Source organism: Reyranella sp. (genome assembly GCF_044224635.1).
In the GTDB taxonomy this organism is placed as follows: Bacteria; Pseudomonadota; Alphaproteobacteria; order Reyranellales; family Reyranellaceae; genus Reyranella.
Genome location: NZ_JBGAKA010000002.1, coordinates 1 through 57,671, shown reverse-complemented (window position 1 = coordinate 57,671; position 57,671 = coordinate 1). Strand labels below are relative to the sequence as shown.

At 66.0% G+C, this 57,671-nt stretch carries 47 protein-coding genes (1 of these 47 running past the window's edge); 11 read left to right on the top strand and 36 right to left on the bottom strand.

Features of this window, described 5'->3' with window-relative positions:
- The 3 genes from ACILR9_RS02060 to ACILR9_RS02050 form a co-directional block, all read left to right on the top strand.
- Positions 1–74 carry the final stretch of an ABC transporter ATP-binding protein gene (locus ACILR9_RS02060; protein ID WP_395708222.1) on the top strand. 910 nt of this gene lie to the left of the window's left edge, so 74 of the gene's 984 nt are visible here — the last part of the coding sequence; its start codon lies off the left edge, out of view; the stop codon is at positions 72–74.
- A gap of 184 nt (positions 75–258) precedes the next feature.
- The gene (locus ACILR9_RS02055; RefSeq protein ID WP_395708221.1) at positions 259–1,875 is read left to right on the top strand and encodes a GMC family oxidoreductase; all 1,617 of its coding nucleotides are present in this window, start codon (positions 259–261) and stop codon (positions 1,873–1,875) included.
- 295 nt (positions 1,876–2,170) lie between these two features.
- Positions 2,171–2,587 (top strand): hypothetical protein, encoded by a 417-nt coding sequence (locus tag ACILR9_RS02050; protein ID WP_395708220.1) that lies wholly within the window; start codon positions 2,171–2,173, stop codon positions 2,585–2,587.
- 26 nt (positions 2,588–2,613) lie between these two features.
- On the opposite strand, the gene ACILR9_RS02045 is transcribed toward ACILR9_RS02050, so the two are convergent.
- The 8 genes from ACILR9_RS02045 to ACILR9_RS02010 all read right to left on the bottom strand — a co-directional run bounded on the left by ACILR9_RS02045 (position 2,614) and on the right by ACILR9_RS02010 (position 10,994).
- The gene (locus ACILR9_RS02045) at positions 2,614–3,126 is read right to left on the bottom strand and encodes an RES family NAD+ phosphorylase (RefSeq protein WP_395708219.1); all 513 of its coding nucleotides are present in this window, start codon (positions 3,124–3,126) and stop codon (positions 2,614–2,616) included.
- Positions 3,123–3,608, bottom strand: coding sequence for an antitoxin Xre/MbcA/ParS toxin-binding domain-containing protein (locus tag ACILR9_RS02040; protein ID WP_395708218.1), 486 nt, complete (start codon positions 3,606–3,608; stop codon positions 3,123–3,125). The genes ACILR9_RS02045 and ACILR9_RS02040 overlap by 4 nt, the downstream gene beginning before the upstream one ends.
- 245 nt (positions 3,609–3,853) lie before the next feature.
- Positions 3,854–4,918, bottom strand: a complete 1,065-nt coding sequence (locus tag ACILR9_RS02035; RefSeq protein ID WP_395708217.1) for a ketopantoate reductase family protein — start codon at positions 4,916–4,918, stop codon at positions 3,854–3,856.
- Between the two features lie 11 nt (positions 4,919–4,929).
- Complete coding sequence (locus ACILR9_RS02030; RefSeq protein ID WP_395708216.1) at positions 4,930–5,697, bottom strand: alpha/beta fold hydrolase; 768 nt, start codon at positions 5,695–5,697, stop codon at positions 4,930–4,932.
- A gap of 166 nt (positions 5,698–5,863) precedes the next feature.
- Positions 5,864–7,747 carry an alpha/beta hydrolase domain-containing protein gene (locus tag ACILR9_RS02025; protein WP_395708215.1) on the bottom strand — a complete coding sequence of 628 codons (1,884 nt, stop codon included), beginning with the start codon at positions 7,745–7,747 and terminating at the stop codon, positions 5,864–5,866.
- 188 nt (positions 7,748–7,935) lie between these two features.
- Entirely contained in the window at positions 7,936–8,358 is a 423-nt protein-coding gene (locus tag ACILR9_RS02020) for a VOC family protein (protein WP_395708214.1), read from the bottom strand.
- A gap of 43 nt (positions 8,359–8,401) precedes the next feature.
- On the bottom strand, positions 8,402–9,595 hold the full coding sequence (locus ACILR9_RS02015) for an acyl-CoA dehydrogenase family protein (RefSeq protein WP_395708504.1): 1,194 nt from the start codon (positions 9,593–9,595) through the stop codon (positions 8,402–8,404).
- Positions 9,596–9,620: 25 nt separating this feature from the next.
- Positions 9,621–10,994, bottom strand: coding sequence for an MFS transporter (locus ACILR9_RS02010; RefSeq protein WP_395708213.1), 1,374 nt, complete (start codon positions 10,992–10,994; stop codon positions 9,621–9,623).
- Between the two features lie 350 nt (positions 10,995–11,344).
- Here ACILR9_RS02010 and ACILR9_RS02005 point away from each other — a divergent pair, with 350 nt between their 5' ends.
- The gene (locus ACILR9_RS02005; protein ID WP_395708212.1) at positions 11,345–12,202 is read left to right on the top strand and encodes an oxaloacetate decarboxylase; all 858 of its coding nucleotides are present in this window, start codon (positions 11,345–11,347) and stop codon (positions 12,200–12,202) included.
- Positions 12,203–12,446: 244 nt separating this feature from the next.
- Here ACILR9_RS02005 and ACILR9_RS02000 read toward each other — a convergent pair whose 3' ends face one another.
- The 4 genes from ACILR9_RS02000 to ACILR9_RS01985 form a co-directional block, all read right to left on the bottom strand.
- Positions 12,447–13,706, bottom strand: a complete 1,260-nt coding sequence (locus tag ACILR9_RS02000) for an MFS transporter (RefSeq protein ID WP_395708211.1) — start codon at positions 13,704–13,706, stop codon at positions 12,447–12,449.
- A gap of 249 nt (positions 13,707–13,955) precedes the next feature.
- Positions 13,956–14,384, bottom strand: a complete 429-nt coding sequence (locus ACILR9_RS01995; protein WP_395708210.1) for a hypothetical protein — start codon at positions 14,382–14,384, stop codon at positions 13,956–13,958.
- Positions 14,385–14,395: 11 nt separating this feature from the next.
- Positions 14,396–14,809 (bottom strand): type II toxin-antitoxin system VapC family toxin, encoded by a 414-nt coding sequence (locus ACILR9_RS01990; protein WP_395708209.1) that lies wholly within the window; start codon positions 14,807–14,809, stop codon positions 14,396–14,398.
- Entirely contained in the window at positions 14,809–15,048 is a 240-nt protein-coding gene (locus ACILR9_RS01985) for a type II toxin-antitoxin system VapB family antitoxin (RefSeq protein ID WP_395708208.1), read from the bottom strand. Before ACILR9_RS01985 ends, ACILR9_RS01990 begins: the two co-directional genes overlap by 1 nt.
- Positions 15,049–15,180: 132 nt before the next feature.
- On the opposite strand from ACILR9_RS01985, the gene ACILR9_RS01980 reads away from it, so the two are divergent.
- Positions 15,181–16,452: an SGNH/GDSL hydrolase family protein gene (locus ACILR9_RS01980; RefSeq protein WP_395708207.1), complete on the top strand. Its 1,272-nt coding sequence runs from the start codon at positions 15,181–15,183 to the stop codon at positions 16,450–16,452.
- 606 nt (positions 16,453–17,058) lie between these two features.
- Here ACILR9_RS01980 and ACILR9_RS01975 read toward each other — a convergent pair.
- The 13 genes from ACILR9_RS01975 to ACILR9_RS01910 all read right to left on the bottom strand — a co-directional run bounded on the left by ACILR9_RS01975 (position 17,059) and on the right by ACILR9_RS01910 (position 39,768).
- Positions 17,059–17,673, bottom strand: coding sequence for a hypothetical protein (locus ACILR9_RS01975; RefSeq protein WP_395708206.1), 615 nt, complete (start codon positions 17,671–17,673; stop codon positions 17,059–17,061).
- 173 nt (positions 17,674–17,846) lie between these two features.
- A complete protein-coding gene (locus ACILR9_RS01970) occupies positions 17,847–18,299 on the bottom strand; it encodes an RHS repeat-associated core domain-containing protein (protein ID WP_395708503.1) in 453 nt (150 codons plus the stop codon).
- Between the two features lie 878 nt (positions 18,300–19,177).
- A complete protein-coding gene (locus tag ACILR9_RS01960; protein ID WP_395708205.1) occupies positions 19,178–19,837 on the bottom strand; it encodes a hypothetical protein in 660 nt (219 codons plus the stop codon).
- Complete coding sequence (locus ACILR9_RS01955) at positions 19,828–21,090, bottom strand: RHS repeat-associated core domain-containing protein (protein WP_395708204.1); 1,263 nt, start codon at positions 21,088–21,090, stop codon at positions 19,828–19,830. The genes ACILR9_RS01960 and ACILR9_RS01955 overlap by 10 nt, the downstream gene beginning before the upstream one ends.
- A gap of 58 nt (positions 21,091–21,148) precedes the next feature.
- Positions 21,149–21,556, bottom strand: coding sequence for a hypothetical protein (locus ACILR9_RS01950; RefSeq protein WP_395708203.1), 408 nt, complete (start codon positions 21,554–21,556; stop codon positions 21,149–21,151).
- Entirely contained in the window at positions 21,526–22,218 is a 693-nt protein-coding gene (locus ACILR9_RS01945; protein WP_395708502.1) for an RHS repeat-associated core domain-containing protein, read from the bottom strand. Before ACILR9_RS01945 ends, ACILR9_RS01950 begins: the two co-directional genes overlap by 31 nt.
- Positions 22,219–22,540: 322 nt before the next feature.
- Positions 22,541–23,125 (bottom strand): hypothetical protein, encoded by a 585-nt coding sequence (locus tag ACILR9_RS01940; RefSeq protein WP_395708202.1) that lies wholly within the window; start codon positions 23,123–23,125, stop codon positions 22,541–22,543.
- A gap of 53 nt (positions 23,126–23,178) precedes the next feature.
- A complete protein-coding gene (locus ACILR9_RS01935) occupies positions 23,179–25,248 on the bottom strand; it encodes an RHS repeat-associated core domain-containing protein (protein WP_395708201.1) in 2,070 nt (689 codons plus the stop codon).
- A 91-nt stretch (positions 25,249–25,339) separates the two neighbouring features.
- Positions 25,340–26,002 (bottom strand): hypothetical protein, encoded by a 663-nt coding sequence (locus ACILR9_RS01930; RefSeq protein WP_395708200.1) that lies wholly within the window; start codon positions 26,000–26,002, stop codon positions 25,340–25,342.
- A gap of 2 nt (positions 26,003–26,004) precedes the next feature.
- The gene (locus tag ACILR9_RS01925) at positions 26,005–31,485 is read right to left on the bottom strand and encodes an RHS repeat-associated core domain-containing protein (protein ID WP_395708199.1); all 5,481 of its coding nucleotides are present in this window, start codon (positions 31,483–31,485) and stop codon (positions 26,005–26,007) included.
- Between the two features lie 1,272 nt (positions 31,486–32,757).
- Positions 32,758–33,636, bottom strand: coding sequence for a transglutaminase N-terminal domain-containing protein (locus ACILR9_RS01920; protein ID WP_395708198.1), 879 nt, complete (start codon positions 33,634–33,636; stop codon positions 32,758–32,760).
- Positions 33,637–33,648: 12 nt separating this feature from the next.
- Positions 33,649–36,165 carry a circularly permuted type 2 ATP-grasp protein gene (locus tag ACILR9_RS01915; RefSeq protein WP_395708197.1) on the bottom strand — a complete coding sequence of 839 codons (2,517 nt, stop codon included), beginning with the start codon at positions 36,163–36,165 and terminating at the stop codon, positions 33,649–33,651.
- A 231-nt stretch (positions 36,166–36,396) separates the two neighbouring features.
- Positions 36,397–39,768 (bottom strand): DUF2126 domain-containing protein, encoded by a 3,372-nt coding sequence (locus ACILR9_RS01910; RefSeq protein ID WP_395708196.1) that lies wholly within the window; start codon positions 39,766–39,768, stop codon positions 36,397–36,399.
- 162 nt (positions 39,769–39,930) lie between these two features.
- Here ACILR9_RS01910 and ACILR9_RS01905 point away from each other — a divergent pair, with 162 nt between their 5' ends.
- From ACILR9_RS01905 to ACILR9_RS01895, 3 genes are all read left to right on the top strand, one after another.
- Positions 39,931–40,674, top strand: coding sequence for an SDR family NAD(P)-dependent oxidoreductase (locus ACILR9_RS01905; RefSeq protein WP_395708195.1), 744 nt, complete (start codon positions 39,931–39,933; stop codon positions 40,672–40,674).
- Between the two features lie 70 nt (positions 40,675–40,744).
- Positions 40,745–41,875 carry a zinc-binding dehydrogenase gene (locus ACILR9_RS01900; RefSeq protein ID WP_395708194.1) on the top strand — a complete coding sequence of 377 codons (1,131 nt, stop codon included), beginning with the start codon at positions 40,745–40,747 and terminating at the stop codon, positions 41,873–41,875.
- A complete protein-coding gene (locus ACILR9_RS01895; protein WP_395708193.1) occupies positions 41,872–42,324 on the top strand; it encodes a potassium channel family protein in 453 nt (150 codons plus the stop codon). Before ACILR9_RS01900 ends, ACILR9_RS01895 begins: the two co-directional genes overlap by 4 nt.
- A gap of 205 nt (positions 42,325–42,529) precedes the next feature.
- Here ACILR9_RS01895 and ACILR9_RS01890 read toward each other — a convergent pair whose 3' ends face one another.
- The 8 genes from ACILR9_RS01890 to ACILR9_RS01855 all read right to left on the bottom strand — a co-directional run bounded on the left by ACILR9_RS01890 (position 42,530) and on the right by ACILR9_RS01855 (position 49,086).
- Positions 42,530–42,802 (bottom strand): hypothetical protein, encoded by a 273-nt coding sequence (locus ACILR9_RS01890; protein WP_395708192.1) that lies wholly within the window; start codon positions 42,800–42,802, stop codon positions 42,530–42,532.
- 12 nt (positions 42,803–42,814) lie between these two features.
- On the bottom strand, positions 42,815–43,306 hold the full coding sequence (locus ACILR9_RS01885) for a Spy/CpxP family protein refolding chaperone (protein WP_395708191.1): 492 nt from the start codon (positions 43,304–43,306) through the stop codon (positions 42,815–42,817).
- Between the two features lie 153 nt (positions 43,307–43,459).
- Positions 43,460–44,305: a nitroreductase family protein gene (locus ACILR9_RS01880; RefSeq protein ID WP_395708190.1), complete on the bottom strand. Its 846-nt coding sequence runs from the start codon at positions 44,303–44,305 to the stop codon at positions 43,460–43,462.
- Positions 44,293–45,570 (bottom strand): MFS transporter, encoded by a 1,278-nt coding sequence (locus ACILR9_RS01875; RefSeq protein WP_395708189.1) that lies wholly within the window; start codon positions 45,568–45,570, stop codon positions 44,293–44,295. The genes ACILR9_RS01880 and ACILR9_RS01875 overlap by 13 nt, the downstream gene beginning before the upstream one ends.
- A gap of 4 nt (positions 45,571–45,574) precedes the next feature.
- Positions 45,575–46,417 (bottom strand): fumarylacetoacetate hydrolase family protein, encoded by an 843-nt coding sequence (locus tag ACILR9_RS01870; protein ID WP_395708188.1) that lies wholly within the window; start codon positions 46,415–46,417, stop codon positions 45,575–45,577.
- Positions 46,418–46,661: 244 nt separating this feature from the next.
- A complete protein-coding gene (locus tag ACILR9_RS01865) occupies positions 46,662–47,396 on the bottom strand; it encodes an aspartate/glutamate racemase family protein (RefSeq protein WP_395708187.1) in 735 nt (244 codons plus the stop codon).
- Positions 47,393–48,112, bottom strand: coding sequence for a DNA-3-methyladenine glycosylase I (locus ACILR9_RS01860; RefSeq protein WP_395708186.1), 720 nt, complete (start codon positions 48,110–48,112; stop codon positions 47,393–47,395). The genes ACILR9_RS01865 and ACILR9_RS01860 overlap by 4 nt, the downstream gene beginning before the upstream one ends.
- A 209-nt stretch (positions 48,113–48,321) precedes the next feature.
- The gene (locus tag ACILR9_RS01855; RefSeq protein WP_395708185.1) at positions 48,322–49,086 is read right to left on the bottom strand and encodes an alpha/beta fold hydrolase; all 765 of its coding nucleotides are present in this window, start codon (positions 49,084–49,086) and stop codon (positions 48,322–48,324) included.
- Between the two features lie 88 nt (positions 49,087–49,174).
- Between ACILR9_RS01855 and ACILR9_RS01850 the strand changes: the two genes are divergently transcribed.
- Entirely contained in the window at positions 49,175–51,406 is a 2,232-nt protein-coding gene (locus tag ACILR9_RS01850; RefSeq protein ID WP_395708184.1) for an arylsulfatase, read from the top strand.
- Between the two features lie 207 nt (positions 51,407–51,613).
- Positions 51,614–52,834 (top strand): MFS transporter, encoded by a 1,221-nt coding sequence (locus ACILR9_RS01845; RefSeq protein ID WP_395708183.1) that lies wholly within the window; start codon positions 51,614–51,616, stop codon positions 52,832–52,834.
- Positions 52,835–52,884: 50 nt separating this feature from the next.
- Here ACILR9_RS01845 and ACILR9_RS01840 read toward each other — a convergent pair whose 3' ends face one another.
- Genes ACILR9_RS01840 through ACILR9_RS01830 form a run of 3 tightly spaced genes read right to left on the bottom strand, consistent with a single transcriptional unit; the run spans position 52,885 to position 56,231 of the window.
- Entirely contained in the window at positions 52,885–53,304 is a 420-nt protein-coding gene (locus ACILR9_RS01840) for a Zn-ribbon domain-containing OB-fold protein (protein ID WP_395708182.1), read from the bottom strand.
- A 10-nt stretch (positions 53,305–53,314) separates the two neighbouring features.
- Positions 53,315–54,463: a thiolase family protein gene (locus ACILR9_RS01835; RefSeq protein WP_395708181.1), complete on the bottom strand. Its 1,149-nt coding sequence runs from the start codon at positions 54,461–54,463 to the stop codon at positions 53,315–53,317.
- Positions 54,453–56,231, bottom strand: coding sequence for an AMP-binding protein (locus ACILR9_RS01830; RefSeq protein ID WP_395708180.1), 1,779 nt, complete (start codon positions 56,229–56,231; stop codon positions 54,453–54,455). Before ACILR9_RS01830 ends, ACILR9_RS01835 begins: the two co-directional genes overlap by 11 nt.
- A 236-nt stretch (positions 56,232–56,467) precedes the next feature.
- Between ACILR9_RS01830 and ACILR9_RS01825 the strand changes: the two genes are divergently transcribed.
- Positions 56,468–57,070: a TetR/AcrR family transcriptional regulator gene (locus tag ACILR9_RS01825; protein ID WP_395708179.1), complete on the top strand. Its 603-nt coding sequence runs from the start codon at positions 56,468–56,470 to the stop codon at positions 57,068–57,070.
- Positions 57,071–57,671 lie beyond the last annotated feature (601 nt).

The window sequence follows — 57,671 nt, the reverse complement described above, 5'->3', positions numbered from 1 at the left end:
CCCGCTGCAAGGTCGAGTCGCCCCCGCTCCGCGAAATCGCCCCGGGCCACCGGGTGTCCTGCCATTTGAGGTGACTCTTCTCCTCCCTAGCGTCTTCGCTGGGGAGGTGTCCGCGTAATCGCGGGCGGAGGGGTCATGAGCCTCAGTGATGGTGCTCATGACCCCTCCGTCGGCGTAAGACGCCGACACCTCCCCAGCGAAGACGCTAGGGAGGAGAAACTTGTGATATGACTCCCCCAACGGGAGGTCACGGGCGACATGGCGGATTGGGATTATGTAATCGTGGGCGCCGGCTCGGCGGGCTGCGTGCTGGCCAACCGGCTGAGCGAGGATCCGAAGGTCAAGGTCCTGCTGCTCGAGGCGGGCCCGGCCGACAAGTCGATGTGGATCGACGTCCCCGCCGGCTTCACCAAGCTGCTCAATCACAAGAGCTACAACTGGAACTTCGAGATGGAGGCCGAGGACAACGTCAACGGCCGGCGCATCCCCTGCCCGCGCGGCCGCACCTTGGGCGGCTCGAGCTCGATCAACGGCATGCTCTACGTGCGCGGCCAGCCGCTCGACTACGACACCTGGGGCCAGCTCGGCAATCGCGGCTGGTCGTACTCGCAGATCCTGCCCTACTTCAAGAAGTCGGAGCATTTCGAGCGCGGCGGCGACGACAGCCGCGGCAAGGGCGGCCTGCTGAACGTCGCCGACATGTGCGAGACCCACGAGCTGTGCGACGCCTTCATCGATGCTGCAGCGGCGCTCGGCTATCCGAAGAACAAGGACTACAACGACGGCAACCAGGAAGGCTTCGGCTACTACCAGGTGACGATGAAGAACGGCAAGCGCCAGTCGACGGCGCGTGCCTTCCTCGACCCGGCGCGCAGCCGCCCCAACCTCTCGATCGAGACCGACGCCCTGGTGAGCAAGGTCATCCTCGAGGGCAAGCGGGCCGTCGGTGTGGCCTACACGGTGCACGGCCAAGCGCGCGAGGCACGCGTCAATCGCGAGGTCGTCGTGTCGTGCGGCGCCGTCCAATCGCCCGGCGTGCTCGAGCTTTCCGGCATCGGCCAGCCCGAGCTGCTGCGCCGCCTCGGCATCGAGGTGAAGCACGAGCTCAAGGGCGTCGGCGAGAACTATGGCGACCACTTCGCGCCGCGCATGAACTGGCGCGTCAAGCAGCCGATCACGCTCAACGAGCAGACCCGCGGCCTCAGCCTGGTGAAGGAGGTCATCAAGTACTACGCCACCGGGCGCGGCGCGCTGGCGCTCACGGCGGGCGTGGTCTACGGCTTCGTGCGCACGCGGCCCGGGCTCGATTCGCCCGACATGCAGTTCCACATGGCGCACGCCAGCTACGACACGGCGCAGAAGCGGCTGCTCGAGAAGGAGCCCGGCATGACCGTGGTGATCGGCCAGTGCCGGCCCGATTCGCGCGGCTCGATCCACATCAAGTCGGCGACGCCGGGTGTCGAACCGGCGATCCGGCCGAATTTCCTGTCGACCCAGATCGACCGCGACACCACGGTCGCCGGCATGCAGATCGCCCGCAAGATCGTCTCGCATCCGTCGATGGCGAAGTACATCGCCTTCGAGAACAACCCGGGCAAGGACGTCAACACCTACGACGAATGGCTCGACTTCGCCCGCCGCAACGGCCAGACGACCTACCACGTTACCGGCACCTGCAAGATGGGCAGCGATCCGATGGCGGCGGTCGACGACCGGCTGCGCGTGCACGGCATCGCCGGCCTGCGCGTGATCGACGCCTCGATCATGCCGACCGAGCCGTCGGGCAACACCAACGCCCCCACCATCATGGTGGCCGAGAAGGGCGCCGACATGATCAAGGAAGACGCCCGGGCCGGCCTCAAGCAGGCGGCCTGAGCGCGGAAAAGACAGGGCATTCGCATATGGCGCGCCTTTCACTCCCCTCCCCAGCTCTTGCGCGGCTCGCGAAGCGAACGCGCTCATCGCTGGGGAGGTGCCCCGTCATACGGGGCGGAGGGGTCATGAGCCTCAGTCTTGCGGCTCATGACCCCTCCGTCGCCGAAGACGGCGACACCTCCCCAAGCTACGCTTGGGGAGGAAAATGAGAGAGCGCCCATAGGCGAATGTCTTGGTGGAACAGGGGAGGGGAGGCCACGGAACCGGGGCTTCACCAGCGCAACGGGGGATACCGATGAGAGTGTTCAGGTCGTTTGTCGTCGCCACGGGTCTGGGCGCTGCCCTGCTCGCCTGCTCGAGTACGCCGCCGAGCAACGAGCAGATGCTGCAGCAGGCCGGCTTCAAGGCGATCCCGGTCAAGACGTCGGCACAGCAGACGTCGTTCTCGGGCATGACGCCGCATCAGCTCACGCGCACCACCTACAAGGGCAAGGCCGTCTGGGTCTATCCCGATCGCGACTACTGCAATTGCCTCTACGTCGGCAACAGCGCGGCGCGCAGCACCTACCTGAAAAACGCCTACTCGCTGCTCGAGGGCCGGGTCGTCGACAACTCGCTGCAGGACGACCCCTACTGGCCGACCGCCGAGGTGAACTCGCTGGACTGGGACGCCTGGGGCGATCCGGAGGCGTATGGGCTTTATGTGAACTGAGCGCCGCCGACCAGGCGGTTGGCAGGCTATCGACTGTCGGCAGGAGGATGGAGCCTCGTATCGAGAGCGAAATCCTCCTGCAATCGCCGCACGTAGGCATCCTTTGACCGGATCGGATCGAAGACCAGATTCCAGCTGCGCGTCGAGACCACGCTTGGCAAGAGAATGAAGGGATGCTGGCTGAGCAGGAGGCTGCCGAACTCCTGCTGCCCTGCGCTCGGAATCCCCGGCCTCAGCCAGTTGGCATTCGGAATCGCCTCGGGATGGACGACATGGACGGCCGCCGGGTCGAGAACGATGAGCGCCGTGAGGACGTGCGCAACCGTATCCAGCGCCCTGAACCCCTTGTGAACGGCAACCTCCAGAATCGCCGTCGCCGGGTCGACGGAGCAGTATACTGCCCGCACCCCTCTGCGGTTCCAGCGACCGCCGACCCGGTAGGCGCCCTCGCCGGAATCCCACGTCATCGCAAACTTCGCCTGGTCGAGGCGCCAGGCAACGAGATCGCTGCCGCCCAGAGCCGCCGGCAGGGGAGTCACGCGTAGACGCCATAGTCGAGTCGTTCGAGAAAATCCTCGACCAGCTCCACGCCGGCCGGTGTGGCGAGAAGATCGAGCGGGCGATGTCCATCCAGCCCCATTGCAGGCCGGGCAAGCCATTGCTCGGCCTCTTCCTGCGATCCGAAGATCGATGTCGCCTTGGCCAGAATCTCCGCGAACTTCCAGGTTCGCCCGCTTTGCTCGTTGCTGAGCGGTTTCGCCCCTCCATCCTTTCGGCGCTGGAAGGTACGCAGGCTCATGCCGATGGCCTTCTCGACCGATTCTTCCCAGCGCAGGACGCGGAGATTGTCGAGGAAATAGCCCAGCGATCTGCCCGGCAGGCCCTTCAACAGCTGTTCGTGGGCGTCGAGCGGCGTCCGCAGGCGGCGACGGAAAACACGCTCGCCGCCCAACAGGTCGACGATCCGCTCGAGCCTCTGCTCATCGGTTGCTTGCGGGGTGCGTTCGGGCTGTCTGGCCAATCGGGTCTCCGTCAGATGTCACAAAAAATATGACATCTGACGCGAAGACTTCAAGTGCCTGACGCTGGGAGCGCGCCATTCATAGGCGCCAACTTAACTTTCACGTCTCCTTCCCAGCTTCGCTGGGGAGGTGTCCGCGTCTTCGCGGACGGAGGGGTCAGAAGCCCGAGTCCCGCTGCTCATGACCCCTCCGTCGCCGTAAGACGGCGACACCTCCCCAGCAAAGCTGGGGAGGCGAAGCGCATTCACCCGCCCAGCAGCGCCGGGGCGGCCTTGACCTCCTGGCGTTCGACCTTCTTCACGATCTCGGTCAGCTTGGCGTGGGTCGGGGCGGGCACGCCGATGTAATTGCCGCGCTCGGCGATGTAGCCGTTCATGAACTCGATCTCGGTGCGGCGGCCCTTGCGGATGTCCTGGGCCATCGACGGGCGCTGGATGTCGGCGCGCGGGTTGGGGTTGGTGTTGGAGCCGGGGCGCAGGATGGCCTCGACCTCGTCGAGCGCCTCCTTGTCGCCCTCCGACGCCTTGGCCAGCGTCTCGGGCTCGAACTTGCCGATCTTCTCGATGTGGTAGCCGAGCGCCTGGCCGACCCGCACCGCCTCGCCGCCGAGCTTGATCGAGAAGCGGCGGATGGCGTCGTTGCGGTCGCAATCGCTGCCGGTCAGGCCGGTCGCCGCCGACACGCCGTTCTTCATGCCGTTCTGGCAGAGCTTGGACCAGCGCTCGCCCCACAGGTTGGTCGTCGTCTTGGCGCTGTCGATGCGGCCCACCATGTCACGCAGCGCCTCGACGCGGCTGGTGATGCGGCCATGCACCTCGCCGACCCGGAACACGGTGTGCTTGTCGCCGCCCTTGGCGACGGTGCGGCGGATGCGGGCGGGCTCGAACATGTCGACCGAGATCAGCGAGGCCACCATGCCCACCGTCTTGCCCCAGCCGACGACATTGGCGATGCGCTCCTCGTTCAGGCAGTTCTGCAGCGACACGACGAAGCCGTCGGGCGCCAGGTACTGCTTGATCAGCGCCGTCGCCCATTCGGTGTCGTAGGACTTCATCGAGACGAAGGCGATGTCGATCGGCCTCTGGCGCGACAGGTCCTGCATCTCGGTGAGATGCATGGTCTTGGCGTTCTTGACCGTGATCTTCTCTTCCGGCGTGACGCCGTCGAGCTCCAGCCCGTTCCTGCGGATGGTCTCGATGTTCTCCGGCCAGAAATCGATCAGGGTGACGTCCTCGCCCGTATGGGCGAGCCAGCCGCCGACATAACCGCCCAGCGCGCCGACGCCGACGATCGCAATCCGTTTGCCCATCTTCTCCTCCTTCAGGCTGCCGGCAGCGTGGCGAGGAACGCCTCGACCGCCTTGTTGAACAATTCAGGTTGATGCAGGTTGGCCGCATGGCCGGCATCGGGAATGACCACCTTGGTCGCGCCCTTGATCTTCGCCGCCATGTAATCCGTGGCGGCCAGGAAGTTGGTGTCGTTGGCGCCGACCAGCACCAGGGTCGGCACGGCGACCTTGTCGAGCGACTGGATCACCCGGTCGTTGTCCTGGGCCAGCATGCCCAGCGCGGCGCGGGCGAGGCCCGAGGCGTCGCGATGGCGCGTCAGCTTGACCTCATCGGATGAATTGAGCGCCGCCAGCCCCTTGGCCTCGAGAGTGGCTGCACGCTGCCTGGCCGTCTCGTTCCACTTGGCGCGCGCCTCGTCCTTCTTGAAGCCCGGGCCGGTGTCGAACAGCATCAGCGCGCGCACCCGCTCGGGATGGCTGGCGGTGAAGGCGAGCGACATGTAGCCGCCCAGCGACAGGCCGGCGATGATCGCCTTGCCGGCGCCGGCGAGATCGACCAGCGCCTTCATGTCGCCCACGGTGAGCGCCTCGGAATAGCGGCTCTGGTCGGTCGGATAGTCGGTCTCGCCATGCCCGCGCATGTCCCACACGATCACCCGGTAGCGATCCTTCAGCGCGGCGATCTGGCCGTCCCACATGCGCGCCGTCGAGCTGTAGCCGTGGCTCAGCAGCAGCACGGGGCCGGTAGTGCCGTGGATCTCGTAGTGGATACCGACTCCGTCACGATCGAGCTTGGGCATGGTTCCTCCGTTGTTCACTCCTCCCCAGCAAAGCTGGGGAGGTGTCGCCGTCCTCGGCGACGGAGGGGTCATGAGCAGCGCGACTGAGGCTCATGACCCCTCCGCCCCGTATGACGGGGCACCTCACCAGCAAAGCTGGGGAGGAGAATGAGAGTGCGTTTCTTCCTCACGGCGCCACCCGCGGTTCCTTGGCCGCGCGTTCGCGATAGCGCTCGGCATCCTCGGCGAGCAGCAGGCGGTCGGCCAGAAGGGCCGTCACCACCGCCTCGACCTTGGCCTGGTAGTCGGCACCGCTCCTGTAGCGCTCGGCGATTGACGGCCGCGGATCGCCGGCGGCCAGGCGCGCCGCGGCATCCACGGCGAAGGGCAGGCAGCTGCCGTCGCGGTCGGCCAGCTCGCCGGCGGGATAGGGCGCCTTGTACTCGTTCCAGCCGGTGTAGGTGGCGAGCGGCACCGCGATGTCGGGCAGCCGGATGCCGGCCGCTTCGTTGCCGTCGGCGTCGACCTTGCACACCAGGGTGCGATAGGCCTTGGCCGGCGGTGTCGGGCTCACCCAGTCGCCGGGCGGCGCCACCTGGTTGGTGACCCTGATCACCGCGGCGCCCGGCACAGCCGGAAAGCCGGTCTTGTCGGCCTCGACCAGGGTGCCGGCACCGAGCGTCGGCACGCGGCTGGGCGGCGGTGCCTTGCCCGACACCACCCACTCGTCGAGCGCCACCAGCAGGGCACGCACCGCCGGCATGGGATTGTGCGGGTTGCGCGGATTGACGTTGGGGCCGGCGTCGGTCGTCGCCCCGGCACGGCCGCCATGCTGGGTCCCGGCGATCATGTAGATTCGCGAATTGTCCGGCAGCGCCACGTCCGCCGTGCCGAGCGGATCGGTGTGCAGGAGCGAGGCTCCTTTCTGCCAGTACTCGGTCGAGGTGTTGGTCTCGATCAGCTTGGGATCGCTGCCGTCGCCGCGGAACAGCGAGCCCGCCTTGCCGGTCAGCGGATCGCTCTGCGCCGCGGTCGAGAACGGGAACTCGTTCTCGGGGAAGAAGTGATCCTCGTGCTGCGTGCCGGTGCGCGCCGGCTGGCCGAACGGCATGTTGAAGAAGATGCGGCCGACGCCGGCGATGTGGGCATGGATGCCGTCGAAGACCTTGCGGCCCTGCTCGTCGCGATTGAAGCCTTCGGAGATATGGTTGCGCAGGTAGCGGCCGGCCTGCGAGAAGCCGATCGCCAGCGCGTGGCTGATCGGCCCGCCGGTGACCGCCGTCGCCGCCTTATCGTAGCGCAGCCAGCTCACCACGTCGCGCGTCGCCGCGAAGCCCACGGCCTGCACCTTGGGATTCCTGGCCTCGTAATGGAATTCGTAGAGCCAGCCCGGCTTGGGCTTGCTGCCGTCGCGCAACTTGATCGAGCGCGCATCGACGAACGACCATTGGTTCAGCGGCAGCTCGCGCGGCTCATCACCGGCGCGCTCGCGCACCGTCAGCCGCGCCCGTGGCTGCTCGAGGCTCGCCGCCTCGTATGACAGCTTGAAGGCTTCGAGCGCGCCGCCTCGCGTGCCCGAGACGAACTCGTCGCGCACCTTCTGCACGATCGGCTGGCCATTGTCGGTGGCGACCGGCGCGGTGAGGCCAAGCCCCATGTTGGCGCGCGGCGCATCGGGGTCCCAGCCCGACCACACGATGGTGTAGCCCTGGCGCAGCGGAAAGCCGTTGCCTACGTCCGCCATCGTCTTGGGGTCGTTCACGCCCTGCGGGCCGTCGGCGATGTTGCCGAACAGCATCTTGCGGCCGCGGTTGTTGACCTCGTAGAGGATCCGCCCATTGCCCTTGGCCGGATCCTTCGGCCGCAGGATGAAGATGTCGGTGGCGTACTCGACCTTGCCCGCGGCGTTGCGCGGCGCCTTGTCGATCAGGGCGATGCCCTTGTTGCCGGGGGCGGCAGGATCGACCTCGCCCCTGGCCTTGCCGATCACGCGCTCGTAGGCGCCGACCGCGCCGAAGGAAGCGCCGTCCGCCAGCGGCTCGACGCGCTCGATCTCGAGGGAGAGAAGCATCTAGCGAGACTCCGATTCAAACCGACATGGCATGCGCTGCATATGCTTCGCCGAAAGAAATAGCCACAGATGAACACAGATGCTCGGCATGACTCCCGACCGGGGAGCCCGTCGAGTGAGCCTCGCTTCGAGCTCGTTCGATCTGTGTTCATCTGCGGCCAAGAATTCTTGGCTGACCTCGGCGCGGACTAGGCCTGCGCTTTTTGAACCTCTTCCGGCGGGAAGTTCAGCTCGACGCCGACCCCGTCGGGATCGTGCAGGAAGATTTGGCCGGCGCCGGTGCGCGGCACGATATTCTCGCGGAACTTGACGCTCTTGGACCGCAGGCGCTGGCGCACCCCGGCGAGGTCGGTGGCGGCGAAGGCGATGTGATCGAAGCGGCCGGTGTCGTCGAACTTCTTGTCGGTCCCCCGCACCGTGATGCCCTCGCGCGGCACGCGCGGCCCCAGCAGGTGCACGGTCGCAACGCCGCCGGAATAGAGCCAGTAGCCCGGGAAGCCGAGCGGTGGGCGATCGCCGTTCTCCAGCCCGAGAACGTCGCAATAGAAATCCTTGGTGCGCTCCAGGTCGGAGGGCTCGATGGTGTAGTGCTGCAGGACGCCAAGCGGCATGGCGGGTCTCCTAAGTCGAGGGACGGAAACAAGTCGGTAATCGTCAGACGAAGGTGAGGTCGGCCTCGGCGCCCATCATCCAGGCGCCGACGGTCTCGAAATGGGACAGCCGTCCCTGGAGTTGCTGCGTGACCGTGTGGATGTCGCGGAAGCGACGCTCCAGCGGATGGCTCTCGAAGATCGCCGTCGCGCCGGCGGCGTTGTAGGCGAAATCGACCGCCTCGCGCGCCCGGTGGATGGCGTTGGTCGAGGCCATGCGGATGGCGAGCCGCTGCTTCATCGAAAGCTTGCTGCCGGCCGAGATGTCGCGCCAGATGGTCGCCACGGTCTGCAGCAGGAAGGCGCGCGCCGAGCCGATGCCGACCTCGGCCTGGGCGAGGTTGGTCTGCACCACGGCGTTGTCGCGGATCGGGCTCCTCTTGCCGCGCGGGATCTTGTTCTTCGCCACGTCGACGAAGCTGTCGAGCGCGCCGCGGGCGATGCCCAGCGCCACGCCGGAGAAGCCGACCTCGTAGCAGGTCATCGCCGACATGCGGTAGAGCGGGCCGGCCTCGCGGCATTCGCGCTCGAAGTCGCGGGTGATCGAATGCGCCGCCGGCACGAAATGGTCGGTGAGCGCGAACTGGTCGCTTGCCGTGCCGCGCAGGCCGACGACGTTCCAGATGTCGGTCCAGTCGACGTCGCTGCTCGGCACCAGGAAGGTGCGCTCGATCTGGCGGCCCTCGCCGTCGAGCTCGGGCGTGCTGCCGTCGGCCTGCCAGATCGGGCAATGCGCGCCCAGCCAGGTGGCGTGGCGGCCGCCCGAGGTGAAGGCCCACGTGCCGGTGACCTTGTAGCCGCCCTCGCAGGCGATCGCGCGGACCCGCGGGCCGGGGCCCCAGGCCAGCACGGCGCGCGGATCGTCGCCGAAGATCGCCTGCGCCACCGGCGGGTCGAGATAGGCCGCGGACATCGAGCAGCCGCCGGCCTGGCTCAGGCACCAGGCGGTGCTGGCGTCGGCCCGCGCGATCGTCTCGATGCAGCGGAAGAAGGTGACGGGATCGGTCTCGATCCCGTTGGTCGAGCGCGGCAGCAGCAGGCGGAACAGTTGCGCCTCGTGCAGCCTGTCGAGGCGGGCCGGCGGCAGCCGCCGGCCCTCCTCGACCTCGTCGGAGAGGGCTTCGACCGCAGGCCGCAGCGCCTCGGCGCGGGCGACGATTGCCGGGTCGCCGGCAAGGTCGGCGGAAGACGGGATCACGGTATCCAACTCTCTCCTCCTGGTGTCAGGCGGTGGCCGCCAGCTCCTTGTCGATCTGCTCGATCGACTTGCCCTTGGTCTCGATGCCGATGAAATAATAGACCACTCCAGCCAGCGCGAACCAAGCGCCGAGATAGACGAAGGCCAGCGGGATCGTGTCCAGCGGCACGTCGGGCTTCACGAAGTTGCTCGAGCCCACGATCATGGCGAGGCCGAGCGGCCCGATGATCTTGCCGATGCCGCCGAATCCGTAGGCCGATCCCATGCCCGAGGTGCGCAGGTGCGACGGCCAGACCTCCGCCGCATAGGGGCCGACGATGGCGAAGCCGCCGTCGACGAAGAACATGGCGGCGGCCAGGATCAGCCAGAACGCCGACACGCCGAAGACCATGGTGTTGTAGTTGTAGCCGGCCAGGATGATGAGGATGGCCGCGCCGAAGCCCAGCAGGCCACCGCAGTTTCGCCGGCCGATCTTCTCCGACAGGTAGGAGAAGCTCAACCGGCCGATGAAGCCGCTCACCGTCAGCAGGATGAACATCTTGCTGGCTTCCTGCGGCGTCACCTTGAGGATCAGCACGAACAGGGTGGGCGCCCACAGGCTGATCCCGTAGGCGCCGGTCTGCGCGCCGGCATTGCCCACCCAGGACACGATGAGGCTGCGCGGATACTTGAACAGATCGAACCAGTTGGTCTTGACCGGCTCGCCCAGCGTCCTGGCGTCCGGCAGCGGCAGCGTCTTGGGATCGACCTGCAGCGCCCAGGCAAGCGACTTGCGCGCCTCCTCGTAGCGTCCCTGGCGGACCAGCCAGCGCGGCGACTCCGGCACCCACAGGCGGACCAGCAGCACCAGCAGCGACGGCGCCAGCCCGATCACGAACAGCAGCCGCCATTCGCTGGCGCCCATGAAGGCACCCAGAACGCCGCCCAGCCCGACGCCCAGCGGGATCACGCAGGTCACCAGCCCGCCGATCCAGCCGCGCTTGCGGCTCGGCATGAACTCCTGCACCAGCGGCAGGTCGACGCAATAGAGGCCGCCGACGCCGAAGCCGACGAAGAAGCGCATGACGGTGAGGTAGACCCAGCCATTGTCCGGCGTGAAGTAGAGCAGGCCCGTGGCGATCGAGAAGTTCAGCACCGTGCCGATGAACACCGGCCGGCGCCCGATGCGGTCGGCGATCCAGCCCCACACATAGGCGCCGAGCAGGGCGCCGATGCCCGACGACAGGAATACGATCGCGAACTGGTTGAAGGTGAGCTTCCACGGCCCGATCAGGAAGGCGAGCACGAAGCCGATCAGGAAATAGTCGAAGAATTCGAGCGCGTCGCCGATGATGGCGGCGGCGACGATCTTCCTCTGGTTGCCGGTCAGCGTGGTCTGCCGGTCGAGAATTTCGAACATGGCATTTCCCCTGTGCGCTTGATTTGTTTTGGGGAACGCATGCCACGCACACTCATGCCGCTCCTGCCGGCAAGGCTACGCCCCGGCTCGACAACGCGCCAAGAATTTGCCGGTCGCGGGTTTGCCCGTCGAAATGCTGCGCTGCATTGCCGGTGTGCTGTCAGCGAAAATCGTCTCCTCCCCAGCTATGCTGGGGAGGTGTCGGCGTCTTACGCCGACGGAGGGGTCATGGGTCTCGCGAACGTCATGGCAAGAGAGTCGTGAGACTCATGACCCCTCCGCCCCGTAAGACGGGGCACCTCCCCAGCGGAGCTGGGGAGGAGGAAGAGTGCAAAGGGGGAGCCACCATCATGAACTGGACCGACCGCCGCCGGCGTTTCCGCGCGATCCTCGACGGCGAGCGCTGCGTCCATCCCGGCTCGGTGTTCGATCCGATCTCGGCCCGCATCGCCGAGGATCTCGGCTTCGAGCTCGGCATGTTCGCGGGCTCGACGGCGTCGCTCGCCGTGCTGGGCGCGCCCGACCTGATCGTGCTGACGCTGTCGGAGTTCGCCGGCCAGGCCTATCGCATCAACCGCGCCGGCAACCTGCCCCTGATGGTCGATGCCGATCACGGCTACGGCAATGCGCTGAACGCCAGGCGCACGGTCGAGGAGCTCGAGACCGCGGGCGTCGGCGGCCTCAGCCTCGAGGACACCGACCTGCCGACGCCGTTCGGCACGGCCAAGCCGCGCCTGATTCCGATCGCCGAGGGCGTCGGCAAGATGAAGGCGGCCCTGGCCGGCCGGCAGGATCCGGCGCTGTGCATCGCCGGCCGCACCAGCGCCGTCGCCATCAGCGGGCTCGACGACGCGATCGCCCGCGGCCAGGCCTACGAGCAGGCCGGCGTCGACGCGCTGTTCTTCGTCGGAGTCAGGACGCGCGTCGAGCTCGACGCGCTCGCGGCGGCGACCCGCCTGCCGCTGATCCTGGGCGGCGTCTCGGGCGAGCTCACCGACCGCGACTACCTCGCCGCGCGGCGCGTGCGCATCGCCCTGCAGGGCCACCAGCCGTTCGCCGCCGCGGTCAAGGCCATCCATGACACGCTGAAGGCGCTGCGCGACGGCACGCCGCCCGCCCAGCTCACCGGCGTCGCCGATGCCGACCTGATGAAGCGCGTCACCCGCGACGCCGACTACACGCGCTGGACGAAGGATTTTCTTTCCTAGGACTCATGGCCGGGAGCGCGCCACTCGTAAGAAACAGACTCTTCCGCTGGGAGCGCGCCACTCCGATGGCGCTCATCTTGTGGATCACCCCCCCACGGCGCGCCATCGGAGTGGCACGCTCCCAGCCATGAGTTTCATCCACGGGGGTCGGCCAGCAGGCCGGTGGCAAACTCCTGTGGCGCTCATGGGATGCGTGATCAGCAGGAAGAGCGCCATCGGAGTGGCGGGCTCCCGGCCATGAGGCTCACCGCTCCAACGGCCGTCCCGCCATCTCGGGCATGCGCAGCGCGGCCAGCAGGGCCACCAGAGCTACCGCCATCATGTACCAGGCTGGCGCGAAATCGTCGGCGGTGCGCGCCACCAGGTAGGTCGCGACCCAGGGCGCCGTGCCGCCGAACAGGCCGAGACAGAGGTTGTAGGCGATGCCGCTGGCGCTGACGCGCACGTGCGCCGGCACCAGCTCGACCATGACCGGAATGGTGAGCGACCAGCCGACGCCGTTGATCAGGGCGAAGCTCATCTGGGCGAAGACGACGAGGGCGATGCCGGGCTGATGCATCGCCCACCACAGCGGCCAGGTCGTGATCAGGCCGGCGACCGTGACGAGCAGCATCAGCGGCCGCCTTCCGTAGCGGTCGGCGAGATGGCCGGCCCAGGGGGCGACGACGACCTGCAACGCCAGCGCCAGCGTCGTGATGTCGAGCGCCTGGGCGGTCGAGAGGTGCATCCGCTCGACGAGGTAGGACGAGGCGTAGACGAAGCACATGTAGAAGGTGACGGCGACCGGCAGCACCAGGCAGACGATCAGGCCGATCGCGCGATAGTGGTGTCGCAACGCCTCGACCACCGGCAGCGCCGCTTTGCGCTCGGCCGGCAGCGGCGACTCCGCGAGGCTGCGGCGCATCGCCAGGACGTGCACGGCGATGACGGCGCCGAGGAAGAACGGGATGCGCCAGCCCCATGCCGCCATCGCCGCCTCGCCGAGCACGCTGCTGACCAGGGCTCCGACGCCCGAGCCCAGCAGGAAGCCGAGATTGCACGCCGCCATCACCCAGCCCCCGACCAGGCCGCGCCGGTTCGCCGGCGCCTGCTCGACCAGCAGGATGGCCGACGTGCCGTACTCGCCGGCCACCGAGACGCCTTGCAGGCAGCGCAGCAGGAGCAGCAGCACGGCCGCGCCGGCGCCCAGCTCGGCATGACCCGGCAGCACGGCGATGCCCAGGGTGGCGCCGCCCATCATCGCCATCGACAGGATCAGGGCGGGCTTGCGGCCGATGCGATCGCCGAGATGACCGAACAGAACGCTGCCCAGCGGCCGCGAGAAATAGCCGGCGGCCATGGCGCCGTAAGCCGCCAGCAGCGAGGCGACGGGATCGTCGGAGGGGAAGAACACCTTGCCGATCAGCGGCGCCAGGAAGCCGTAGACGGCGAAATCGTACCATTCGAGGACGTTGCCGACCGCGCCGGCGTAGACCTGCCTGTGCTCGAGTCGCTGGCGCAGCAACCGATCCCCCGCGATTGATCCGCCCTCCGGACCGCAGCTCTCCTAGCGGTCAGGGCAACGGCGTTCAAGGCGCGGTAATCATGCGCTGGGACCGCGCCACTCCTGTGGCGCTAACTCAACTTTGCCGAAGGAGTGCGTCATGCGCCGGGAGCGCGCCACTTCAGGCGGAGTAACCTCCGCCGACTGTGGCGCTCAGGGGGTGTCCTTCGAATGGCAGACAGTGCGCCGGTTGAAGGAGGTCCTGCAGCGTTAGAGGCGATAGGCACGCCGAACCGGCAGCGGCTCCGATGCGCCAGCCATGGTCGATGCATCGGAGGGCGTGGCCCCGGCAGGCGTCCCGCAATGCAGGCACTTCTGCGCGAAGGGGTTGCGCCGCGTCCACGTCCACCAGAAGAAGCGCGCGCAGCAGGGACAGCGGAAAGCGGCCATCCAGATCATCGAGGCGACAAACAACGCCATCCACCCGCCGGCGACAGCGACTTGGCCCGGACCCTCGGGAAGCAGGCGGAGCGCGCCGATCACGACCGGCAGGCCGGCAAGGACGAGGATCCCCACGGCCCATCGTCGCGCGCGCAGGCTGCGCCACGCCACCGCGTAGCGCTGATCGTCGTTCAGGGCGCGCGCGCCATCGTCCGCTTTCAGGGCGCGACTGTCGGCACGATGGCTGCGATCGTCCATGGGACGATGCCTCAGGCCGGTCCGCCGGGGAACGCCGCTGGAATATCCGTCCTCGGGAAATCGTCCCCTTTGAACAGCAAGCTTGTGCCGAGCGCCTTGGCGCAGCCATAGGCAAAGCAGTCACCCAGGTTCAATCCTGCGGGATGCCGGCCCTTGCCGAAGCGCTCGAACGCCGTCAGCGCGCCTTCACGCTCGGCCTTTCCGATGGGCGTCAGGACAATCCTGGACGTATCGAGAAATCGTGCGACGATGACGCGCGCCTCGTCGATGCTGAACGATCGTTTGCGTGCCACGGCCGCGACTGTCTCGAAGACGGCGACGGCGGACGTGTGCCGGTCGGATGCAGCCGCAAGGCACTCGGCCAACGCGTCGCCATCCGACTCCTCGGTCAGCATCGCGACCATCGCCGACGAATCTACGAACATCAGGGTTCACCCGACAGATCATCGAAAAACGCCTTGTCGGCTTCCAGGCCGGTCGCGGGGCGCTTCAACACTTCGGCGCGCAGGGCGGCGATCCGCACTTTGAGCGGAACCGCTTCCTGTTCACGTTGCAACTCGTTGCGGACCGCCATTCTGACGGCCTCGGTCAATCCGATCTTGTGCTTCGCGGCGAGCTCGCGAACCAGCGCATCCGTTTCGGCATCTCGAACATGAAAGGCCATTGACCACATCCAGTCTATCTATCCAGATAGACGATATTGGATATCTGGATATCTCGCAACCGTTCTGTTCGGAACCATGCTATCGTGAACTGACGGGAACCATCCGCACCATGAGCCCGCGCCAAGGACCGCATGCATCGCTCGCACCAGCCCGATATCGCTCCGGCGCGCCGCCTTCGACATCCTGAACGCCTGCTGGTGCTGCTGGTCGCGGCGGTGCTGGCTCTGCTGACCGCGATCTCGATCGTCCTCTTCGTGGCGACCGACGAGCTGGGATGGGGCTCGCCGCGCTGGAGCTATTTCCTCTACCTGGCCGGTCTCGCGGCATTGGGTGCGATCCTGGTGCGCCGGCCGCGTCTCGCCGTGATCGCGCTGGGGCTTGCAACGGTCGATCTGTGCCTCGGCATCGGATCCTTGTGGTTGAGCAAGGCCGAGCTGGCCTACAGCGCTCTGCTGCCGGGCCGCTACGACGATCCGCCGCGCTTTCAATGGCACCCGCTTCTCCAGGCGGTTCCCATCCCGTCGATCCAGCGCAAGGTCGTCCACCTGCGCATCGGGCACAGCCGCGAAGGCACCCGTGGCCGCAACTATTCCCGGACGGAGCTGGCCGGCCGAGCCGTGATCGCGACCTTCGGCGGGTCGACGACCTACGGCATCAGCGTCAGCGACGACGAGACCTGGGCGAGCCGGCTCGAGAGGAAGCTCGGCAGCGATCGCTTCGCCGTCATCAATCACGGCGTGCCCGGCTACACCACGGTCGAGCACCTCATCCAGACGGCGTTCTATCAGACGCGCTTCGGGGTGGAGCCCCGCTGCGCGCTCTACTACGTGGGCTGGAACGACCTGCGCAATGCCCACCTGAGCGGCCTCGACCCGGGCTATGCGGACTTCCATCTGCCGTCCCAGGTCGACGGCCTCCAGGTGAGGCGCATCGGCAGCACCGCGGCTTTGGTCTCGCCGACGCTGACCCTCCTGATGCGAATGGCCAGCACATGGATCGATACCGTGCGCCAACCCGTCCAGCCGGTCGGCGATGGACGAGCAGGTCCCGATCCAGCCTTCGAGGAAGTCTTCCTGCGCAACGTCCGGGCGATCTCCGCCATCAACCGCTCGCGCGGCATCACGACCCTCTGGATCGGCCAGGTCCTGAACGAGGCGCACTATGCCGACGACGCGATCGACGGCTGGCTCCCGCTCCTCCGCAACAGGGATGTCCTGCCCCAGCTCAGCCACCTGCTCGACCGGCTGCGCGCCGCCGCCGACGCGCTGGGCGACGTCTACATCGACGTCCCGGCCGCCGCCTTCAAGCCGGCCGACTTCCGCGACAACGGCCATTTCCTTCCCTCGGGCTCGCGGCTGTTCGCACGGCTTATCGCCCCGGCCGTCGGACGGGCCTGCAGGTAGCGGCGGCGTCGAGGGACGCCTGGGCGCTCGCGCCGCATCGAGCGTCGACCGGTCGAGGTGGCCAGGCGGATGTCGCGGTGTTTCGCTCGATGATCGATATCCATTCACCCTGATCGAATGAGCGCACTGTCGCGTGGCGTTGCCGTTGGCGTCTGTCGCGCTGGCGAGCTTGCCGGTCGGCGTCCAGGTCGAGCGGGCGGTGCGCAGCACCGTGCCGCCGACTCTCTGCTCGGCCTGCAGCAGCCGGAGTTTCGTGTTGTGGGAGTTCTCCTCACTCTCCTCCACGAAGCAATTTCCTTCGATAGCTCGGGATCAGACGCCAGCTCCTCGAGTGCTTTCTTTGCTGCCGGCGCCCTCGATCTGCGCAGCCCTCTCAACAGCAATAATCGGCTGCTGCCGTGTGACCGATCCTTTGCAAGGACGATGAGTTCATCGATCGAATCGTCGGTCACCGTCTCGGCCAATGCGGCTGCTAGGCCGCTCTTGGCACCTAATCTGTCGTCGACGATCTGGCCGATCCTGCGGTTGATCTTGTCGTAGCTGTGGCCGATGCTCAGCAGCCGGCGGGCGCTGCAGGGCTCTCGGACCTGTCGGCCGTGCATGGTGTCACAACTTCGCTTCGCTTCCCTCGGTTCCGCTTCGATAGTGCTGGAACAAGCCCCTTCGCCACTCCTCTGTAAGAGCGAAATAGGGAAATATTCCAGTTGCTCTGTCAGTGATAATATCGATCGTCTGTGCGTGTAATTTTTTCAGGCCGGGATTTAAGGTTTCGTCTCGATTGCGCAGTCCGATGATAGCCACGTCATTTTGGGTCTCGCTGTAGATGCACCATCGGCCCTTGTCCGATGCACAGCTGTAACGATCCTTAGTATATATCCAGCCCAGGCCCTCATTGTCTTCTCGCAATAAAGCCGCGTACGAAGCAGGAGAAATGGTGTCATCGAACTGTATCATTGCAGCGTTTTTGTACTCAAAAGCAGAAGTTCTTGTTATATTAACAAGACAACACGATTTGGCGGTCTCCGCTTTGAGAAGCTCATGCACCACTTCAACGAACTCGGGGGCGAGGATCCGATCGGCATCAAAGAAGAGAAAACTGGACCACGCCCCACGATAGACTTGGGCCGGCAACGACTTCGCCAAATCTATGCTAATCAATGCATTCTCGAACGCTCGGACCATTGTATTTTCACATGCTGAAGTTCCGTTGCTTTTTGCCACTATGGGCCCCCGAGAGAAAATTTTATGCTGTCTCCGCCTTCTCCGAAGAATTGTGCGCCATAAAATTGCGTGCTGGTTCTTGTATAGAGAGTATATATCGATGATCCATTGTCCAAGACTGTTACTCCATTGGGTCGGGAAGATAGATCGTAACCGCTCGCGACTAGATTTGATTAAAACTCTTGAGTGCCCACGTTTGTTTGAATGTTGGTGTACCGGCTCCCGGCTTCCGTAATGTTGTTGTAGACAGAAAATGGTCCAGGCAAATATGAGTATGACGATGCCGTCGTGCTCAGTGCAGACCCTGACCAGTAAGAATATGACGAGAGCGTGGTGCTCAGTCCAGCCGCCAGGCCGGTGGGATCGGTGGCGTTGAGCGGGTCGTTCCTGACGTAGGCGTAGAGGTTGTAGCCCGCCTTGTAGCCGACCGGGTCGGCCTGCAGGAACCGGCCGAGCACCGGCGAATAGTGTCGTGCCCGGTAGTAGTAGAGGCCGCCGGCCTCGGGATCGAGGCGCTGGCCGGTGTAGCCGAACGGGCTCGCGGCGGCGGCGCTTTGTCGTAGCTGTGGCCGATGCTGACCAGCGGACCGGCGGCCGGCGCCGTCGCCGCCGGGGCGGGGTCCCAGGTGGCGCCGGTCGGGCGGTTGAGGGCGTCGTAGGTATAGGTGGTCGTGTAGGTGACGGTGCTGCCGCCCGGCGGGAAGGCCAGGGCGATCGGATTGCTATTGTCGCTGACCCTGGTCTGGCGGCCGGCGAGGTCGTAGCTATAGTCGACCACCGGACCCGAGGGTGGGGTCTTCCTGGTCACCCGGTAGAGCGTGTCGTAGAGCAGGGTGAAGGTGCCGCCGGCGCGCGACGTGCGCTGCACGACGTTGTCGGCCTGGTCGTAGGTCGCGGTCTCGGTGTTGCCGCCGGGCCAGGTCGTGAGGTCCAAACGGTTGAACGGGTCGTAGTGGTAGGTCGTGGTGTTGCCGTTGGCGTCGATGACGCTGGCGAGCTTTCCGTCGGCGGTCCAGGTCTGCTCGAGCATGGCCGTCGATGGCTTGATGGCGCCATAGGTGTAAGTTGTGGCGGTGCCGTTCGCGTCGATTAACGCTCTTGCTGTACCCGCGGAGTCACTTTGATTTTTCCAATGTCGAGCCTTATCGCATCATCGCGGTCTTTCTGCATCTTCTTCATTGTGAAGGTCGAACACATGACCTTCACCGTACTTCGCTTCCAATTGCTTCTTGGCGTCCTCTAAGTTATCGGCGACCACGCAAACACGCAGCCCCAGCTTGCCATCTTCGGTCCAAATGATAGCTCTGTATATATTATCTTTGTGACCCATATCTATTCACCAAAATGGAGAAAGGCATGCGCCACTATTGCAAAATGCTCCAATCATCATTCCTGGGCCGTTCAAGAGATTGGTAATCTGGCTCGGTGCCATCTCCGGGAAGTTGTAGACTGCTACACTAGCAGTTGGCGTCGAATATCCACTAAATGACATCCTTGCTGAACGCTATTTCTTCTTCCTCCAGCTGGCGATTTCCTTCGATAACTCGGGATCGGATGCCAGCTCCTCGAGGGCTTTCTTTGCTGCCGGCGCCCTCGATCTGCGCAGCCCTCTCAGCAGCAGTAATCGGCTGCTGCCGTGTGACCGATCCTTTGCAAGTGCGATGAGTTCATCGATCGTATTGTCGGTCACTGTCGCCGACAATGCGACTGCAAACCCGCTCTTGGCACCTAATCTGAACCCGTTCTCCACGCCCATTGGAGCTTTGCGATACTCCTCGACAAGGATTGGCCACGCATCTCTCGCATCCGGAACGGCTAAGGCGCGGGCAATTCCCTCCCTCGTTCGGTCTGAATACGGCAGACGCAAGTGCTTAAGCAGTACGGGAACGGCATCGGCGTATCGAATTGACGTGTTGACCAGATCCCAAACCGACGTCACCTTCCAACCGATCGCTCGCAGATCGGCCACAATTGGTTGCCCTTCTGCCAGAAGACGTGCGGTTCGCTTCTCTCGTTGGCGCGCCCTTTCCCGATTGATTTCTCGCAGCCGAGCTATCTCATCATCGGTCAATTTCAGTCGTACGAATTCGTCGGTCGTCAACTTGGCAAGTTGTTCGTTCGTGAGAGGCGCGCGAGGCCTTTTGGCTGACAATTTCACCACCATCCAGGGATATCAAGTCTATTTATCAGACCGCTGTTGAACGCATCTTGCAAAGGGCCCGAGACATTCGTGTTCGGCCTCAGGTAAAGGTCGAATGAAAGACCAGTTTCCTGAGCGTAGCTCGAATAACCTCGCAATTGCCGCGTAAAGGCCTGATATGCGACATTTTTGACCTCACTGAGGGTGCTCGTGGTCAAGGCATCCGTTATCCTGGTGCCTCCGCCGATATTAAATGAGAGTTTATCACCGATATCATATACAGAGCGAACCGCCGCCTCACCCGCCTGGCCGAGCTGCGTAGGTGTCTGATAAGGCGTGAGGAAAGAAGAGCCACTCGCCCAGTACGAGTACGACGACAGGCTGGTGCTCAGCCCCGAGCCATACCCATAGTACGAATATGACGAGAGCGTGGTGCTCAGTCCAGCCGCCAGGCCCGTGGGATCGGTGGCGTTGAGCGGGTCGTTCCTGACGTAGGCGTAGAGGTTGTAGCCCGCCTTGTAGCCGACCGGATCAGCCTGCAGGAACCGGCCGAGCACCGGCGAGTAGTGCCGTGCCCGGTAGTAGTAGAGGCCGCCGGCCTCGGCATCGAGGCGCTGGCCAGTGTAGCCGAACGGGCTCGCGGCGGTGGCGCTGGTGCCGTAGGCCTGGTAGGCCGACCTGGGGAGGGCGCCCGCCGGGCTGACCGTGGCGATGATCGAGCCCTGGAGGTCGGGCAGCACGGTGATGCGGGTGGCGGCCGGGACGTTGATCTGGCTCAGCACGTCGTTGGCGCCGGCCCCGTAGGCGTACCAGCGCAGGACGGCGCCGGTGCTGCCGTCGTACTCCAGCACCTCGCGGTTGTCGGTGTCGGTGACCGAGATGGTGGTGGTGCCGGCGATGGTGCGTGACTTGCGCCGGCCCTGGGCGTCGTAGGCGTAGGTCGCGGCGGCGCCTGAATTGACCGAGACCATGCGGTTCTCGGCGTCGTAGCCGTAGGTTCGGGTGCTGTCGGAGGTGAGGTTGCCGTTGGCGTCGTAGGAGGCCGGGGCGCCGCCCACGGCGGTGTACTGGTTGAGCGCGTTGGGCGTGTAGGCGATGCTCGGCGGCCCCGTCGGGTAGTAGAGCCAGGTGTTGTCGTCGACGGCCTGGCCGGTCCTGCGGTTGGTCTTGTCGTAGCTGTGGCCGATGCTGACCAGCGGGCCGGCGGCCGGCGCCGTCGCCGTCGGGGTCCCAGGTGGCGCCGGACCGCCAGGAGTCGAGAGATCATTGACAAACATTATAATGTGCTAAAGCGGACTCCATAACAATGCGCTTCTTTATTTCATTCGTACCCGTTCAGAAAATGAACAGATAGTGTTTAGGACCTGTCAAAATCGCTCGCTCGCCGTGGCCTTCATAAGATCTCAATGGTATTTCTATTGTGATTTCGTTATCGAAAGCTATCAGTATCTCTTCATTTTGACTCATCGTGACACTTTTTACTGTCGTTTCAATAAGGGAGCACAACTTATCTCGATACCCTTCTGCACCAAATAATGTCGTCTTTCCATTAGTCTCCCGTATTCCCGGCCAGACGAGCGTCGTTAGTGCACCTCGCTCATCGAAGCCAAGAATCAAGTAATTCAAGACAAACTGAACAGACGTCAATCGCGCTCCGGCGAGCCTGGACAGAGCACTGCCTCGTTCACTGCTTTCGGATTGAATAGACATTATCAATAGTCCCCATATATCGGGATATGCCACCACGGACTGCTGGGTTGGATCGCTTGGCCTGTATACGGGTTTACAGATTGCCAACCACCGTTTGCTTGTTGGCTGCCATAGTTCACATACCCTGTTGGATTTCTGCCATTGGGATCCATGATACGTACGTCGGTCACATTGTCGGCTAAGCCGTTTCCACCAAATCCGCCATTATATTGAAATCCTGGACTTCTAGTTTCATAAGGGCCGGTGGCCCCCGAAGGGACCGGGATGATGTTTCCGCCGGAAGTTACTAGGAAATCAGGCGCGGCACGAGGCGAAGTATCTACAATTGCACTTGCAGTCGAGAAAGACCCACTCGTCCCAGACCAATACGAGTACGACGACAGGCTGGTGCTCAGCCCCGACCCATACCCGTAATAGGAATATGGCGAGAGCGTGGTGCTCAGTCCAGCCGCCAGGCCCGTGGGATCGGTGGCGTTGAGCGGGTCGTTCTTGACGTAAGCGTAGAGATTGTAGCCCGCCTTGTAGCCGACCGGATCGGCCTGCAGGAACCGGCCGAGCACCGGCGAGTAGTGCCGTGCCCGGTAGTAGTAGAGGCCGCCGGCCTCGGCATCGAGGCGCTGGCCAGTGTAGCCGAACGGGCTCGCGGCGGTGGCGCTGGTGCCGTAGGCCTGGTAGGCCGACCTGGGGAGTNCGATAGCCGGCCAGGAAATAGCTCCAGGTCGCGCCGTTGGCGTTGGTCTGCGTCGCCACCCGGCCGGCCATGCCGTAGGTGTTGGTGACGAAGGGGTTGCCGGGCCGGGTCGGCGTGAAGATCTGCGCCAGCAGGCCGGCGCAGGAGAACCTATTCGTAGAGATTTTCCTCTGGCTTCTCGACTTCAATCGTTGCGTTAGTCTTCAAAGATAGAAATGGATTTGATAAATTCTATAAGAAGCAAAGCCGAAGTCTTCGTAGTCAAGGTCGAGTCAGTTGCGCGCCGAATATCTTCAACATCCACTGGATGACCCCCATTCTGCACACTATTTCTTCTTCTTCCAGCTGGCAATTTCCTTCGATAGCTCGGGATCAGACGCCAGCTCCTCGAGAGCTTTTTTTGCTGCCGCTGCCTTGGATTTGCGCAGGCCCTTCAGCAGCAGCAATCGGCTGCTGCCGTGTGACCGATCCTTGGCAAGTGCAATGAGTTCGCCGATTACCTTGTCGGTCACCGTCTCAGCCAGAGCGGCCGCAAGTCCACTCTTGGCGCTTAGTCCAATCCCATGGGGTGCTTTGCAATACTGCTCAACAAGCACTGGCCATGCGTCTTTCGCGGCTGGAGCAGCCAGGGCACGGGCGACCGCCCCTCTCGTTCGATCTGAATATGAGAGAAGCAGATGTTTGAGCAAAACTGGAATAGCATCGGAGTACCGATCCGACGTCTTTACCGAACTCCAGACTGACGTCACGTTGCAGCCAATCGCGCGTAGATCGGCTACAATAGGCTTTTCCTCTGCTCGAAGTTGTACGGCTTGTTCGGCCGATTGGCGCGCCCTTTCCCGATTGATTTCTCGCAGTCGAATTTTTTCATCATCGGTCAGTTTCAGTCGCGCAAATTCGTCGGCCGTCAACTTGGCGAGATCCTTGTTCGTAAGAGGTGGGCGAGACAATTTAGCGGACATCCTTACCACCATCCTGGGATAGTCAGTCGATTTATCAGACCGGAATCGAATGCATCCTGCAGGGGTCCCGAGACATCCGTGTTCGGTCTTAGGAAAAGATTGAATGTGCTGGTGTTTTGTTGAGCAATATAGGAGTAGTCTCGCAATTGCTGGGTAAAGGCCTGATATCCAACGTTTTTGACCTCACTAAGGGTATTCGGAGTCACGCCGTCCGGTACTCTAGTGCTTCCGCCGACATTAAATGAGAGTTTATCACCGATATCATACACGGCTCGAACCGCCGCTTCACCTGCCTGGCCGAGCTGCGTAGATGTCTGATAAGGCGTGAGGAAGGAAGAGCCACTCGCCCAGTACGAGTACGACGACAGGCTGGTGCTCAGCCCCGAGCCATACCCATAGTACGAATATGACGAGAGCGTGGTGCTCAGTCCAGCCGCGAGGCCCGTGGGGTCTGTGGCGTTGAGCGGGTCGTTCCTGACGTAGGCGTAGAGATTGTAGCCCGCCTTGTAGCCGACCGGGTCGGCCTGCAGGAACCGGCCGAGCACCGGCGAGTAGTGCCGTGCGCGGTAGTAGTAGAGGCCGCCGGCCTCGGGATCGAGGCGCTGGCCGGTGTAGCCGAACGGGCTCGCCGCGGTGGCGCTGGTGCCGTAGGCCTGGTAGGCCGACTTGGCGAGGGTGCCGGCCGGGCTGATCGTGGCGATGATCGAGCCCTGGAGATCGGGCAGCACGGTGGTGCGGGTGGCGGCCGGGACGTTGATCTGGCTCAGCACGTCGTTGGCGCCGGCCCCGTAGGCGTACCAGCGCAGGACGGTGCCGGTGCTGCCGTCGTATTCGAGCACCTCGCGGTTGTCGGCGTCGGTGACCGAGATGGTGGTGGTGCCGGCGATGGTGCGCGACTTGCGCCGGCCTTGGGCGTCGTAGGCGTAGCTGGCGGCGGCGCCTGAATTGACCGAGACCATGCGGTTCTCGGCGTCGTAGCCGTAGGTGCGGGTGCTGTCGGAGGTGAGGTTGCCGTTGGCGTCGTAGGAGGCCGGGGCGCCGCCCACGGCGGTGTACTGGTTGAGCGCGTTGGGCGTGTAGGCGATGCTCGGCGGCCCCGTCGGGTAGTAGAGCCAGGTGTTGTCGTCGACGGTCTGGCCGGTCCTGCGGTTGGTCTTGTCGTAGCTGTGGCCGAAGCTGACCAGCGGGCCGGCGGCCGGCGCCGTCGCCGCCGGGGCGGGGTCCCAGGTGGCGCCGGTCGGGCGGTTGAGGGCGTCGTAGGTATAGGTGGTCGTGTAGGTGACGGTGCTGCCGCCCGGCGGGAAGGCCAGGGCGATCGGGTTGCTGTTGTCGCTGACCCTGGTCTGGCGGCCGGCCAGGTCGTAGCTATAGTCGACCACCGGACCCGAGGGCGGGGTCTTGCGGATCACCCGGTAGAGCGTGTCGTAGAGCAGGGTGAAGGTGCCGCCGGCGCGCGACGTGCGCTGCACGACGTTGTCGGCCTGGTCGTAGGTCGCGGTCTCGGTGCTGCCGCCGGGATACGTCGTGAGGTCGAGGCGGTTGAATTGGTCGTAGTGGTAGGTCGTGGTGTTGCTGTTGGCGTCGATGACGCTCGCCAGCTTGCCGTCGTCGGTCCAGGTCTGCTCGAGCATCGCCGTCGTGGGCTTGATGGCGCGATTGTAGGTCAGGCGCGGCCGGCTGACGTTATCGTAGGTGAGCTCGGTGACCCGCCCCATGGCGTCGGTCTGGGTGACCTGGCGATCGAGCAGGTCGTATTGGTAGTGCGTGGTGTTGCCGTTGGCGTCGGTCGCGCTGGCGAGCTTGCCGGTCGGCGTCCAGGTCGAGCTTGCGGTGCGCAGCACCGTGCCGCCGGCGCTCTGCTCGGCCTGCAGCAGCCGGCCCTCGGCGTCGTAGCTGTTGGTGGTCACGACGCCGCCGGGCGCCGCCGCGGTGGCGGGCGAGGTGGTGGTGACCAGCCGCCGCGCGGCGTCCCAGGCCGAGGTCGTGACGTTGTCCTTGGGGTCGGTCACCGAGATGACGTCACCCCAGGCATCGTAGGCATAGAGCGTCGTGCGGTTGAGCCGGCCCGGCATCCTCGACCATCGACAGCCGGTTGCCCGCTGCGTCGTACAACCTGGAGTCATTCCTGCCGGACTAGCTAGGCTATCGAAATGACCTTCAGTTTCATGTTGTGGGAGTTCTCCTCGCTCTCCTCCACGAAGCGATTTCCTTCGATAGCTCGGGATCAGACGCCAGCTCCTCGAGGGCTTTCTTTGCTGCCGGCGCTCTCGATCTGCGCAGCCCTCTCAGCAGCAGCAATCGGCTGCTGCCGTGTGACCGATCCTTTGCAAGTGCGATGAGTTCATCGATCGTATTGGCGGTCACTGTCGCCGACAATGCGACTGCAAACCCGCTCTTGGCACCTAATCTGAACCCGTTCTCCACGCCCATTGGAGCTTTGCGATACTCCTCGACAAGAATTGGCCATGCATCCTTCGCATCCGGAATAGCCAGAGCACGGGCAATTCCCTCCCTCGTTCGGTCCGAATACGGCAGACGCAAGTGCTTAAGCAATACGGGAATGGCATCAGCGTGTCGATTTGGTATCTTTAGCATATCCCAAACTGAAGTCACATTCCGTCCGATCGCTCGCAGATCGGCTACAATTGGTTGCCCTTCTGCCAGAAGACGTGCGGTTCGCTTCTCTCGTTGGCGTGCCCTTTCCCGATTAATTTCTCGCAGCCGATGTTTCTCGTCATCGGTCAATTTCAGTCGCACAAACTCTTCGGCCGTCAATTTGGCGAGTTCCGCGTTCGAAAGAGGTGTGCGAGCCGATTTGGCGGACATTCTTACCACCATCCTGGGATAGTCAATCGATTTATCAAACCGTTATCGAAGGCATCTTGCAAGGGACCAGATACATTCGTATTCGGCCTTAAGTAAAGGTCGAATGAAAGGCCAGCTTGCTCGGCATAATTAGAATAGTCTCGCAACTGCTGCGTAAAGGCTTGGTATCCTACATTTTTGACTTCGCTGAGGGTACTCGTGGTCAAGGCATCCGGTATCCTGGTGCGCCCACCGATGTTAAACGTGCCTGTATCACCGATATCATATGCGCCTCGAACCGCCGCTTCACCCGCCTGGCCGAGCTGCGTAGGTGTCTGATAAGGCGTGAGGAAGGAAGAACCACTCGCCCAGTACGAGTAGGACGACAGGCTGGTGCTCAGCCCCGACCCGGACCAATACGAATATGACGAGAGCGTGGTGCTCAGTCCAGGCGCCAGGCCGGTGGGGTCGGTGGCGTTGAGCGGGTCGTTCTTGACGTAGGCGTAGAGGTTGTAGCCCGCCTTGTAGCCGACCGGGTCGGCCTGCAGGAATCGGCCCAGCACCGGCGAGTAGTGGCGTGCGCGGTAGTAGTAGAGGCCGCCGGCTTCGGCATCGAGGCGCTGGCCGGTGTAGCCGAACGGGGTCGCGGCGGCGGCGCTGGTGCCGTAGGCCTGGTAGGCCGACTTGGCGAGGGTGCCGGCCGGGCTGACCGTGGCGATGATCGAGCCCTGGAGGTCGGGCAGCACGGTGGTGCGGGTGGCGGCCGGCACGTTCATCTGGGCCAGCACGTCGTTGGCGCCGGCCCCGTAGGCGTACCAGCGCAGGACGGCGCCGGTGCCGCCGTCGTACTCGAGCACCTCGCGGTTGTCGGTGTCGGTGACCGAGATGGTGGTGGTGCCGGCGATGGTGCGCGACTTGCGCCGTCCCTGCGCGTCGTAGGCGTAGCTGGCGGCGGCGCCTGAATTGACCGAGAGCAGGCGGTTCTCGGCGTCGTAGCCGTAGGTGAAGGTGCCGTCGCCGGTGAGGTTGCCGTTGGCGTCGTGGGTGACCGGCGTGCCGCCCACAGCGGTGTACTGGTTGAGCGCGTTGACCGTGTAAGCGATGCTGCTCGGCGGCCCGGTCGGGTAGTAGAGCCAGGTGCTGTCGTCGACGGTCTGGGCGATCCGGCGGTTGGTCTTGTCGTAGCTGTGGCCGATGCCGACCAGCGGGCCGGCGGCCGGCGCCGTCACCGCCGGGGCGGGATCCCAGCTGGCGCCGGTCGGGCGGTTGAGCGCGTCGTAGGCATAGGTCGTCGTGTAGGTGACGGTGCTGCCGCCCGGCGGGGAGGCCGAGGCCATCGGATTGCTGTTGTCGCTGACCCGGGTCTGGCGGCCGGCGAGGTCGTAGCCGTAGTCGACCACCGGACCGGAGGGCGGGGTCTTGCGGATCACCCGGTAGAGCGTGTCGTAGAGCAGGGTGAAGGTGCCGCCGGCGCGCGACGTGCGCTGTACGACGTTGTCGGCCTGGTCGTAGGTCGCGGTCTCGGTGCTGCCGCCGGGATAGGTCGTGAGGTCCAAACGGTTGAACGGGTCGTAGTGGTAGGTCGTGGTGTTGCCGTTGGCGTCGATGACGCTGGCGAGCTTGCCGTCGTCGGTCCAGGTCTGCTCGAGCATCGCCGTCGTGGGCTTGATGGCGCGATTGAACGTCTTGGAGGGCCGGCTCACGGCATCGTAGGTGAAGTCGGTCACCCGCCCCATGGCATCGGTCAGGGTGACCTGGCGGTCGAGCAGGTCGTAGGCGTAGCGCGTGGTGTTGCCGTTGGCGTCGGTCGCGCTGGCGAGCTTGCCGGTCGGCGTCCAGGTCGAGGTGGTGGTGCGCAGCACCGTGCCGCCGGCGCTCTGCTGCACCTGCAGCAGCCGACCCTCGGCATCGTAGCTGTTGGTGGTCACGACGCCGCCGGGCGCCGCCGCGGTGGCGGGCGAGGTGGTGGTGACCAGCCGCCGCGCGGCATCCCAGGTCGAGGTCGTGACGTTGCCCTTGGGGTCGGTCAGCGAGATGACGTCGCCCCAGGAATCGTAGGCATAGAGCGTCGTGCGGTTGAGCCGGCCCGGCCCGGCATCCTCGACCATCGACAGCCGGTTGCCGGCCGCGTCGTAGGTATAGGCCGTGACCGTCCCCACCGGGTCGGTCATCGACGCCACCTGGCCCAGGCCCGTGTAGATGTAGCGCGTGCGCGCCTTGAGGCCGGTGCTGTCGGCGATCTTCTCGGCGACATTGCCGTTGGCCGGATCGTAGGCGAGCGCCGTCACCTGGCCGGAGGGGACGGTCTGCGTCCACGGCCCGGTGATCGAGATCGGCTTGTTGACGGTCGGATCGTAGAGGTAGCTGGTGGCCGTCTCCGAGCTGTCCTTGCCGACACGGGTCATGCTTTTGATGTTGTTGGCCCACGGATTGACGTTCGTCTCGTACTCCCGGCGCGTGCAATCCTTTGCCGGATCCACACCTGGACCGGCCGGCCGGCAAAGACCTTGCGGCGTCGTGTTGTAGCCTCCCGGCAGCGTGGTCGAGACGAGCCGGTCGAGGCCATCATAGTCGAGCCGCGTCACCAGGTAGAGGCCGGCATAGTCCTGGATGTCGAACCGCGCCTTGCCGCGCGGGGTGTAGAACAACACGTGCTGCGTGCCGTTGGGATCGACCTCCTCGCTGCGATAGCCGGCCAGGAAATAGCTCCAGGTCGCGCCGTTGGCGTTGGTCTGCGTCGCCACCCGGCCGGCCATGCCGTAGGTGTTGGTGACGAAGGGGTTGCCGGGCCGGGTCGGCGTGAAGATCTGCGCCAGCAGGCCGGCCGGCGCCGCCCCACCGGCCGGCGTGTAGCCGAACGTGGTGGTGAAGCCCAGCGTGTCGACCACCGAAGCGAGGTTGCCGTTGCCATCGTACGTATAGGAGACGCTGCGCCCGGCGTTGTCGTTCACCGCAGTGAGCTGCTTCGCGCCGTTGTAAGCGAGAGCCAGTGTCCGCCCGAGGCCGTTGCTCACCGAGGTCAAGAGGGGCGGCGAGGAGGCATCGTAGGCGAAGGAGGCGGTCACGCCGGAAGGAACGACCCAGGTCGACAGGTTGCCGTTGGTGTCGAAGGTAAGCGTCGTGGCATCCTTGTCCTTGAACGTGTAGACGCCGTCGCCGAGGCTCAGCCGGCTGGACGAGCCGGGTTGGGGGTTGTAGCTGCCGTCGGCCAGCAGCACGAACTGCTCGGCCTGCGAACCCTTGGTGACGACGACCGTGTTGTTGATCAGCCGGTCCATCAGCCACTTCTGCACCAGCGACGCGATCAGCACCTTTTCGAACGGCTTGGCGGGGTCGCTGAACAAATCCTGGGCGACGTACATCGCTGCGATGGCCGCGGCGCCGTCGATCGGCGAATCCTGGCCCATCCCCTTCAGCCCGTCGCTGTTGGAGAGCGCGGTGATGGCGAGATTGTGCGTCCAGCCCGGACCCAGCGGGCCCTTGGCATAGAGATTGTTGGAATTGTAGGAGCGGTTGACCTTGAGGCCGATCGGGAAATCGTCCGGTCCCAGCGAAATATCGTCGCGATCGTAGAGGAACGCGCCGGAGGAAAGATCGATCGGGTCGTAGCTGGAGAATTGCGGCACCGGCAGGGTGATCGCGCTGGTGAAATTGACCGCGCTGACCGTGTAGGTCGACGACACGAACTGGGTCGAGTAGCCGCCCTTCAGGTTGGAGGAGATCTTGTAGGTGATCTGGCGGGGATCGGTGGGGGAGGTGGGGCCGATCCCGACATAGCCGGCGCCCTGCCAGACGCCCTGAACGAGCTTGCCGTCCTGCGGCAGGACGAGGCGATAGCCGCCTGCGATGTAGGAAGCGGCCTGGCTGAAATCGCTCGGATAGTAGTCGATCTGGCCGCTCACGCTCGGCCAGTTTGCGGACGTTGCGTCGAAGATGACCTTGTGCTGCGCATTCGCAAGGTCGAGCAGCTTGACCGTCGAGACGGCCCCGACGCCGCCGCGGCCCAGATTCTGCTCGAGCGCCCCCCATTCGAGAGCGCTCAGCATCCCGCCATGGGAGAAGAATGCCGTGTCGATGAGATTCCTGTCATTCGACCGCGTCGCTGCGCCGATCAGGACCCCCGGCATGTCGATGTAAGGCCCTTCGACCTGTGCCACCACGCCGACGGCGCACTTGACCACGATGCTGGAACCGACGATCTGGTCGACAAGGGCGCTGGCCGCGTCGAGCTGCGCCAGCCAGGAGTAGCCGATCATGTTCAAGGCTTCTCCGAGCACCGCCTCCGAGCTGTCGGTGTCGCCCGCCGCCTTGTTGGCCTGGAGCTGGCGGCGATGGAACTCGACCATGCCGCGTCCGGTGAAGTCCCATCCGGCGACGATGGCGTACGTGAATCCGTCCTGTGCCCGGACGTTGTTCTGGGCAGTGTAGGCGCTACCCCTGTTGGGGAGCTGCACGGTGTAGGAGATGGTGTCGGCGCCGGCGGCGCCGGTGCCCTGCGCCATGCCGTCGAGATAGAAAGTCGGAACGTTGCCGCTATAGACGATCGACAGTCGATGGCCGTAGATTTCGTCGCCGAAATAGGTCTTGTCGATTCCTGTTATCTGGATTTGCAGCGTCGTGCGGTACTCGTTGGGGATCTCGTCCCAGGTATGCAATACGGTGTAGGGCAGGCTGGTTGGCAGAGGATAGGGTTGAGGGAGCGGCTGGATGTAGTTCCCGCCCACGACATCGCGAGTCGTGGCCGTCGGATTGCTGGTGCGGATGGAGTTGACCAGGTTGTTCGCATAGGCGGTCAATGATGCCGCGATATTCGAGCTGTTGAGGTTCTGGATGTAGTCGACCCCGATCGCAGCGCCGCTCTTCGCGGCAGTCAGGAACGTTGCCTGGTCATAGCCCATCGACGACAGGCCGATGGCCGGACCCGAAGCGTAAGTCTTGTAGCCGGGATCCAGAAGCACCGTCGTCGAACCGAGCGAGCCACCGGTCACCGAGACCCACACGTGCTCAATATCCGCGCTGATCAGTGCGATGTTGCAGTTGGTGGGGTTTGGTACGTACGGGATATTCCCGCTATTGAGAACAGACTGGAACCCGCAGGCAGTCTTGACGCCGTAAAGCGCCGCGACGGCCGCTGGAAGCAGATGCATGGTGCCGTGCTTGTATCGCGCGGTGTAACCGGACGCGCGCAACAGGGCGACCAGCAGGGCCGACTGGTCGAAATCGTTGCCGTGACCATCGAGCAAGGTCCCGAGCGCGCCCTTCTTGAGGCCCCAGGTCGGGACGTACTCGATGTTGGTGTAGACGTACTCGTAGATCAGGTTGACGTCGTATTTCAGCGCCCGCGCGAGATCGGAGATGGATGCGGGAGCCGTGACGCCCGGTTGGGCGACCAGGGTCGGCGGCTTTCCGCCGGCGGACGCTGCCGTGCACAGGGCGAGCCACAGGAACGCGGCGACGAACAGGTGCCGCAACCCAACGATCGAGCGGTGCGCGACGGTCTTCATGATCGCCTTCCTAGTGCGGCAGAGGGGACGACGAGGGGGCTGGCGGTGGCGGTGGCGTGATCCCTGGAGGGACAATCTGTTGTGCCGGCAGCGGCGCAACCCGTTCGATCTTCTGCTGGGCCAATTCGGCGCGCCGGCGTTCGAGCAGCGCCTGCCACTCGGCGGGTGTCCGGCTGGGTGCCTCGTCGCGCTGGACGGAGGGCAAGGGCAGGCTCGCGGGCGGTGGCGGCGACCCGGCGGGCTGACGCATGTCGCCGGCCGCCTCCTCCAATCGGGTTGAGACGCACGCCGGCTCCGTTGCATTCGTGATTCAGTGCTTCACATCATGTGCTGCAACGGATGCAAGTCTGATTGCGAAAGTATTTTAACATGCAATCGTATGACTTCCGTACGCCGCTTGGAGAAGGGGTACAACGCAAAGGTGTAGCATACCCGATATGAGTAAATGTTCTGCAACCAGACAAGGACACGGGCGTTCCTTCGCGTGTCGCCGCTGCAACAGCAGCCTGACTGCAACCGTAAACCGGTGGTCGGCGATTTTCGATCGCTCATGTTCTTCCGGATCGTCATGCTCTTCCGGAAGAGCATGACGGCCATGAGATCGGCCCCACACGCTCCGCCGTGCACTCAATTGCACGGCACATTGGCTGCAGTTGCGCGCCAATTCTGCCGGCGCGCCTGTTGCCGGCGTGCCCGCTGCGTAGAGTGAGCCTGCCCCGCAGCGTGTCAGGCAACCTCGCTCATGAGTCTATGAGCGAGCGGGACGCTCGCGCTCCGCAAGAGCAGGGCGTTCATGCCATCGGTCCAGGCGCTTGGCCGTGCAATCAATTGCACGGAGCGCTGGCTGAGGTTGACCCCGACCGCAAGACGGCGGCTCCGAACGCAACAAGCGCTACCGAACGGTCGCTTGCGGTCGGCCAACTCCTTGATTCTAAAGGCTCCGAACGCACCGAACGCACCGAACGCAAAAATGCAGGGTCGTTCTATTCGGTGGGCCGGCGAGCACCGCTCTCAATCGTCACCGCCCAAGTTTCCCCTTGGGAGCGGTAGCGACATGAGTGCTTCGTTCACCGCGACACCACTGTCATCCCGAGTTCGGAGCTTGCGAAACAAGCTCCGTAGGCGAGGGAGCTTTACGGGTGTGGTGCTCTTCTTGTTGATTACACGGGCGATGAGCGCCACGGGAGTGGCGCGCTCCCAGCGAAGAGTATCGGGCCGCACGAAAAGTTCGCGCCTATGAGAACGCGCCGGCCGGGCGTCGCCGCCGCCGGCTCAGTCGGCCGGGACCAGCGTCACGGCGACGCCATAGGAATGCGAATCGCCGCCCAGGATGACGCCGCGCAGCGGGCTCACGTCGGCGAAGTCGCGGCCCCAGGCGACGGCGACGTGGTCCTCGCTCACGATCAGGTCGTTGGTCGGATCGAGATGGACCCAGCCAGCCTCCTCGCCGCACCACACCGCGACCCAGGCGTGGCTCGCGTCGGCGCCGCGCAGCGCGATGTCGTCCTTCGAGCGGATGGTGCGGATGTAGCCCGAGACGTAACCCGCGGCGAGACCGTGGGCGCGCAGCGCCGCGATCTGGACATGCGCGAAATCCTGGCAGACGCCGGCCTTGCCGTCGAACACCTCGGCGAGCGGCGTGCTGATGTCGGTGGCGCCGGGGTGATACTCGAAATCGGCCTTGATGCGCGCCGTGAGCTCGCGCGCCGCCGCGAGGATCGGCCGGCCCGGCGTGAAGGAGTGCGCGCCGTAGGCCTTGAGCGCCGCGACCTCGGGCACGAGCGGCGATTCGTGCACGAACTCAGCTGCCTCGATCGGCGCCGGGAAGCCCTGGCCGTCGAGGAGGCTGCGGATCTCTTCCCAGCTCGGCGTCTCCTCGAACGGCGGCGGCTCGGGGAAACGCACGTCGACGGCGGCGCGCACCTCGATGTCGAAGCGGGTGTGCGGCTTGTCGATGCGGTAGATGTCGATGTTGTTGCCGAAATGGTCGACATGCTGGACCGCCATCGCCGGCACCGGGTTGGTGGCAATGCCGATCGACTCGACCGTCTGGCCGAGGAAGGTGCGGGCGCGCAGGTGGGCGATGTGGTGCGCCGAGTCGACGTTGCTGGCGTAGCTGTAGGTCGTGCGATGGGAGAGCAGGTACTTCATCGCGGGCTTCCGTCACGCCGTCGGCGAGCCGATGGCCGACGAGCCGACAGTCTGGGCCGCGGCGACGTGGCTGAAATACGCGCGCGTGATCGCCTCCGAGAGCTTCTCCAGGCGGCGCTCGGCCTCGGCGGCGATGTCGCGCAGCATGGCGAGCGCCAGTCCCTCGTGGCGCCATGCCCGCTCGTCGCCGGCGAATTGCCGCACGGCGCCTTCGATATCCTCGACGAAGGTCTGCGGCAGCGGCGGCACATGGACGCCCGAGGCGTGGCCGAGATACTCGAGATGCTGCTCGATCGCGCGCAGCTGAAAGACCAGCGAGCGCGGGTTGCTGTCGTCGAGCATCACCAGGTCGAGCACCGGCGCCGGCTGGAGCTGGCCGAGATAGCGCGTGCGGTAGGTGATCGTGCTGTCGCACAGTTCCAGGGCGAGCCGCATGGCGGCGTCCCAGTCGATCGGCGACTGGGCGAAGGCGCCGAGCGCGCTGGCGGCAACGTACTGGGCGCGCTCGAGGCGGCGGCCGAGATCGAGGAAACGCCAGCCGGTGCCGCGCGTCATGTTCTCCTGGGCGAGGCCGGACAGCACGGCGACGAAGCGCACGATGTCGTCGAGCGCGGCGAGCAGCGGATCGAGATTGCCGCGCGCCGCCAGCAGGCCCTGGCGCAGCTCGGCCATGCCCGGCCCGACGGCGGTGATCATGTCGACGGAGAAGCGGTCGCGCATGGCGCTGGTCAGGCGATGGATCGAGTCGAGAGTCGTGCTCAGCCCGCGATTCTCGGCGGCGACGGTGGCGAGGCCGTGCTGGAAGGCGGCGCTCTCCGGCGCCGACAGGGCGGCGCCCTGCGGCATCAGGTTGGTGTTGCCGAGCTGGCGGCCGAGCAGGCGCAGCTCGATCGCGTCGCGCGGGCCGACGGCGCCCTGGGCGATGCGGTTGACCGTGGTGCGCAGCAGGCGGGCGTCGCCGTCGAGCCGCTCGATGTAGCGGCCGAGCCAGTACAGATTGTCGGCGACGCGGCTCTGCAGGTCGGCGCCGCCGGCGCGCTCGACCGCGAGCTGGTGGAAGCGGCGGGCCGGCGGCAGCTGCATGTCGGCGCTGTCCTCGGTCAGCACCCAGACGTCCTTCAGGATGCCGTTCAGCCGGCCGAGCGAGCGCAGGCAGGTGTCGCCGCTCGGCTCGCGCGCCAGGCCGCCCGGCAGCACGCGATAGGAGGAGCCCTCCGCGCAGGCGAAGACGCGCAGCACGACGGCGGCGGGTGCGAGGCTGTTGCCGTCCCATTTCGGGCTGAGCGAAGGCGCCACCGGGTACTGGGCGACGAATTGGCCGGGATGGACGCGGATGCGGGCCAGCAGCGCGGCCCGCTCGGGCGGGTCGAGCATGCCGACGACGATCGGCTCGCGGTCCTGGCCGAGGCAGGGCCGCACGATCATCAGGTCGATGTTGGCGAGCGCAAAGGCCAGCGCCGCCGGCTCGCCCAGCCACCACACGTCGAGCGACGGCAGCTCGAGCTTCTGGCCGAGCAGGTGATCGCTCAATTTTTCGAGGAAGGGGACCAGGGCCGGCGTCTCGGCGAGGCCGGAGCCCAGCGCGTTGGCGAGCGCGATGCGGCCGCTGCGCGTGGTCTCGACCAGGCCGGTGATGCCGAGCGCCGAGTCGGCGCGCAGCTCGAGCGGGTCGGCGAACGAGCTGTCGAGCCGGCGCAGCAGCATGTGGACCGGCCGCAGCCCGGCCAGGGTCTTGATCGAGACGTCGCCGTCGCGCGCCACCAGGTCGCCACCCTCGACCAGCGGCACGCCGAGCGCGCGCGACAGGTAGACATGCTCGAAATAGGTCGCCGACAGCGAGCCCGGCGTCAGCACGGCGACATTGGGCTTGTCGATGCCGGCCGGCGCCAGCGCCAGCAGGGAATCGTGCCAGCGGTCGACGAACGGCCGCAGATGGCGCACCGGGATCGAGCGGAACGCCTCGGGCAGGCTGCGCGCCAGCACCCGGCGCATCTCGAGGGCGTAGGCGATGCCGGACGGCAGCTCGGTGTGGTCGGCCAGGACGTGCCAGCGGCCGTCGCCGAGCCGCACCAGGTCGACGGCGTAGTGGCCCAGCCGGTGGGCCGGCGTCGCGCCATCGACGACCCGGCAGGGCCGCAGGAAATGCCGATTGGCGTGGACCAGCATGGGCGGGACCAAGCGCTGCCTGAGCAGCGTCTGCGGGCCGTAGAGGTCGGCCAGGACGGAATCGAGCAGCCGGGCGCGCTGGATCACCCCGCTCTCGATCATCGACCATTCGTCGGGCGTGATCACGAAGGGCAGCGGGTCGAGGCTCCAGCGCGGCGCCGCGCGGTCGTCGAGCAGGTTGACCGTCGCCCCCGACTCCGCGAGCTGGCGGCGCGCGCTTTCGACCCGCTCGCCGAGCCCACCGGGCAGCGAGCGGATGACGCTCAGGATGCCTTGCCAGTGATAGCGGATCGACTTCTGGCCGGTGACCAGTTCATCGTAAGCGCTCGCCGGCGAAGAAGTGAGGCCGCGCAGGGACTCCATGGACCTGTGGGGAGAATGACGAAGGGGCCGCTAGGCTGGCATGGCCCAACGGTGGGGTCTACCGCTAGAAACCACGCGCGATTTCGCCTTTCATTCTCCCTCCCTGCGCGAAGCGCGGGAAGGTGCCCCGTCATACGGGGCGGAGGGGTCATGAGCCTCAGTCCCGCTGCCCATGACCCCTCCGTCGCGTATGACGCGACACCTCCCCAACTTCGTTGGGGAGGAAAAAAGTCACGCCCTTCGCAGATCCAGTGTCAGCGGATGCTCCGGGTTGTCGAGCGGCCTGGGCTCCGGCGTCTCGCCGGACGAGTGGCCGATCGGGAAGAAGCGGGCGCGGCGGCGGGCTTCGGCTTCATTGGCGTTGACCGGCATGCGGTCGTAGTTGCGGCCGCCGGGATGGGCCACGTGATAGGTGCAGCCGCCGACCGAGCGGCCGCTCCAGCTGTCGTAGAGGTCGAACGTCAGCGGCGCATGCACGGCGATGGTCGGATGCAGCGCGTTGGCCGCCGGCCAGGCGCGGTAGCGCACGCCGGCGACGTACTCGCCGGCGGTGCCGGTGGCGCGCAGCGGCAGGCGCCAGCCGTTGCAGGCGACGACGTGGCGGCGATCGTTCAACCCTTCGACCTTGACCTGCAGGCGCTCGACCGAGCTGTCGACGTAGCGCACCGTGCCGCCGCCGCCGGGCTCCTCGCCCAGCACGTGCCACGGCTCCAGCGCATGGCGCAGCTCGACCGCGATGCCGCGCTGGGCGATGTCGCCGATATGCGGGAAGCGGAACTCGAAATGCGGCGCGAACCACTCCGGCTTGAACGCGTACCGGGCCTCGCCGAGATCGGCCAGCACCTCGCCGAAATCCTGCCAGACGAAGTGCGGCAGCATGAAATCGTCGTGCAGGCGGGTGCCCCAGCGGCTGAGCGGCCGCTCGTAGGGGCGGTCCCAGAAGCGCGCGACCAGGCCGCGCAGCAGGGCCTGCTGGGCGACGCTCATGCGCCAGTGCGGCGGCATCTCGAAGGCGCGCATCTCGAGCAGGCCGCGCCGGCCCGCCGCGCTGTCCGGCGTGAAAAGCTTGTCGATGCAGAACTCGGTGCGATGGGTGTTGCCGGTGGCGTCGACCAGCAGGTTGCGGAAGAGGCGATCGACCAGCCACGGCGGCGCCGGCTTGCCCGGCTCGATCTGGCGGAAGGCGATCTCGAGCTCGTGCAGGGCGTCGTTGCGCGCCTCGTCGACGCGCGGATGCTGGCTGGTCGGGCCAATGAACAGGCCGGAGAACAGGTACGACAGCGACGGATGATTGAGCCAGTAGCCGAGCAGGCTCTTGAGCAGGTCGGGCCGGCGCAGCAGCGGCGACTCGCTGGCCGAGGGGCCGCCCAGGGTGACGTGGTTGCCGCCGCCGGTGCCGGTGTGGCGGCCGTCGATCATGAACTTCTGGGCGCCCAGCCGCGTCGCGCGCGCCTCCTCGTAGACGATCTCGGTCTTGTCGACGACCTCGCGCCAGCTGGCCGAGGGATGGATGTTGACCTCGATGACACCGGGGTCGGGCGTGACGCTGAAATGGGCGAGCCGCGGATCGCTGCCCGGCGGCGGATAGCCCTCGATGAACACCGGCTGGCCGAGCTCCTCGGCGGTGTCCTCGACCGCGGTGATCAGGTCGAGATAATCCTCGGTGCGCTCGGTCGGCGGCATGAAGACGAAGAGATGGCCGTCGCGTGGCTCGAAGGCGATGGCGGTGCGCACGATGTGGCTGGCCGAGCTGCCGAGGCCGGGACGCGGCGCGAGATCGGGCGCCAGCGCGCGGCGCCACGCCTCGCGGCGGGCGTCGCCGTTGGCCTCGCCCCCGATCTCATCAGCGTAGCGGTTGGGCAGGCCGGGCACCTGCTGGCGCAGGACGGCTGCACGGCGGAAGGCGTCGAGCGGCGGCAGGTCGGGATGCGGCGCCATCGGATCGGGCTCGACGATGGTGTCGGCATCGCCCGGCGCCGCCCAGGGCAGCGAATCGAGCGGCAGGCGGTAGCCGAGCGGCGAATCGCCGGGGATCAGGTAGCACTTCTCCGAACGCAGGAACCACGGGCCGCTGCGCCAGCGGCCGCGTCCGTTGTGCTCGCGCTGCACCGGCAGCACGGTGCCGACGGCGCTCTCCAGGCCCTTCTCGAAGATGCGGGCGAGGCGCTCGCGCTCCATCGCGTCCTTCACCTTGGCGGCGTCGACCGTGACGTTGCTGGGCAGGCGGCGCTCGCGCCACAAATAGTACCAGGTGTCCTCGAAGGCGCTGAACAGGTAGCTCGGATCGATCTGCAGGCGTTCGGCGAAAGCGAGCGCAAAGCGCTGGGCGATCTCGGGCGTGGCGCCGGTCGGCTTGGCTTCGAGCCCGTAGAGCTGGGGATCGCGCCAGATCTTCTCGCCGTCGCGCCGCCAGGTGCAGCCGAGCGCCCAGCGCGGCAGCTGCTCGCCGGGATACCATTTGCCCTGGCCGAAATGCAGCAGCGGTCCTGTTGCGAAGCGGTTGGCGAGCTTGCGGAACAGCACGCCGGCCAGGCGGCGCTTCTCCGGCCCCAGCGCCAGCGTGTTCCATTCGGCGCCGTCCATGTCGTCGATCGACACGAAGGTCGGCTCGCCGCCCATGGTGAGCTTGAGGTCGCCCTCGGCGATGTCGCGCTCGACCGCCTCGCCGACCGACAGCAGCGCGCTCCACTGCTCCTCGGTGTAGGGCTTGGTGGTGCGCGGCGTCTCGCGCACGCGCTTGACCGACATGTCGTGCGAGAACGTGACCTCGCTCTCGTCGACCGCGCCCTCGATCGGCGCGGCGCTCGACGGCTCGGGCGTGCAGGCGAGCGGGATGTGGCCCTCGCCGGCCAGCAGGCCCGAGGTCGGATCGAGGCCGATCCAGCCGGCGCCCGGCAGGTAGACCTCGCACCAGGCGTGCAGGTCGGTGAAATCGTGCGTCGGTCCCTCGGGGCCTTCGAGCGGCTTCTCGTCAGCCACGAGCTGGATCAGGTAGCCCGAGGCGAAGCGCGCGGCAAAGCCCAGATGGCGCAGGATCATCGCCAGCAGCCAGCCGGTGTCGCGGCACGAGCCCTTGGCCAGCGCCAGCGTCTCCTCGCATGTCTGCACGCCGGGCTCGAGGCGGACGATGTAGCCGATGTCCTTCTGCAGGCGCGCATTGAGGCCGACGATGAAGTCGACGGTGCGCTGCCTGGTACGATCGACCTTGCCGAGCCAGGCGGCGAGCAACGGGCCCGCCGGCTCGAGCTTGCGGAACGGCGCGATCTCCTCGGCGAGCGAGGCGTCGTAGGCGAACGGCCAGTGCTCGGCGCCGGGCTCGAGGAAGAAGTCGAACGGGTTGATCACCGACATGTCGGCAACCAGGTCGACCACGACCTCGAAGCGTTCGGTCCTCTCGGGGAACACCAGGCGCGCCAGATGATTGCCCTGCGGATCCTGCTGCCAGTTGATGAAGTGCGGCTTGGGCTCGACCTCGAGCGAGTAGGACAGCACCGATGTGCGCGCATGCGGCGCCGGACGCAGCCGCACCACCTGCGGCCCGAGCGACACCGGCCGGTCGTACGCGTAGGTCGTCCGATGATGCAGCGCGACGTGTATGCTCATGCCGGCGAGCCCGATTCTCGTTCCACGATAGACGTAGCAAGTGACATGCCAGTGTCTGGGACACAACAGCTTGTCTATTCCTCCCCCGATTACGGGGGAGGAGGTTTTGAGGTGCGGTCATCCCCCGTTTCAAAGGCGCGTCGCCTGTGCTGGATTGGCTCCATGACCAACTACTTCGATCTCACCGGCAAGGTCGCCCTGATCACCGGCGGCAGCCGCGGGCTGGGCTATGCGATGGCCAAGGCCTTCGCGGCCCACGGCGCCGACCTCTTCATCACCAGCCGCAAGCTCGATGCCTGCGACAAGGTCGCCGCGGAAGTCCGGGCGATGGGGCGCAAGGCCGCGACCTTCGCCTGCAATGTCGCCAACTGGCACGAGCTCGAGGGGTTGGCCGACGCGGCCTATGCCGCCTTCGGCAAGGTCGACATCCTGGTCAACAATGCCGGGTCCTCGCCGCTCGCGCCGTCGTCGCTCGAGACGCCCGAGCAGCTGTTCGACCGCATCGTGTCGCTGAACTTCAAGGGTCCGTTCCGCCTGATGTCGCTGATCGGCAGCCGCATGGCGGCGGGCGAGGGCGGCTCGATCATCAACATCTCGAGCGCCGGCGCACTGCGTCCGCGGCCGCAGATCGCCCCCTATGCCGGCGCCAAGGCGGCGCTCAATGCCCTCACCGAGGCGTTTGCCTTCGAGTACGGCCCCAAGGTGCGGGTCAACACGATCTCGCCCGGCCGATTCCTGACAGATGTCTCGAAAGCGTGGAGCGAGGAGCACAAGCTCAATTCGACGGCGGCGCTCAAGCGCAGCGGCCGGCCGGAGGAGATCGTGACCGCCGCGCTCTATCTCGCCTCGAGCCGATCGAGCTTCACCACCGGATCGCTGGTCCGGGTCGACGGAGGAATTGCCTAGCCCGCTGTTTGTCAAAGGCCGTGCGCACCGCACGGGGCCGACCATCGAAACCTGTCCCGGGAGAACCCTGATGAAGATGAAAGCCGGTGTCCTGACGGTGTGCGGCGCGCCACGGCCGTTCGCCAAGAGCAAGCCGATCCATGTCCTCGAGGTCGATCTCGATCCGCCGGGCGAGGGCGAGGTGCTGGTCAAGGTGGGCGGCGGCGGGCTCTGCCATTCCGACCTGTCGCTGCTGAACGGCGATCGGCCGCGGCCGGTGCCGATCGTGCTGGGCCACGAGGGCGCCGGCGAGATCGTCGAGGTCGGCGCCGGCGTGCACGACGTCAAGCCGGGCGATCACGTCTGCTTCACCTTCAACGTGAGCTGCGGCCGCTGCCGGCGCTGCCTCGAAGGCCGGCCTTACATCTGCGAGCGCTCGGTCTCGCCGCGCGCCGCCGGCCAGCTGCTGTCGGGCCATCATCGCCTGCACTACGACGGCAAGCCGGTGAACCATCAGTCCGGCGTGTCGTGCTACGCCGAGTACGCCGTGGTCGACCGCGGCTCGGTCGTGGTGATCGATCGCAGCCTGCCGCTCGACGTGGCGGCGCTGTTCGGCTGCGCCGTGGTGACCGGTGTCGGGGCGGTGGTCAACACCGCGCGCATCCAGCCCGGCAGCTCGGTGGCGGTCGTCGGCCTGGGTGGCGTCGGCCTCTCCGGCCTGATGGGCGCGGTGCTGGGCGGCGCCGGCCGCATCGTCGCGATCGATCTCAGCGACGAGAAGCTCGGCCTCGCGCGCCAGCTCGGCGCCACCGACACGGTGAATGCGAAGGACGCCGACCACGTTCAGCAGGTGCGCGACCTGACGAATGGCGGCGTCGACTATGCCTTCGATCTCGCCGGCACCATCAAGGCGATGGAGACGGCGTACCTGGTGACGCGCTGGGGCGGCACCACGGTGACCGCCGGCCTGTCGCCGATCGCCGCCGATTTCTCGTTCAAGCAGAGCGCGCTGGTGAGCGAGGAGAAGACCATCAAGGGCAGCTACATGGGCAGCTGCGTGCCGGTGCGCGACATCCCGCGCTTCATCGCGCTCTACCAGCAGGGCAAGCTGCCGGTCGACCGCATGATGAGCCAGCGCATCGACTTCGATCAGCTGAACGAGGGCTTCGACCGCCTGCAGGACGTGGCCACGGTGCGCCAGGTGCTGGTGCCGCACGGGTGATCGCGAATCTCGTTCTGGCGATGCTGATGGTCGGCTTGACCGTCACGCTTCACTTCGTCGGGCTGCTCGGCCTGTTGTGGGTTCTGCGCAATCGCGGCCATCGCTTCCAGGCACACGCCAGCTGGCTCGGCCAGGGGGCGGCGATCCTGTTCGTCATGCTCGGGCTGGTGGCCGTCCTCACGGCGGAGATCTGGCTCTATGCCGTGGCCTACCTCGCCGTCGGAGCGCTCGGCGATTTCGAGGCGGCGCTCTATTTCTCGACCGCCAGCTTCACCACGCTGGGCTACGGAGACGTCGTGCTCGACCATCGCTGGCGGCTGCTCGGTGCCATCGAAGGCGCCAATGGCCTGTTGCTGTTCGGGTGGTCGACGGCCTTCCTGATCTCGGTCACTGGCCGCATGCGCGCTCTGGAGCACGATTGGCTCGACAAGGTGGAGCATCGCTCATGACTCTCGCCATCGCAGCGGAAGCACCCCTGCAGGACGACGTGCGGCTCCTGGTGGCCGAGCAATGGTCGGTGTTCTATGAGAAGGCGTTCGCGTGATTCATAGCTGCGAGCGCGCCACTCCCGTGCTCCTACGAGCGCCACAGGAGCGGCGCGCTCCCAGCAATGACTCCTCCCCGGCTTTCGCCGGGGAGGAGCCGAAGACCGTGCTACGGCCTGATCGTGATCGAGAAGCCCGGTGTGTTGTCGTAGATCACCGGCGGCGCGTAGTAGCCGTAATTGTACGGCGTGGAGTAGACTACCGGCGGCTGCCGGTAGTGGTAGCCGTAGTAGTAGCGGTTGTCTGGTGGCGGATTGTTCCATCGCGGATCGGCATGCCAGCGGCCGTCACCCCACCAGGCCGCGCTGGCCGGCGCTGCCGCACCGGCCGCCATCATCGCCAGGAGGGCGGCCAGACCCAGTCGTTTGCCGATGTTCGTCATGGCGTGCCTCCCTCATCCTTGGCCCGCCGGGCGCGGCGGGACGTAGCGCTCGAACACCTGGTCGGCGTTCTTCTTCTGGTCGGGAGTCATCGAATCGTAGAGCGACTTGAAGGCCGAGGTCAGGTGCTTCAGCCCGTCGAGCCGGGCCTCGGTGAACTCCTGATAGGTCTTCAGATCGTCGACCGCCGTCGTCTTTTCCGGCGGGACGGCGCGCTTGGTCGCCACCAGCTTCTCCATCTTGCTGGCGTTGTCGCGCATCGCCTGGGCCACGCCGTTCCACTTGCCTTCCTGGTCGGGCGTGATCTTGAGCGCCGTCTTCAGCGTCGCGATGCGCTGCTCCACGGTCTCGGGCTTGTTGCTGGTCGCCGCTTCGGCAGCCGGCGGCTTGTTCTTGCTCTGGTCGGACACCTGCGCCACCGCCGTGCCGGCGAGCAGCGCCGTGCCCGCCAGCGAGGCGATCGCAATCGTACGCGCAAGCGGCGTAATGAGGCGGAAATGAGCCATTCGTCTGTCCCCTTTCACGGATGATGGTGGACAGGCCCTCCAAAGGCACCTGCCCGCCGTCCCCATGGAACGGAGCGATTCCCGAACGGTTGCTGGCGCTGCGGCCATCAGCCCGGCAACGACCACGCCCCGCTCACAGCCGCAATGACGGCCTCAGCGGATGTCGAATCCCAGCCTCGCCAGGGTGGCGCGAAGGCGCTCGCGGCCGTTCATCGAGGCGATCGGGCCCATGCGATTGAGCATGCGCTTCGTCCAGGTCGTGGCGGCCATCTCGTTGCGCGCCGAAAAGTTCTCCAGCTCGGCATCGTAGGCGGCACGATCGCGGGTCTCCGGCGTGGCGTCGTAGCGCTCGCGATGCAGCACCGTCGATTGCGGCAGGCGCGGCTTGACCTCGTGCTTGGCCGCAGGGTCGGCGTAGCCGACGCACAGGCCGAACACGACGAACGATTTCGGCGGCAGGCCGAGCAGCTCGGCGACCCTCGCCGGATCGTTGCGCATGGCGCCGATATAGACGGTGCGCAGGCCGAGCGAGTTGGCGGCGACCACGGCGTTCTGCGCGGCCAGCGCTGCATCGATGCAGGCCACCATGAAGGTCTCAAGCCAGGGCAGCGATTCGAAGTCGACCTGCTCGGCTTCGCTGAGGCGCTGGTTGCGCGACAGGTCGGCGATCCAGCAGAGATAGAGCGGGCAATCCTCGATGTGCTTCTGGTTGCCGGCGAGCGTGGCCAGCTCCTTGCGCGTCGCCGGATCGTCGATCGTGATGGCCGACCACAGCTGCATGTTGGAGCTGGTGGCGGCCGACTGCGCGGCGGCGATCAGGGTCTCGAGCGTGCCGGCCGGCACGGCGTCGGGCAGGAAGCCGCGCACCGAGCGATGGTCGAGCAGGCCGGCGATGGTCTCGTTCCACGGCCCATCGGCAGCCGGCAGGATCGAACCATAGCGGCGACGCAGCGCCTCGCTGCGGGAGATGTCGGGCACGGGGGTGGTCAGTGAGTCCATGCTGCCTTGGCCTGCGGTTTGGCGCGGGTGATCGCGGTCACCAGCGCGAGGAGGATGAAGCCGACGACGATCATGAAGATGGCGCGCGGCTCGTGTCGGTCCATCAGCCAGCCATAGAGCAGCGGCGAGGTCATGCCGCCGAGGTTGAAGCCGGTCGAGACGAAGCCGAACACCTTGCCGAACGAGCCGATCGGGGTGACGGCGCGCACCATCATGTCGCGCGACGGCTGAATGATGCCGTTCAGCAAGCCGCCGACCGACATCACGGTGATCAGCACGACGGCCGGCATGTTCACCCACGCCATCAGGATGGCCATGGTCGATGTGCAGGCGAAGCCTATCGCCGCCACGCGCTCGTGGTGCGGCGTGCGATCGGCGATGATGCCGCCCAGCAGCACGCCCGCGGCGCTGAACAGCAGGAAGCCGGACAGTCCGACGTTGGCGACCGAGCCCGGCGTGCCGTGGATCGCGCCGAGGCCGACGACACTGAAGGTCTGGATGCCCCCATTGGCCATGGCGAGACAGAAGAAGAACAGCAGGTTGCGCAGGATCGGCGCGGAGAGCAGCAGCTCGAGGCCGACCTTGGTGTCGTGCTCGACCGACCCAAGTGCCGGTCCCGGTGCCGCGGCCCTCGGCCTGTCAATGGTTCGCGGCAGCACGCTGCCGGCGACCATGATAAGCAGCGCCACCGCGAAGGAGAGGCCGGCGGCGAACAGGAAGGCGCCATGCCAGTCCCACAGCGCGGCGCAGGCCAGCACCATCGCCGGCGTCACACCCGAGCCGAGGTAGCCGGCGAAGGTGTGGATCGAGAACGCCTTGCCGATCTTCTTCGAATCGATGGTGGCCGAGAGGATGGCGTAGTCGGCCGGATGGTAGACCGTGTTGGCGAGACCGAGCAGGCCATAGGCGATGACGAACAGCCAGTAGCCCGGCAGCACCGCGGCGGCGGCAATGGCGACGGCGCCGAGCACCAGCCCGCCGGTCAGCATCAGGCGCGGGCCGATGCGGTCGACCAGGAAGCCGGCCGGGGTCTGCAGCAGCGCCGAGGCGACGTTGAACGCGGTGAGAGCCAGGCCGACCTCGATGTAGCTCACGCCGAACGCGTCCTTCACCTGGCCGAAGATCGGCGGCAGCAGCATGATGTGGACGTGACTGGTGAAATGGGCGATCGCCACCAGGGCGATCACCTTGGCATCGTGCCATTTCTTCGCGGTTGCCGGATCACTCTCGGCCGCAAGGCCGATCGGTTCACTTGTCGACGACATCTATTCACTCATCGACAACATTGACGTTCAACTTTCCGATGCCGGAGATCTCGACCTCGACCTTGTCGCCAGCCTTCATCCAGAGCGGCGGCTTGCGGCCCAGCCCGACGCCGTCGGGCGTGCCGGTGGCGATGACGTCGCCCGGCTCCAGCCAGGTCACGGTCGACAGGTACTCGATGATGGTGGCGACGTCGAAGATCATGTGGTCGGTGGTGTCGTGCTGCACGACGGTGCCGTTGAGGCGCGTGGTGAGCTCGAGCCGCTGCGGGTCGCTGACGACGTCCGAGGTGACGAGCCACGGCCCGAGCGGGCCGGTCGCCGGAAAGTTCTTGCCGGCGGTCACCGAGTGCTTCTGGAAGTCGCGCACGCTGCCGTCGAGAAAGCAGGTGTAGCCGGCGATCACCGACAGCGCGCTGGCGCGCGACACGTGGCGGCAGCGCTCGCCGATGATCACGGCGAGCTCGCCCTCGAAGTCGAAATCGATCGAGGCGCGCGGCCGCACGATGTCGCCGCCATGCGCCACCAGCGTGTTGTGCAGGCGCGAGAAGACGCTGGGCACGGTCGGCAACTGGCGGCCGACCTCGCCGACATGGCTCGCATAGTTGAGGCCGACGCAGAGGATCTTGTCGGGATCGGGGATCACCGGTTGCAGCTCGACGTCGTCGAACGACAGGTCGGCCGAGGCGCCCTTGAGTGCCGCTGCCAGCTCGCCCAGCGCCTTGCCCGCGATTGCCATGCGCAGGCTGGGCCAGCGCGCCGATGTCCGCGCCGACAAATCGACAATACCGCCCTCGACGACCGCGCCAATCTTGGCTGCGCCCGCATGGCGAAAACTGATCAACCGCATGGCACGACCCTCGATCCAAGGGCCTGTCGAGTAAAGCGAAATCGTCGTGATGACGGCAGGTGATGAAGGATCCCTCGGTGCGCTCGGGCCCCGTCATCAGGGCAGCCCAATGACCTCATCCTGAGGAGCGCCCGAAGGGCGCGTCTCGAAGGATCGGCAACGAAACCTTGCTTGTGGCCCATCCTTCGAGACGCCGCGTTAGGCGCGGCTCCTCAGGATGAGGGGATGGTCGAGGCTGAGGAGGTCACTTCCGCGCCAGCAGCCGTGTCAGCGCCTTCGACAGCCTGATGCTCTCGACCGGTGCGGGCGGGTTGCCGAGCCCGGCGAGGTGCTGCTGCGCCAAGCCTTCGGCCTGCGCAATCGCGCAGGCGACGCCGTCGAGCAGGGGCGCCTCGACCATGGGCTTCAGCCGGGTCGCGAGGCCTGCCAGGCCGGCGCCACCCAGGATGACGACGTCGGCGCCGTCCTCGTGGGCGCAGGCGTTGCAGCCGTCGGCCAGCAGCTGCAGGGCTGCCTTGGGATCGCGGGCGATGTCGGCGCCGGTCGGCGCCACGGTGCGCACCGAGGCGAGCCGGCTCGCGAGGCCGCGCTGGGCGACGAACTCCTCCAGCATCTCTTTCCAGCGCTCGCCGCCGGTGACGATCGAGAAGCGATCGCCGAGCGCGCAGGCCTGCAGCACCGAGGCGTCGGCCATGCCGACCACCGGCACGGATGCGATCTCCCGCAAAGCGGCGAGGCCGGGATCGCCGAAGCAGGCCAGCACGACGGCGTCCTTGGCGCCGCGGTCGCCGGCATAGGCGTCGACCGCGGCGTGGCCGGCGATCGCGTAGCCGACGCGCGAGGCGATGTAGCGCGGCCCGAAGGCGCCGGTGACGGCGCGCAGCCGCGTGCCCTTGCCGGCGAAGCTCCGCGCGACTTTAAGGACAAGGTTGGTGATCGAGCGCGTCGTGTTGGGGTTGATCAGCAGGAGGTTGGTCATAGTTGCATGACTTCCTTCAGCCGCGCGACATCGTGGTTCTCGCCGATCGACAGGGCGCAGATGCGCGAGACATGGGTGACCGGCAGATTCGCCTCCTTGGCCCAGGCGACCATCTGGGTCTGCGCCGCCTTGAGATCCTTCTTGCTGGTGCCGGTGGCGGAAAGCGGAACGCCGGAATCGCGCAGGCAGAGCAGCACGTCGCCCGACAGCACGAAAGCGTCCCAGCCGAGGAAGCGCAGCAGGTACTGGCCGCTATAGCCGCCCAGCCGTGAGCCGCGCTTGGCCAGCACCTCGAGCAGCCCGGCCTGGTCGTCGGCCGGCCAGTCGGCGAGGAACTTGCCGAAGCTGCCATGCTCCTGGGCGATCTCCATCACGAACCTGGCATTCTCGCGCACCGACCTGATCTTCTGCGGGTTGCGCACGATGCGCTTGTCGGAGGCGAGCTTCTCCCAGAACTCGGCCGGCTGGAACAGCAGGCGCCTGGGGTTGAACGCGAGGAACGCCTCCTCGAAGCCCGGCCATTTCTGGTCGATCACGTTCCACACGAAGCCCGCGGAGAAGACCCGGCAGGCCATCTCCGACAGCACGCGATCGTCGCCGAGCTTGGCCAGCGCCTTGTTGTCGGGCTTCTTGGGCATCAGGCTCGCCAGCATCTTGTCGCCGCCTTTGCGCTTGGCCGCGCGCTCGCGGATGCTCTTGAACGAGACCTTGGCCATTGCAGCCCTCCGTCAGTCGGTAGGGCGTTCGCATCTGACAATAAACCTCGTCATCCCGACCGAAGCCGAGCGTAGCGCGGCGTAGTGGAGGGACCTTTCTTGCTGTCGACAAAGAAGGGTCCCTCGACTGCGCCGCCCTCCGGGCGGCTCTGCTCGGGATGACGGAGGAAATGACATATGCGAAAGCCCTGTGTCGGTCGTGCTGGCCCTCACTCGAGCCAGCCGTCGAAGAAATCGAACACGCTCGCCTTGAACAGGCCGTGCGCGATCATCGAGAAATGATCGCAACCCGGGATCGTCACCGCCTTGGCGCCGGTGATGGCGTCGGCCAGGCCCTGCGGCGGGCCGGCGAGCTGGTCGCGCGCGCCGGCGATCACCAGGGTCGGGCGGCGGATTGCCATCAGGGCGTCGCGCGTCAGTTCCGTGCGACCGCCACGCGAGCAGGCGGCCAGCGCCAGCCGGTCCTCCTTCTGTTCGTCGGCGAAGTGGCGGAAGCTCTTGAGCATCGGATCGCTGATCTCGTCGGGCGAGGCCGCCTCCATGGCTTTTGCCATGGCGCCGGGCTCGCGCGGCGGGTCGAAGATCCGGCCGCCGACGCCCGCCACCACCAGGTGGTCGATGCGGCCGCCGTCCATGAGCGCGGCGGTGAGAGCGATGTGCGCGCCCATCGAGAAGCCCAGCAGGTGGGCGCGCTCGACGCCGGCATGGTCGAGCAGGTTGAACACGTCGTGCGCCATTGCCGCACGGTCGTAGAGCGCCGGATCGTGCGGCTTGGCGCTCTCGCCGTGACCGCGGCAGTCCAGCGCGAAGCCGCGCAGGCCCTTAGCAACGATGGCGTCGTACCAACCCATGCGCTTCCAGTTCTCGTAGCGGTTGGACGAGAAGCCATGCACCAGCACCATCGCCTTGCGGGCATCGGCAGGGCCGAATTCGTCATAGGCGAGGGCTAGGCCGTCGGAGGTGAATTGAGCCATAACTTTCCCTAGCCCGAGCCATGAGGCGTCACAAGTTGATTGCGCGGACCGGGTGCTGGACAAGTCTGACTCGGGAGAAGGGACGCGCATGACACACAAGATCGGCCGCACGGTCGCGGACTCGCAGCCGCATTGGCCGGCGGCGCCGAAACGGCCGTCCGGGGCGCCCAACATCCTGGTCATCCTGTTCGATGACGTCGGCTTCTCGGATTTCGGCTGCTACGGCTCGCCGATCGCCACGCCGGCGATCGACGCCGTCGCCGGCCGCGGCCTGCGCTACAGCGCTTTCCACACCACGGCGATGTGCTCGACCACGCGCGCCGCCCTTCTGACCGGCCGCAACCACCATTCGGTCGGCGTCGGCTGCCTGGCCAATTTCGATTCGGGCTATCCCGGCTATCGCGGCAAGATCGCGCGCGAGGCCGGCACCATCGCCGAGATGCTGCGCCCGCACGGCTATCGCAACTACATGCTGGGCAAGTGGCACGTGACGCCGCTCACCGAGTCGGGCGCCACCGGTCCGTTCGACGGCTGGCCGCTCGGCCGCGGCTTCGACCGCTACTACGGCTTCATGGATGCCGAGACCGACCAGTACGCGCCCGAGCTGGTGCGCGACAACACGCCGGTCGATCCGCCCGGCACTTTCGCCACGGGCTATCACCTGACTGCCGACCTGGTCGACCAGGCGATCCGCTACCTCGCCGATCACGTCGCCGACAATGAAGCGACGCCGTGGCTGACCTGGCTGGCGCTCGGCGCCTGCCACGCGCCGCACCAGGCGCCGGCCGACCTGATCGCCAAGTACGACGCGGTGTTCGCCGACGGCTGGGACGCCGAGCGTGAGCGCCGGCTGGCGCGCCAGGTCGAGCTCGGCATCGTGCCCAAGAACACCCGCCTGCCGCCGCGCAACGACATGGTGCGGGCGTGGGCCGAGTGCGCCGACGGCGAGAAGCGTCTGTTCACTCGCCTGCAGGCGGCCTATGCGGCGATGCTCGACCATGCCGACCAGCACATCGCCCGCCTGCTGGGCTTCCTCGAGCGCGCAGGCCAGCTCGACGACACCCTGGTCATCATCCTGTCGGACAACGGCGCCAGCCAGGAGGGCGGGCCGTTCGGCATGATCAACGCCATGGGGCCGTACAACCTGCGGCGCGAGCCGATGGAAGAGAAGATCGCCCGCATCGACGATATCGGCGGGCCGGATACCCATTCCAACTTTCCGCTGGGCTGGGCGATGGCGGCCAACACGCCGCTGCGGCGCTACAAGCAGAACACTCATGGCGGCGGCATCCGCGATCCGCTGGTGATGGCGTGGAGCAAGGGCATCGCCGCCCGCGGCGAGCTGCGCGGCCAGTTCTGCCATGCCAGCGATCTCGTGCCGACCCTGCTCGACGTGGTCGGTGTCAAGCCGCCGCGCATGATCAATGGCGTCAAGCAGATGCCGATCGAGGGCACCAGCTTCGCTGCCTCCCTCGCCAATCCCAGGGCACGCTCCAAGAGCAAGCCGCAGTATTTCGAGATGTTCGGCCATCGCGGCCTGGTGCAGGGCGGCTGGAAGGCGGTGTCGTTCCATCCGCCGGGCGCGCCGTTCGACGGCGACAAGTGGGAGCTCTACCACCTCGATCGCGACTTCAACGAGGTCGATGACCTGGTCGGGCGCGAGCCCGGGCGACTCGAGAAGATGATCGCGGAGTGGTGGCGCCAGGCCGAGCGTTGCAAGGTGCTGCCGCTCGACGACCGCTTCGCGCCGCGCTTCGCCGACAACGCCAAGCGCTTCCACGGGCCGCGCAACCGCTTCGTGTTCCATGCCGGGATGGGCCATGTGCCGACCGACGTGGCGCCCGACGTGCGCAACCGCACCTACACGATCGAGGCCGACGCGCGGATCGACGGGCCGGCCACCGCGGGCGTGCTGATCGCCCACGGCGACATGACTGGCGGCTACTCGCTCTACGTCAAGGAAGGCAGGCTCTGCTACGACATGAACATCGGCGGCGAGCATCACCTGATCACGTCGGACCGGCCGGTGGCGGCCGGCAACCGGCGGCTCGGCGTGCGCATGCGGCGCAACCAGGGACGCAACGTCGCCACCCTGCTGATCGACGGCGAGGCGGTCGGCGGCTTCGACACCCAGCACGGCTTCGTGAGCTTCATCTCGTGGTCCGGCCTCGACATCGGCCGCGACCGCAACAGCCCGGTGTCGCACTACGAGGCGCCGTTCGCCTTCACCGGCACGTTGCGCAAGGTCACCGTGCTGATGGACGACGACCAGGAGATCGACGCCGAGAAGGCCGCCGCCGCGGTTCTGGGGAGGGAGTGAGCATGCTGAGGGCGCGTTCTCATTCTCCTCCCCAGCTTCGCTGGGGAGGTGTCGCCGTCTTACGGCGACGGAGGGGTCATGAGCAGCGGGACTGTGGCCTATGACCCCTCCGTCCGCGAAGACGCGGACACCTCCCCAGCGAAGCTGGGGAGGAGAATGAGGGCGCGTTTCCGGCGATGAGTGGTGATTAATGGTCGGGTCCGCGTAATGGTCGGGTCAGTCGTTCGTGATCGCTACGGCGTCGACAGCGCCTATGCCTGGCGGCTCGCCGTCGTGTCGGTGCTGTGCATCGTGCTGGGCGGCGGCTCGATCTACCTGCCGGTGGTCGGGTTGAAGGAGATCGCCGCCGAGTTCGGCGACCGCCGCTCGGTGCCGTCGCTCGCCTATATGCTGGGCTTCATCGCCATGGGCTTCGGCGGCGTGATGATGGGCTGGCTGGCCGACCGCACCAGCCCGCGCGTGCCGCTGCTGATCGCCGGCGTGTCGATCTTCGCCGGCGGCTGGATCGCGACCAGCGGCGGCGAGCTGGCGCTCTACGTCGGCTACATGCTGCCGCTGGGCTTCCTCGGCAACTCGGCCACCTTCACGCCGGCGATGAACAACATCCAGGGCTGGTTCGACCGCCGGCGCAGCCTCGCCGTGTCGCTGATCTCGGTCGGTCCGGCGCTCTCCGGATTCATCTGGCCGCAAGTCTATGCCTGGCTGCTGCCCGATGTCGGCTGGCGCCAGTCGCTGGTGATCTACGGCGCCGTCTCGGGCAGCCTGATGTTCCTGTTTGCCCTCTATATCCGGCCCTCGCCGCTGGTGCGCCGCGGCCACAAGGCGCGCGAGGATCATTCGGCGTTGCCGATGCCGTCCTCCGCCCTGATGGCGCTCTTGTCGGCTGCCGGCTTCTGCTGCTGCACGGCGATGGCCGTGCCGTTCGTGCACATGGTGGCGTTCTGCGGCGATCTCGGCTTCGCCCCCGCGCGCGGCTCGGAGGCGGTGGCGCTGATCCTGCTGACCGCCGTCGCCTCGACCTTCGCCTTCGGCCGGCTCGCCGACTACATCAGCCCGATCACGGTGAGCCTGCTCTGCTCGCTGATCCAGGTGGTATCCCTGTCGGGCTTCCTGGCCGTGAACGGGCTGTTCAGCCTCTACACGGTGTCGGTGATCCACGGCATCCCGTACATCGCCATCGTCCAGGGCTACGCCCTGATCCTGCGCAAGCTCTATGGGCCTACGCTGGCCGGCTGGCGGCTCGGCATCGTCATGCTGTTCGCCATGGCCGGCATGGCGGTCGGTGGCTGGCTGGGTGGCGTGATCTTCGACGCCACGCTGTCCTATCGCGCCGCGTTCCAGGCCGCGCTCGGCTTCAACCTGCTCAATCTGATGCTGCTGGGCATGCTCTACCTCATCCAGCGCCGCCGCGTGCTCGCTCTGCGCTGAGCGTTGTCCCAACCAAGGGGGCAGCTCGTCGTCGTCGCACCGGCAGCGACTCAGGCCAACGAGGCTTGACCCGCGCGCAACGGACCGAAGACCGGCCGGGTCAATGGCTGGCCGTCGGCAGGAGGCATGAGGCGGACCGGCAGGCCGATTCGCAGATCTGCTTCGGCTACCCCCTCGATGTTGGCAACGAGCCGGATGCCCGGAGCGTCCGCGAAGCAGACCAGCGCGACCACATAGGGAAGCTTGCCGGCTTGGCTCTGATCGAAGGCATGCCGCACGATCGTCCAGCTCCAGATTTCGCCAACGCCCCGCACCGGCCGCCACGAAAGCCGGCTGCTTTGGCAATGCGGGCAAAGCGTCATTGGATACCAATGCATCTTCGCGCAATCCCGGCAGACCGGGAATGCCAGCGCACCGGCGGACAGGTGGTCGAAATGACCCTCGAACTCGGCTCTGTGGCCAATCGCCATTGTCGTACCCTTACCGCCCAAGCAACAAGACACCGTAGTCGGGCACGGAAAGCCCGGCCACCAGCCCGACCTCCGCATTTGTCACCTGCGCCGCACCGGCTTCGCCGCGCACCTGGCGGACCGCCTCGACGACGTGCTCCGCCCCGAGCAGATAGGAATGGGCGAGCAGCCCGCCATGCGTGTTCACCGGCAGCGCACCGTCGATGCCGATGCCCTTCTCGCGGATGAAGGCGCCGGCCTCTCCCTTCCTGCAGAATCCCAGATCCTCGATCTGCATCAGGCAGGAGATGGTGAAGCAATCGTAGATCTCGGCGAAGCTCACGGCGTCGAGACCGATGCCGGCCTCGCCCAGCGCCCGGTCACAGGCTTCGCGGGCGCCCGGAATGGTCAGCTGCTGCGGCTTCTGAGTGAAGACATCGTCTGCGCTCATGGCTTCGCTGGCAAAGCCGCAGCCGAGCACGCGGACAGGTCGCTTGCGGCAGTCCCGCGCACGATCGAGGCGCGTCATGACGAGCGCTGCTGCGCCATCGGTGATCACGCAGCAATCGGCGGCGCGCAGCGGATCGGAGATCATGCGCGAGGCCCGGTAGTCGGCGATGCTCAGCGGCTTCTGCAGCTGGGCACGGCCATTGCGGATGGCGTTGGCGCGCTGGTTCGTGGCGATCGCGGCGAGATCGGCTTCCGTCAGGCCATACTCGTGCATGTAGCGTCGTGCCCAGAGGGCGAAGTAGGACGGTTGGCCGTTGAAGCCGACCGGCTTCTCGAACGCCATCTTCGCAGGGTAGATGTGGTGAAAGCCGTAGGGCCCGCTGTCGCGGCTGCCCCAATCCACGCCGAAATAGTACACGACGACATCGGCCAGCCCGGCGTCGAGGGCCAGGCGGGCAAGCAAGGGCGCGCAGACCGAGCCGGCGCCGCCGTAGGACATGCCGCCATCGAAACGGCGCGTCATGCCGAATTGAGCGGCAACATACTCGCGTGGCACGGTCGCCGGCATGATCACGCCATCGCTGATGACACCGTCGACTTCGTGCGGCTCGATACCGGCATCCTCGAGCGCGAGCTGAACCGCTTCCGTGACGAGCGCCCGCAAGTCGCGATCGCTGCGGCGCACCGGCTTAGTCTGTCCGACACCCACGATCGCGATATCATTCTTCATTCGGCCGGCTTTCACAATTCGATTGGCGCACCGTGGCGACGCTCATGGTCTGGGGAAACGTGACATCGGCAAGCCCGATGATCTCGAGGACCGTCTTGCGCAGCAGGAACTTCTGCACCTTGCCGCTCGGGGTCATGGGCAGATCGGCCAGCACGACCAGATGTTCCGGAAAGTACTGCCGCGCCAGGCGCACCGACTCGAGATAGGCACGCATCTTCGAGATATCGAAGGCAGCGCCCTCCCGGGGGACGATCACGGCGCAGGCACGCTCCTGGAAGCGAGGATCGGGGACGGCGACGATCGCCACCCGAAGCACGTCCGGATGCTTGTGCAGCAGATCCTCGACCTCGACGACCGGAATGTTCTCGCCGCCGCGGACGATGATGTCCTTGCTTCGGCCGGTGATCCGGATGTAGCCATCGACGTCGCGTTGCGCGCGGTCCCCGGTGCGCAGCCAGCCGCTTTCTGACGGCGTGCTTCCCGCGGCAAAGCTGGCTGCCGTCAGCTCCGGCCGCTGCCAGTAGCCGGCGAACACCGATGGACCGCGACATTGCAGCTCGCCCTCCACGGCGCAGGGCAGGGGCTGGTCTTCCGCGTCCACGACGCGAATCTCCATGCCGGGCAACGGGCGGCCGTCGGATCCGACGATCCGTTCCGGGCGATCGTCGATCCGCGTCAATGTAGCGAGGCCCACCTCGGTCATGCCCCAGCCGGAGACGACCTTGGCGCGCAACACGGTGTTTGCCTTCGCGAGCAGCGGCCGCGGGACCGGCGCGCCCGAGCAGAGAAAGACCTCGAGGCTGCTGCAGTGGCCAGCGCCGGCCTCCACGGCCTCCGTGACATCCTGCAGGAAAGGCGTGGCCCCCATCATCCACGTCACCTTCTCCCGATCGATGAGCGCGATCCCGTCCTTGGCTTCCCATCGTTCCATGAGCACGACGGTGCCGCCGAGCAGCACCGGCAGCTGGCCGCCGAAGGCAAAGCCGGTCTGATGCCCGAAGGTCGATGCCATCAGGATGACGGTGTCGGCGCCGAGCTTCTGGTCGTCGGCGAGACCAGTCAGCGTGCTGAGCAGTGTATTGGCGGTGTGCATCACTCCCTTCGGCTCGCCCGTGGTGCCGGAGGTGAAGGCGATCTCGGTGATCGCATTCGGATCCGGCAACGGCGGCAGATCGGCATCGCAAGGAGCCAGCAACCGATCGAAGGGGAGCGCGCCTGCCGGAGTCGAGTCACCCGCCACGATCAGGTGCCTGATGACCGGAACCTCCTGCTGCAGCTCACGAAACATGGCGGCATGATCGAAGCCCCGGAAGATCTCGGCGCAGACCGCGACAACCGGTGCGGCGAGCCCCAGCATCAGCCGCAGCTCGCGCTGACGATAGATCGGCGGCAATGGCACCATGATGGCGCCGAGCCGTGCCGCCGCATACTCCAGCAGCGGGAAGTGCCGCCAGTTCGGCAGCTGCACGGCCATGCGATCGCCCGGCCGTACGCCCAGCGCCGCGAGATTGCGCGCGATCAATTCGCTTTGCTGCAGAGCCGAGGCATAGCTCAGGCTGCCAAATCGATCGACGATCAGAGGCTTGTCCGGGGTTTGCCCCGCAACGTCCTCGAGGATGCTGAAGATGTCGCGTTGGCACCAGAGGCCGGACGATGCGTAGCCCGCGATCACGTCACGCGGGAACACGACGCCCTCGTCGATGAGCGCTCCGGACATGCCAAGGGCACCGACGCCGTAAGCCACGGGCCGAGCGGTCGTCAATGTCATGTCCCTCCCAGTCCATGCCTTGCACGGGCATGTCATTAAAATGAACAAAAGTTCATTTTAATTTCGACGTCAAGACCAATCTGCATAACCGCCAGCACGAACTTGATAGGACGGCTCTGCGCCGCCTACCTTGTCGTGCCAGTTTCTACGGGAGCCTTCGACGCGTGAAGCGACCAACCAAGCCTTCTACCCGGTCGGACGCGCCCTCGCGGGGCCGGCCCAGGCGCACGGATGCGATGATCGAGGCGCGGCGCAGCCGGATATGCAAGGCGGCGATCGAACGGTTCGCCAATGATGGCTACCGCGCCACGACCATGCAGAGCATCGCCGACACGGCGAAGATGAGCGTCGGCCAGATCTACGATTATTTTCACGACAAGGAAGATCTGTTGATCGCCTCGATGAACGACGTGCTGGATGCCTACGGGCGCGAGGTCCCTGTCGCGGTATCGGGCAAGAGCGATCCGTTCGAGCAGTTCACCGCGGCGGTTCACGCCTTTGCCCGGGTGGTCGACGAAAGGCGTCAGGCCTGGCTGATCGGATATCGCGAGTTCCACGTGCTTTCGCCTCGGCAACGCAGGCAGATCCTCGACAAGGACATGGCGACGACGAAGCTGATCGAGGACAGGATCGTCGCCTGCGTGAAGGCGGGTCTGTTTCACCGCGTCGAGGCGCGGATGCTCACATATCAGATCCTGTTGCTGATACAGGGCTGGGCGCTGTCCGCCTGGCGTCTCCCGCGCATGACATTGAGGGAGTATATCGGCAGCGGCCTTTCAATTCTGCTGAATCCCGTTCAGACTGAACGATGCATTCGGGCCCACACGAAAGCCGAGTGACCTTGGCTGCCTGACAGGCTGCATCTCCGTTCGGCTCGGAATCGCGCTTGGCGAACCGCCGGCTGCCCGGTCAGTTCGCCCCAACACCAATCTCCTTGCTGGAGCGCACAATCAGCCTGTTGGATTGGGTGGGCGATGTGCAGCGCGCCGGCCCTTGCCATGTCGAGCGACGGTTCGCGGCTGAGACGTTCCGTCTCAACAGAATCGCGCGTATCGTCTCCTCCGCGGCGAATAGAACGGGACATTGTCCCAGTGTCCGTCATTCCATGAGCGATCATTCCGATGGGGCTACCGGGACATCTGCCTCAGTACGTCGATCGCGACATCAAGCATTCTCGATTTGCCGTGAACCAGCGAGAGGATGGCAGTTGATGAAACTCTCGCAACCTGGTCCTGGTCTGTTTCGACCGTGCGTCCGTGCACTATCCGTCGCGCTTTAGCTCTTGTCGAGGCCGTCCCGAATCAGGCCCCAGCGCATCGTCGTGCGCAGCTCGATGGGCCGCAGCAGGAAGCGGTCCATGATCAGCCAGACGATGCCGATCGCCAGCATGCCGACGACGATGCGCGCCGACTGGAAGTATTGCTGGGCATTGAAGATCGC

Excerpts from the sequence above, each read along its gene's own strand:
- ACILR9_RS01990 (WP_395708209.1), bottom strand. The coding sequence starts at position 14,809 with ATGTTCGTAGATTCGTCGGCGATGGTCGCGATGCTGACCGAGGAGTCG.
- ACILR9_RS01830 (WP_395708180.1), bottom strand. The coding sequence starts at position 56,231 with ATGACATTGACGACCGCTCGGCCCGTGGCTTACGGCGTCGGTGCCCTT.
- ACILR9_RS01850 (WP_395708184.1), top strand. The coding sequence starts at position 49,175 with ATGACACACAAGATCGGCCGCACGGTCGCGGACTCGCAGCCGCATTGG.
- ACILR9_RS01855 (WP_395708185.1), bottom strand. The coding sequence starts at position 49,086 with ATGGCTCAATTCACCTCCGACGGCCTAGCCCTCGCCTATGACGAATTC.
- ACILR9_RS01960 (WP_395708205.1), bottom strand. The coding sequence starts at position 19,837 with ATGGTGGTGAAATTGTCAGCCAAAAGGCCTCGCGCGCCTCTCACGAAC.
- ACILR9_RS01880 (WP_395708190.1), bottom strand. The coding sequence starts at position 44,305 with ATGGACTCACTGACCACCCCCGTGCCCGACATCTCCCGCAGCGAGGCG.
- ACILR9_RS02025 (WP_395708215.1), bottom strand. The coding sequence starts at position 7,747 with ATGCTTCTCTCCCTCGAGATCGAGCGCGTCGAGCCGCTGGCGGACGGC.
- ACILR9_RS01885 (WP_395708191.1), bottom strand. The coding sequence starts at position 43,306 with ATGGCTCATTTCCGCCTCATTACGCCGCTTGCGCGTACGATTGCGATC.
- ACILR9_RS01910 (WP_395708196.1), bottom strand. The coding sequence starts at position 39,768 with ATGAGCATACACGTCGCGCTGCATCATCGGACGACCTACGCGTACGAC.
- ACILR9_RS02010 (WP_395708213.1), bottom strand. The coding sequence starts at position 10,994 with ATGTTCGAAATTCTCGACCGGCAGACCACGCTGACCGGCAACCAGAGG.
- ACILR9_RS01920 (WP_395708198.1), bottom strand. The coding sequence starts at position 33,636 with ATGAAGTACCTGCTCTCCCATCGCACGACCTACAGCTACGCCAGCAAC.
- ACILR9_RS01890 (WP_395708192.1), bottom strand. The coding sequence starts at position 42,802 with ATGACGAACATCGGCAAACGACTGGGTCTGGCCGCCCTCCTGGCGATG.
- ACILR9_RS01955 (WP_395708204.1), bottom strand. The coding sequence starts at position 21,090 with ATGTTTGTCAATGATCTCTCGACTCCTGGCGGTCCGGCGCCACCTGGG.
- ACILR9_RS01870 (WP_395708188.1), bottom strand. The coding sequence starts at position 46,417 with ATGCGGTTGATCAGTTTTCGCCATGCGGGCGCAGCCAAGATTGGCGCG.
- ACILR9_RS02035 (WP_395708217.1), bottom strand. The coding sequence starts at position 4,918 with ATGGGCAAACGGATTGCGATCGTCGGCGTCGGCGCGCTGGGCGGTTAT.
- ACILR9_RS01845 (WP_395708183.1), top strand. The coding sequence starts at position 51,614 with ATGGTCGGGTCAGTCGTTCGTGATCGCTACGGCGTCGACAGCGCCTAT.
- ACILR9_RS01980 (WP_395708207.1), top strand. The coding sequence starts at position 15,181 with ATGCATCGCTCGCACCAGCCCGATATCGCTCCGGCGCGCCGCCTTCGA.
- ACILR9_RS01840 (WP_395708182.1), bottom strand. The coding sequence starts at position 53,304 with ATGGCGATTGGCCACAGAGCCGAGTTCGAGGGTCATTTCGACCACCTG.
- ACILR9_RS01875 (WP_395708189.1), bottom strand. The coding sequence starts at position 45,570 with ATGTCGTCGACAAGTGAACCGATCGGCCTTGCGGCCGAGAGTGATCCG.
- ACILR9_RS01860 (WP_395708186.1), bottom strand. The coding sequence starts at position 48,112 with ATGGCCAAGGTCTCGTTCAAGAGCATCCGCGAGCGCGCGGCCAAGCGC.
- ACILR9_RS01865 (WP_395708187.1), bottom strand. The coding sequence starts at position 47,396 with ATGACCAACCTCCTGCTGATCAACCCCAACACGACGCGCTCGATCACC.
- ACILR9_RS01835 (WP_395708181.1), bottom strand. The coding sequence starts at position 54,463 with ATGAAGAATGATATCGCGATCGTGGGTGTCGGACAGACTAAGCCGGTG.
- ACILR9_RS02050 (WP_395708220.1), top strand. The coding sequence starts at position 2,171 with ATGAGAGTGTTCAGGTCGTTTGTCGTCGCCACGGGTCTGGGCGCTGCC.
- ACILR9_RS01985 (WP_395708208.1), bottom strand. The coding sequence starts at position 15,048 with ATGGCCTTTCATGTTCGAGATGCCGAAACGGATGCGCTGGTTCGCGAG.
- ACILR9_RS01905 (WP_395708195.1), top strand. The coding sequence starts at position 39,931 with ATGACCAACTACTTCGATCTCACCGGCAAGGTCGCCCTGATCACCGGC.
- ACILR9_RS02055 (WP_395708221.1), top strand. The coding sequence starts at position 259 with ATGGCGGATTGGGATTATGTAATCGTGGGCGCCGGCTCGGCGGGCTGC.
- ACILR9_RS01935 (WP_395708201.1), bottom strand. The coding sequence starts at position 25,248 with ATGCCGGGCCGGCTCAACCGCACGACGCTCTATGCCTACGATGCCTGG.
- ACILR9_RS01915 (WP_395708197.1), bottom strand. The coding sequence starts at position 36,165 with ATGGAGTCCCTGCGCGGCCTCACTTCTTCGCCGGCGAGCGCTTACGAT.
- ACILR9_RS01900 (WP_395708194.1), top strand. The coding sequence starts at position 40,745 with ATGAAGATGAAAGCCGGTGTCCTGACGGTGTGCGGCGCGCCACGGCCG.
- ACILR9_RS01825 (WP_395708179.1), top strand. The coding sequence starts at position 56,468 with ATGATCGAGGCGCGGCGCAGCCGGATATGCAAGGCGGCGATCGAACGG.
- ACILR9_RS01930 (WP_395708200.1), bottom strand. The coding sequence starts at position 26,002 with ATGTCCGCCAAATCGGCTCGCACACCTCTTTCGAACGCGGAACTCGCC.
- ACILR9_RS02005 (WP_395708212.1), top strand. The coding sequence starts at position 11,345 with ATGAACTGGACCGACCGCCGCCGGCGTTTCCGCGCGATCCTCGACGGC.
- ACILR9_RS02030 (WP_395708216.1), bottom strand. The coding sequence starts at position 5,697 with ATGCCCAAGCTCGATCGTGACGGAGTCGGTATCCACTACGAGATCCAC.
- ACILR9_RS01925 (WP_395708199.1), bottom strand. The coding sequence starts at position 31,485 with ATGAAGACCGTCGCGCACCGCTCGATCGTTGGGTTGCGGCACCTGTTC.
- ACILR9_RS02020 (WP_395708214.1), bottom strand. The coding sequence starts at position 8,358 with ATGCCGCTTGGCGTCCTGCAGCACTACACCATCGAGCCCTCCGACCTG.
- ACILR9_RS01995 (WP_395708210.1), bottom strand. The coding sequence starts at position 14,384 with ATGGACGATCGCAGCCATCGTGCCGACAGTCGCGCCCTGAAAGCGGAC.